Here is a 55,881-nt window from a genome sequence, read left to right on the forward strand (position 1 = left end):
GCGCCGGTGCCGCTGCCGGACGGCATCACTCCGGAACAACTGCGGGCGCTCGCGGAACTGACCGAGGACGGCACGGGGCAGAACGGCCCCGGACAGAGAGTTCCTGAGCAGAACGCCCCTGAGTAGGACAGCAGCCCCGAGGGGAGCAGGGCGGCGGAACGGCGGCCAGGAAAGCGGAAGGCGGTACGGCGCAGGCGGGCAGCCCGGGGCGGAAGGCCGGTCGAGCGGGCGCGGCGCCCCCGGCCACCGGTGCGCGGACCGAGGGCCGGCAGCCGGGCGGCGGTGACTCCTGTCCCTCAGCCGGTCGCCAGCAGCAGGGTGCCCACCATCGCCAGTCCCGCCCCCGCCGCCTGGACGGGCCGGAGGCGTTCGCTGAGGAAGCCGCGCGCGGCCAGCGCGGTCACCACCGGGTAGAGCGAGGCCAGGACGGCGGCCACGGTGACCGGGCCGTGCTGCGCGGCGACCGCGTAGGTGCCGTTGGCCGCGACGTCCGCGAGACCGACGAAGGCGAGCGCCGGCAGCGAGGCCCACGGGAAGCCGGTCGCGGGCAGCACCTCGCCGCCGCGGCGCGCGGAGGCGTACAGCGCGGCGCCACCCGCCGCCACGTTGGTCACGCGCTGCACGAAGAGCGCCAGGAACAGGCCGGTGACGGTGGTCGAGGCCTCGGCGATCAGCGCGAACACGGTGCCGAAGCCGACCGCCGCGACGAGCGTCAGCAAGATGGTCCGCCGCTGCACGCCGACGCCCCTCGTCCGGGGGCCGCCGGCCAGGACGACGCCGGTGACGGCGACCGCGATGCCCGCGATCTGCGTCGGCCCCGGCCGTTCGCCGAGCACCAGGCCGACGCCGAGGGGGATCGCCACGCTCAGGGTGGCGAGCGGGGAGACCACTCCCATGGGGCCGAGCGCGAGTGCCTTGTAGAAGGAGAGCATGGCCACCGGCCCGACCAGCCCCGCGGCGACCGCACACCACAGCCGGGGGCCCGCCTCGCTCCAGCCGCCGCCGGCGAGCACGATCGCGCCCAGCACCACGGCCGCGATCGACTGGGACACCACGACGACGGTCAGCGCCGGGTTGCGTCGTGTCAGCAGTCCGCCGCCGAAGTCGGCCAGGCCCCACAGGAGGCTGGTGGCCAGGGCGAAGAGCGCTGTCACGGTGACCTCGCAGTACAGTGCGGTGAACGATCGGGTGCACCCCACCGTAGTTCAGTGAATTAATCTCTGTCATCCAAAATATTGGACGGAATGTGTCGGACCTCGAACTGCTGACCCAGTCCCTGGCGCGCAACGTCAAACGCTGGCGCGGTGAGCGCGGCTTCACCCTGGACACGCTCGCCGCCCGCGCGGCGGTCAGCCGCGGCATGCTCATCCAGATCGAGCAGGCCCGCACCAACCCCAGTCTGGGCACCGTCGTCAAGATCGCGGACGCCCTCGGTGTCAGCATCACCACGCTGCTCGACTACGAACAGGGCCCCCGCGTCCGTGTCGTCCCCGCCGACCAGACGGTCCGCCTCTGGCACACCGACGCGGGCAGCTACAACCGCCTGCTCGCCGGTGCCGAGGCGCCCGGCCCGCTGGAGATGTGGGAATGGCGGCTGGTGCCGGGCGAGTCCAGCGCGTCCGACCCGCATCCGGCGGGCACCTTCGAACTGGTCCACGTCACCGCGGGGGAGCTGACCCTCGTCGTGGACGGGACGGAGTACCGCGTGCCCGAAGGCGCGAGCGCGTCGTTCGAGGCCAGCGCGGCGCACACCTACGCCAATCACGGCGGCGTGGCCATGAACATGGTGATGGCCGTCTCCGTGCCGCCCGTGCACTGAGACGCCCGCTCGTGCCCCACGCGCTCTTGCTAGCGTGCGGACATGCGCGCACCCATCGGACACTTCGACCAGGCCACCGCCGCCCCCGACTGCCTCGGCGAACTGACCCGTCCGGTCGCCGACGCCGTCCGCCACTGGCGCGGCAGCGTCCCCGCCGACCAGTTCGTCTACGTCGAGACCGACCCGCGGTGGGCCGACACCGCCACCTTCGTCGAGCACTACGGCCGCGACCTCCTCGAGCAGTCGGCGAACTGCGTGGTGGTCGCGGGCAAGCGCGGCGGCGAGTCGCGGCTGGCGGCCTGCGTGGTGCTCTCCACCACCCGCGTCGACGTCAACGGCGTGGTGCGCCGCCGACTCGACGCCCGCAAGGCGTCGTTCGCGCCGATGGAGGTCGCCACCGGGGAGACCGGCATGGAGTACGGCGGCATCACCCCCCTCGGCCTCCCCGGGGACTGGCCGGTCCTGGTGGACTCGGCCGTCGTCGACCTGCCGTACGTTCTGGTCGGCAGCGGCCGCCGGCGGGGCAAGCTCCTCATTCCGGGCAAGGCGTTCGCGGAACTGCCGGGGGCCGTCGTCCTGGACGGGCTGGGGGTCTGAGCCGCCCGCCGGAAGGGGCAGGTGCGAGCCGCGCTCGGGGTCCGGCCGCACCCGAGCCCGAGCCGCACTCGGTCCCGAGTCGCGCTGAGACCCCGAGCCGCACTCGGTCCCGAGCCCGCGCTCGGGGCCGCATCACGCTCGGACCCGAACCGCACTCGGGCCCGCGTCACGCTCAGGGGTGGCCGGACGTGCCCAGGTACTGCTCGGCGAAGGCGGCCGCGGCGGCCGGTGAGGTGAACAGCCGGCGCAGCCGGGCCAGCGTCGTGCCCGCCCGGTACGGATCGCCCGACGCCGTGCCGTGGTAGACGTCGGAGAGCCACTGGGAGAACTCCTGGTACTCCCACACCCGTCGCAGGCTCGCCGCCGAGTAGCCGCTCAGACCGCGGTCGTCGCCCGTGGTGAGCCGGGCGGCGAGCGCGTCGCCGAGCAGGAAGGCGTCGTGCAGGGCCAGGTTCATGCCCTTCGCCGCGATGGGCGCGGTCAGGTGTGCCGCGTCGCCGGCCAGGAACAGCCGGCCGGAGGCCATCGGCTCCACGACGTAGTCGTGCATGTCGAGCACCCGTTTCTCCAGCAGCCGGCCCTCCTGGAGCGGCGGGGCGTCCGCCGCCGCGAGCCGCTGCCGCAGCTCCGCCCAGACCCGCTCGTGCGGCCAGTTCTCCGGGTCGTCGCCGGGCGGGCACTGCAGGTAGTAGCGGCTCACCTCGGCGCTGCGGGGCATGTGGCCGGCGAACCCGCGGGGGTGGACGCCGAACAGGACGCAGTCGGCCGACGCCGGGGCCTCGGCGAGCAGCGCCAGCCAGCCGATGCCGTAGTCGTGTCGTGCGATCCGGGCGTGCGCGGGCGCCAGGGCCGTTCGGCTCACCCCGCGCGCTCCGTCGCACCCGGCGACGAAGTCGCAGTGCACCAGGTGCCGTTCGCCCGTCTCGGCGCAGCGGTAGGAGACCGACGGGCGGTCGGTGCCGGTGTCGTGGAGGGTCACGTCCCGCACTCCGAAGCGGATGTCGCCGCCCCGGACGTCGGCGTACTCGTGCACGAGGTCCTTCACGAGCAACGGCTGCGGGCAGACGTAGTGGTGATGACCGGTCATGTCGGTGTACGGGAAGCGGTAACGCTCGCCGTCGAAGCGGAACTCGCAGGTGGTGTGCCGGCCCGCACCCTCCAGCAGCCGCACCGCCAGCCCGCGTCGGCGCAGTCCCCGCACGGCCCCCGCTTCGAGGACACCGGCCCGCGGGCGCTGCTCTATGAACTGCCGGGACTGCGTCTCCAGGACCAGGCAGTCCACGGAGGCGGCCCGGAGGATGTTGCCCACCGTGAGCCCCGCGGGTCCGGCGCCGATCACGACGACGGGACGGCGGGCGGGGGAGGCGGGGCGGGCGGAGGAGGCGCCGGGATGAGGGGAGGTCTGGGTCACCCCGGCATTATGTCGGTGTCCTGTCAGGAGCGATCAAGTGCGATCACGCGCGGTCGGGGCGGTCCGGCGTGAGGGGTGATCACCGCGCGGCCAGGCGCGGGATCTCGATCGCCGGGCAGCGGTCCATGACCATCTCCAGCCCCGCGGCCCTGGCGCGCGCGTAGGCCGCCTCGTCGACGACACCCAGTTGGAACCACACCGCCCGCGCGCCCACGGCGACCGCCTCGTCGGCCACCCGGCCGGCCAGCCGGCTGTTCACGAAGACGTCGACGACATCGACGTCGTAGGGGATGTCCGCGAGGGAGGCGTAGCCCCGCTCCCCGTGCACGGTCTCCGCCCCGGGGTGGACGGGGACGATCCGCTTGCCGAACCGCTGCAGCACCTCGGCGACGCCGTAGGCGGCACGGCCGCGGTTGTTCGACAGGCCCACCACGGCCCAGGTGTCACCCAGCCCGGTGAGGATCTTCCGCACCGTCGCCGCATCGCCGTACACCACAGTTCTCCTTCGTGTCCCGCAGCAAAGACCCACCGACCCGGCAACACCGGGCACCGGCCGCCGATTCCCGCCGTGTTCCGCCACACCGGACGGAATGCGCCCCACTTCCCGGCGCGCGGGCCGCCGGCCGCCTACGCTCGGGCCGTGCTGCGCATCACCGACGCCCGTACCGGCGAGCCCGTGGAGGCCGCCCCGGCCCGCCGTGGCCTGACCCGCGTCGAGGCGCACGCCTCCGGCTTCGACGCCTGCGGCCTGCGCGTGCTCCTCGTCGCCGACCTGCTCGTCCGCGCCCTGGAACTGGGGGGCACCCCCGTGTGGGCCCTGCTGACCGGCGACCGCGAACAGGCGGAGCTGCGGGCGGGCGCCGCGGCCCTCGGGATCCGGCCGTTCGAGGACAGCCGCGGTCTCGGCGCCGCGCTCGGCGAGGCCCAGGTCGTGCACGTGGCCCGCGAGGAGGACGCCGGTGCGGCCGGCGGCGTGCGGATCGCCGTGGCGCCCGTCGACACCGCGCTCCCCGTGACGCCCGCGGTGGACCCCGACGCCGCCGCCTGGCGCCTCACCCTGCTCGGCCACCCCCGTACCCGGCGCGTGCGGCTGGACACCGACGCGCTGGATGAGTCCCGCCGCACCCTCGCGCGCTGGCGCGGCGCGGTCGCCGGCTGGGCGCGGCAGCCCTCGCGGCCCATGCCCGACGACGTGCGCGCCCGGTTGCGCGGCGCCTGGGAGGACGATCTGGACGTGCCCGCGGCGCTGCGCGTCCTCGGGCAGGTGGAGACCCGGCCCGACCTCGCGGACGGCGCCCGTTTCGAGACGTACGCCTACGCGGACCGGCTCCTCGGCCTGGACCTCACCCGCGACGTGGGACGTACCGCCTGAGCGTCCGTGCGGCGAGGGGACGGCGGTTACGGGTGCCCCGCGCGGCGAGGGGACGGCGGTTACGGGTGCCCGCGCGGCGAGGGGACCGCCGCGCCGGGCGTCCGCGCTGCCGTGCTCCGAGCCGGCCGGGCGCGCGAGCGGCGGCCAGGAGGGTCCCCGTCGGCCGGGGCCGCCGGGAGGCGCCCGCCGCTGGCCGCGAGCCCGGCCGGTGTCGACTGCCCGACGGGCCTCCGCCCCGGACCCCGCCGCGCGCCTCGGTGCCGGACCCGGTGAAGTGCCCGGCGTCCGCCGTCGCCGTACCGGCCCCGCACGGGACGAGCCGGGCCGCCCTCGCGCCCGCCGCCCCGTGCCGGCGGACCCGGCGGCGCCCGGAGGGCCCCGGCCCGCCGCTGCGCCGCACGACACCGGCGGGAGGGCGCCCGCGCGGTCCGCATAGGCTGGCGGGATGCAGGACGAGTACCGCACAGTCGCCCGCGCGGGCGTGCACGAGACCGAGATCAACCGCTCCCGCTTCCTGTGCGCCCTCGCCCCGGCCGCCTGCGAGCGGGAGGCCCAGGAGTTCGTCGCCGCCGTCCGCAGGCAGCACGCCGACGCCACGCACAACTGCTGGGCCTACGTCATCGGCGCCGACGCCGGAATCCAGAAGGCCAGCGACGACGGCGAACCCGGCGGCACCGCAGGCGTCCCCATGCTCCAGATGCTGCTGCGCCGCGACATGCGGTACGTCGTCGCCGTCGTCACCCGCTACTACGGTGGCGTCAAGCTCGGCGCCGGTGGTCTCATCCGGGCGTACGGCGGAGCGGTCGGCGAGGCGCTCGACACCCTCGGCACCCTGACCCGCCGCCGCTTCCGGCTGGCCACGGTGACCGTCGACCACCAGCGGGCCGGCAAGGTGCAGAACGAGCTGAGGGCGGCCGGGCGCGCGGTGCGGGACGTGCGCTACGGCGAGGCGGTCACCATCGAGATCGGCCTGCCGGACGCCGACGTGGAAGCCTTCCGGGCATGGCTGGCGGACATCACGGCCGGAACCGCCGCCTTCGAACCGGGCGGCGAGGCGTACGGGGACGCGTGAAACCTCACGCGACAGAACGGGCATTACGGCCCCAACCCCCGCAACCGCTGCCGCCGCTGCCCGGCTGATACGGAAGTGACCGCCCGTACTGTCACACCCGGCGGTTACCCTTCGGGGATCATGAGGCTCCTGCACACTTCCGACTGGCACCTGGGCCGGGCGTTCCACCGCGTGAACATGCTCGGGGCCCAGGCCGCCTTCGTCGGACACCTCGTGGCGACCGTGCGGGAGCGCGGCGTCGACGCGGTGGTCGTCTCGGGAGACGTGTACGACCGCGCCGTGCCCCCGCTGGCTGCGGTCGAACTGTTCGACGACGTCCTGCACCGCCTGGCCGGGCTCGGCGTGCCCACAGTGATGATCTCCGGCAACCACGACTCCGCCCGCAGGCTCGGCGTGGGTGCCGGACTGATCGGCCGCGCCGGGATCCACCTGCGCACCGAACCGTCCGCGTGCGGCACCCCGGTGGTGCTCCGGGACGCCCATGGCGACGTCGCCTTCTACGGGCTGCCGTACCTCGAACCCGCACTGGTCAAGGACGAGTTCGGCGTCGACAAGGCCGGCCACGAGGCGGTCCTGGCCGCCGCCATGGACCGGGTCCGCGCCGATCTCGCCACGCGCGCCCCGGGCACCCGCTCCGTCGTCCTCGCGCACGCCTTCGTCACCGGCGGCGAGGCCAGCGACAGCGAACGGGACATCACCGTGGGCGGGGTCGCCTCCGTGCCCGCGGGTGTCTTCGACGGCGTCGACTACGCGGCGCTGGGCCACCTGCACGGCAGCCAGGTCATCACCGAGCGCGTGCGCTACTCCGGCTCCCCGCTGCCGTACTCCTTCTCCGAGGCCCGGCACCGCAAGAGCATGTGGCTCGTCGACCTGGACGCGACCGGGGGCGTCAGCGCCGAGCGGGTCGACTGCCCGGTGCCGCGCCCGCTGGCCCGGATCAGCGGCACCCTGGAGGAACTGCTGGCGGACCCGGACCTCGCCCGCCACGAGGAGGCGTGGGTCGAGGCCACCCTGACCGACCCGGTCCGCCCGACCGACCCGATGGCCCGCCTCACCGAGCGGTTCCCGCACACCCTCAGCCTCGTCTTCGCACCCGAGCGCGCCCCCGACGACCCCGATGTGACCTACGCCCGCCGTCTGGCGGGCCGCAGCGACGAGCAGATCGCGGAGGACTTCGTGGCGCACGTGCGCGGAACCGGCCCCGACGCCCGGGAACAGGCCGTCCTGCGCGACGCGTTCGACGCGGTACGGGCGGACGCGGCCGAGCGGGAGGTGGCCCGGTGAGGCCCCGGTACGCGCGGGCGGACGCGGCCGGGCACCGCGTCGCGGACCACGCGCGAAGTGGCGCGGCACCGCAGTACCCGGCAACCGGCCACGCCACCGCCGCCCCGCGCCCGATGGGCGGCGGCGGCCCGGAGCGGCGGGATTCCGCGTGGCGCGGCCCGGAGCTGCGCGGCCCGGAGCTGCGCGGGCCGGGGCGGCAGGAGTCCCTGCGGCGCGGGCCGAGGTGGCAGGGGTCCCAGCGGCGCGGCCAGGAGCGGTGCGGGCCGGGGTGGCGGGCGTCCCTGCGGCGCGGGCCGCTGGGCGGAACCGGGGAGGCCCGGTGAGGCTGCACCGGCTCGACATCACCGCCTTCGGGCCCTTCGGCTCCACCCAGACCGTCGACTTCGACGCCCTGTCGGCCGCCGGCCTGTTCCTGCTCCACGGGCCCACCGGAGCCGGCAAGACCTCCGTGCTGGACGCCGTCTGCTACGCGCTGTACGGCTCCGTGCCCGGTGCCCGGCAGAGCGCCCAGGGCACCACCCTGCGCAGCGACCACGCGGCCCCCGGCACCCGCACCCAGGTCACCCTGGACGTCACGGTCGCCGGGCGCCGCCTGGAGATCACCCGGCAGCCGCCCTGGGAGCGCCCGAAGAAGCGCGGCACCGGCACCACCGTGGACAAGGCGCAGACCTGGCTGCGCGAGTACGACGCGCCCGCGGGCGCCTGGAAGGACCTCAGCCGCTCCCACCAGGAGATAGGCGAGGAGATCACCCAGCTGCTCGGCATGAGCCGGGAGCAGTTCTGCCAGGTCGTGCTGCTGCCCCAGGGAGAGTTCGCCCGTTTCCTGCGCGCCGACGCCGAGGCCCGCGGCAAACTGCTCGGCCGCCTGTTCGACACCCACCGTTTCGCCGAGGTCGAGAAACGCCTCGCCGACCGCAGGCGCGCCACCGAGACCCGGGTGCGCGAGGGCGACGCCGCGCTGCTCGCCGACGCCCACCGCATGCAGCAGGCGGCGGACGGCGCCCTGGACCTGCCCGACCTGACGCCCGGCGAACCCGGCCTGGCCGACGCCGTACTGACCGGCGCCGCCGTCGCCCGCAGCACCGCACGCGAACAGCTGACCGTCGCCCACTGCGGGCTCACCGCCGCCGAGGCCGCGCACGCAGCCGCCGAGCGCGCCCTGGACGACGTACGCGAACTCGCCCGGCTGCAGAGCCGGTTCGCCGAGGCGCAGCAGCGGGCCGCGCGCCTGGCCGAGCGGGCCGACGCCCACCGCGCGGCGCGGGAACGGATGGAGCGGGGCCGCAAGGCCGAGACCGTCGCCCCGGCCCTCGCCCTGCGTGAGGCCGCCGACACCGCGCACCGCCGGGCGGCGGCCACCGAGGCGCACGCGCGCGCCCTGCTGCCCGCGGGCTTCACGGACGCGGGCCCGGCCGGGCTCGCCGCCGCGGCGCGCCGGGCCGCCGAGGAACTGGGGCAGCTGGAGTCGGCCCGGCGCGCCGAGCGCCGTCTGACCGAACTCGCCGCCGAACGCGCGGAGGTGGACCGCCAGGCCCGCGCCGACGAGGACCTGCTCCAGGAGGCAGAGACCTGGCTCGCCGGGTGGGAGACGACCCGCGCACGGCTGCGGAGCCGTATCGACAACGCCCAGGAGGCGGCGGGCCGGGCCGATCAGCTCGCCGTGCGCGGCGAGAGCGCCCGGGCCCGGCTGCGGGCCGCCCGGACCCGGGACCGGCTGACCGGGGAGGCGGAACAGGCGCGGCGCCGTGCCCTCGACTCCGCCGAACGCGCCGTGCGGGCCCGGGCCCACTGGCTGGACCTGAAGGAACAGCGGCTGAACGGCATCGCCGCCGAACTCGCCGCAGGCCTCACCGACGGCGAACCCTGCGCCGTCTGCGGCGCCACCGAACACCCGGCACCGGCCCGGAAGATCGCCGGGCACGTCGACCGCGAGGCCGAGGAACGCGCCCTGGCCGCCCACCAGGACGCCGACGAACGGCGCGCCGAGGACGAGCGCCGCCTCGGCGCCGTACGCGAGGCCCTGGCGGCCGCCACCGCGGAGGCGGGCGACACGCCCACCGACCGCCTCGCCGAGGAGAGCGCCGAGCTGGAGCGGCTGCTCACGCGCGCACGGGCGGACGCCTCCGTGCTGCACGCCGCGCGGGAGGAACTGCGCACGGCCGAGGCGGAACGCGAACGACGCCTGGCCCACCTGCGCCAGGCGGAGGCCCGCGCGGCCGCCCGACTGTCCCGCCGCGAGAACCTGGACCGCGAGCGAGCCGCCCTGAGGACCGAGGTGGCCGAGGCCCGGGGTGCCGCCGCCGGCGTCGCCGAGCGGGCCGCGGAACTGGAGCTGCGGGCGGCGCGGCTCGCCGACGCGGCCGACGCGGCGCGCGCCGCCGAGGAGAGCGCCGAGCGGCTCAAGGACGCCGACGGGCGGCTCGCCGAGGCAGCCTTCCGGGCCGGTTTCGACACCCCCGAGGCCGCGTCCGCCGCTCTCCTCGACGACGCCACCCACCGCGACCTCCAGCACCGCATGGACGCCTGGCACGCCGAGGAGGCCGCCGTGCGCGCCGTGCTCGCCGAGGCCGCCACCGTGACCGCGGCCGGGCAGCCGGCCGCCGATGTCGCCGCCGCCGAAGCCGCGGCCCGCGCGGCGGCCCGGCGGCTTCGCGAAGCCGCCTCCGCGCGGGACGCCGCCGCCCGCCGCTGCGCCGAACTCGACCGGCTCTCCGCCCGCGCGGCCACCGGCGTGCGGCGCCTGGCGCCGCTGCGCGCCGAGTACGACCGGGTGGCCCGGCTCGCCGCCCTCGCCGCGGGCACCTCCGCCGACAACGAACGCAGGATGCGCCTGGAGTCCTACGTCCTCGCCGCCCGCCTGGAGCAGGTGGCCGCCGCGGCGACCGCCCGGCTGCAGCGCATGTCGTCGGGCCGCTACACCCTGGTCCACTCCGACGACCGGGCCGGACGCGGGCGCAGCGGCCTGGGCCTGCACGTCGTCGACGCCTGGACCGGCCGCGAACGCGACACCGCGACCCTGTCGGGCGGTGAGACGTTCTTCGCCTCCCTCGCGCTCGCCCTCGGCCTCGCCGACGTCGTCACCGACGAGGCCGGCGGGGTCCGTCTCGACACCCTCTTCATCGACGAGGGCTTCGGCAGCCTCGACGACCAGACCCTCGACGAGGTCCTCGACGTCCTCGACTCGCTGCGCGAACGCGACCGCAGCGTTGGCATCGTCAGCCACGTCGCCGATCTGCGCCGTCGCGTCCACGCCCAGCTGGAGGTCGTCAAGGGACGGTCCGGCTCGGCGGTGCGGCAGCGCGGGGCGGGCTGAGCGGGGCCACCGGGCCCCGCCCGGGGGTCTCCGGGGCGGACTCAGCGGCCGAGCGGGCGCCGGGACAGCGGCGAGGAGTACACGACGCTCGTCGTCACCGACCCCAGCGCGCCGATCCGGCCCGAGACCTCCTCCAGGTGCCGCATGGAGCGCGCGGTGACCTTGATGACGAAGCAGTCGTCGCCCGTCACATGGTGCGCCTCCAGGATCTCCGGGGTGGCGGCGACCAGGTCGTGGAAGGGCTTGTAGTTGCCGTTGGGGTAGCGCAGCCGCACGAACGCGAGGATCGGCAGGCCCAGCCGCTCCGGGTCGACCACGGCCGTGTACCCCTGGATGACGCCCGCCTCCTCCAGCCGGCGCACGCGCTCGGTGACGGCGCTCGGGGACATGGACACGGCCCGCGCCAGTTCCGCGAAACTGGCCCGTCCCTCCCGCTGGAGGACGTCGAGGATGCGCCAGTCGGTGGCGTCCGGGGAAAACACGGTCATGGGCGTTGGATAGCAGGTGAATCCCCGGCCGATCAAGAGAGCCGCCGGTGATCGTCCCTTCAGCCGGGCGGTTCCCGGCCGTAGATTTCCGGTCGTCGGACCGCACCACGGAAGGAACACCCGATGACCACCACCGCCACCGGAGCCGCGAGCCCCGGCCCGGGCGCCGCCAACGCCGTCCTGCGCGTCGCCCCGGCGGCCCCCGCCGAGGCCGCCGTCCACTTCCGGGCGAGTCTCGCCTTCCACGCCGACGTGTCCGACGTGGCCGCCGCGCTGGCGGACGGCGGCGACCCGGGGTTCGTCGTCGTCGACTGCCGCTCCACCGAGGCCTGGGACCAGGGACACGTCCCCGGCGCGGTCCACCTGCCCACCGCGCTCGTCCCCGAGCAGGCCCCGGCGCTGCTCGACCGGTCCGTGCCCCTCGTCACCTACTGCTGGGGCCCGGGCTGCAACGGGGCCACCCGCGCCGCGCTCGCCCTCGCGGAACTCGGCTACCGAGTCAAGGAGATGCTCGGCGGCTTCGAGTACTGGGCGCGGGAGGGCTTCGCCTACGAGACCTGGCAGGGCGCCGAGCGCCAAAGCCCCGACCCGCTCACCGCACCGGCCGGGAGCGGGGACTGCGGCTGCTGAGCCGCAGCCGGGGGCGGGGCGGCCGGACCCGGACCGCCCCACCGCCGCGCTTCAGAGCCGGCTCACAGCTGGGACAGCTCGTCCAGCAGGTCGTCCAGGCCCAGCGAACCCTGGGAGAGGGCCGCCATGTGCCAGGCCTTCGCGTCGAACGCGTCCCCGTGCCGCTTCCTGGCGTTCTCGCGGCCCAGCAGCCAGGCCCGCTCACCCAGCTTGTAGCCGATGGCCTGGCCGGGCATCGACAGGTAGCGGATCAGCTCGCTCGCCACGAAGTCCCGCGGACGGCTGCTGTGCGCGCCGAAGAACTCCAGGGCCAGCTCCGGCGTCCAGCGCTCACCCGGGTGGAACGGCGAGTCCGCCGGGATCTCCAGTTCCAGGTGCATGCCGATGTCGATGATCACGCGGACCGCCCGCATCATCTGCGCGTCGAGGTAGCCGAGCCGCCGTTCCGGGTCGGTGAGGAAGCCGAGTTCGTCCATCAGACGCTCCGCGTACAGTGCCCAGCCCTCGGCGTTGGCGCTGACGATGCCCACGGTCGCCTGGTAGCGCGAGAGGCTGTCCGCCACGTGCGCCCACTGGGCGAGCTGGAGGTGGTGGCCGGGCACGCCCTCGTGGTACCAGGTCGACACCAGGTCGTAGACCGGGAAACGGGTCTCTCCCATGGTCGGCAGCCAGGTGCGGCCCGGACGGGAGAAGTCGGCGGACGGCGCCGTGTAGTAGGGGGCCGCGGCGCCGCCGGGCGGGGCGATGCACGACTCCACCCGGCGCACCCGCTCGGCCAGTTCGAAGTGGGTGCCGTCGAGCGCCTCGATCGCCTCGTCCATGAGGCCCTGCAGCCAGTCGCGGACCTCGTCCACGCCCTCGATGTGCGTGCCGTGCTCGTCGAGGTGTGCCAGCGCCACCCACGGGGTCTCGGCGCCCGGCAGGACCTTCTCGGCCTCCTTCCTCATCTCGCCGAGCAGCCGGTGGAACTCCGACCAGCCGTACGCGTAGGCCTCGTCGAGATCCAGGTCGGTGCCGTTGTAGTAGCGGGAGAAACGCGCGTAGCGCTCGCGGCCGACCGTGTTCGGCGTGTCCTCCACCGCCGGGGCGTAGACGTCGCGCATCCAGTCCCGCAGTTCGACGACGGCGGCGGTCGCCGCCCGGGCGGCCTCGTCGAGTTCGCCGCGCCGGGACTCGGGGCCGTCGGCCGCGAAGTCCTCGAACCAGCCGCGTCCCCGGCCCGTGTCCGACCACTCGGTGAGCTGGCCGATGAAGGTCTGTGTCGGCCGCGGTCCCGCGTGGAGCTTGCGCTCCAGACCCGCGGCGAGGGACTCGCGGTAGCCGCGCAGCGCGGCCGGCACGGCCCGCAGCCGCTCGGCGACCGCCGCCCAGTCCTCGTCGGTGTCGGTGGGGGTGATGGTGAACGCCTCACGCACCGAGTGCACCGGGCTGTGGATGTTGCTGACGGCGCGCAGGCCCTCCTCGGCCTCGTGCACCGCGATCTCGGCGGTCAGCCGCTCGCGCAGCAGGCGCGCGCACCGGCGCTCGGCCTCGGAGTCCGCGCCGGGCCGCCGCTCGGCCTCGGCCAGCCGCGCCAGGGTGGTGCGCGCGAGGTCCGCGAGCGCCTCCTGGCCGGCGGGCGAGGTGTCGGGCAACCTGCTCGAACTCTCCTTCACACCGAGGTAGGTACCGGTGATCGGGTCGAGGGCGATGAGCTCGTCGACGTAGGCGTCGGCGACCTGACGGGGCAGCGGGCTGTTGGTGTCTGACATGCGGACCATCCTCGTACGCGAAGAGGGTCCGCGTCAGCCCGGTTTGCCGGGCGAAGGGACCGAATCCGGTCGCTGCCGGGTCGATTTCGCTCAGAGCTTCGCGCGTTCGGTCGTGCGGCGCCGTATTCTTCCGCGCGCCGCGTCCGGCGCCCCTCTCGCCGGGGCGTGGCGCGTCACGTCCCGCCGGCCCCTCGGCGCGCGCCACCTCCGGCCCCTCGGCGCGCCGCGTCACGTCCCGCCGGCCCCTCGGCGCGCCGCGCCGCCTCCGTTCAGGGCGCCGGCGGCTCCGTGCCGGGCGGGAGCAGCGGGCCGCAGTCCCACTGCTGGAAGATCAGCCGCGTCTCCACCCGGGCCACCTCGCGCCGAGCCGTGAACTCGTCGAGCACCAGCCGCTGGAGATCCGCCATGTCCGCCACCGCGACATGCACGAGGTAGTCGTCGGGACCGGTCAGGTGGAACACGGTCCGCGATTCCGCAAGCGCCCGGATCCGCTCCACGAACGGCCCGACCAGTTCCCGCCGGTGCGGCCTGACCTGCACCGACAGCAGCGCCTGGAGACCCCGGCCCAGCCTGGCCGGGTCGAGCCGCAGCTGATGGCCGAGGATCACGCCCGAACGGCGCAACCGCGTCACCCGGTCCAGACAGGTCGAGGGCGCGACACCGATCTGGGCGGCCAGATCGCGGTAGGTCGTCCGGGCGTCGTTCTGCAGCAGCCGCAGCAGATGGAGGTCCACCGGATCCAGTACGACTGATTCGGCCATGCGCCGAACGTAGCACGGCCGACCCGCCGCTCGATCCGGTCGCTGTTCACCCTTTCGTCATGGACACGCCCTTGGACTCAGCGAGCACGTCCGCGGACGGCGCCCCGCGCCCCGCACCCCGAGCACTGGCCACCGAGGCCGTGCACGCCGGCCGGGAGGACCTCGCCCGGCAGGGCCTGCACGCCCCGCCGATCGACCTGTCCACCACCTACCCCTCCTACGACAGCCGGGCCGAGGCCGCCCGGGTCGATGCCTTCGCCACCGACGGCGCCGAGTTCGACGGCCCGCCCGTCTACGGGCGGCTCGGCAACCCGACCGTCTCCCGCTTCGAGACCGCGCTCGCCCGGCTGGAGGGCACCGAGACCGCGGTCGCCTTCGCCAGCGGGATGGCCGCCCTCAGCGCGGTCCTCCTCACCCGCTCCGCACTCGGCCTGCGGCACGTCGTCGCCGTACGCCCCCTGTACGGCTGCAGCGACCACCTGCTGACCGCCGGACTGCTCGGCTCCGAGGTGACCTGGACCGATCCGGCGGGCATCGCCGACGCGCTGCGCCCCGACACCGGGCTGGTGATGGTCGAGTCCCCGGCCAACCCGACGCTGGCCGAGGTGGACCTGCGGGCCGTCGCCCACGCCTGCGGCTCCGTTCCGCTGCTGGCCGACAACACCTTCGCCACCCCCGTGCTGCAGCGTCCGGCCGCGCAGGGCGCCCGCCTCGTGCTGCACAGTGCCACCAAGTACCTCGGCGGCCACGGTGACGTGATGGCCGGTGTGGTCGCCTGCGACGAGGAACTCGCCGGCCGGCTGCGGCAGGTCCGCTTCGCCACCGGAGGCGTGCTGCACCCGCTCGCCGGCTACCTGCTGCTGCGCGGTCTGTCCACGCTGCCGGTGCGGGTACGCGCCGCCTCCGCCACCGCCGCGGAGCTGGCCGCCCGGCTGGCGGCCGACCCGCGCGTCGCCCGGGTGCACTATCCGCGGATCGGCGGCGCCATGGTCGCCTTCGAGGTGCACGGCGACCCGCACGCCGTCATCGGCGGCGTCCGTCTGATCACGCCCGCCGTGAGCCTGGGCAGCGTCGACACGCTGATCCAGCACCCCGCCTCCATCAGCCACCGCATCGTGGACGCGGAGGACCGGCGCGGCGCCGGGGTGAGCGACCGGCTGCTGCGGATGTCGGTGGGCCTGGAGGACGCCGAGGACCTGTGGGCGGACCTCGACGCGGCCCTCGGGGCTCTCCCGGAGGCGTCCCCGGGTACGTCCTCGCGGACCTCCTCGGCGGCGGTCCCGGGTGCCGTCCGGGCGGAGCTTCGGACAGAGCCGCCGCAGGTCAAGGGTCTGCACGAAGCACTGAGCTGACCTGACCCGCCAGCCGGCCCCCGGCGGTCGGCGGGGGAGAGGGGGGGGCGGCGGGGCCTGGCGGGGACCGTCCGGGGCGATCCGGTGCGTCCGGTGCTGGCCCCGCCGCCGCGGGACCGCGGGATCAGTCGCGCAGGCCCGGCCCGTCGTACTGCTCGCGGTGACTGCCGTGCGCCGGACGGCCCGGCACCGGACCACCCGGCACCGTGGCGGCGTCCAGGCGAGCGGTGATCACCAAAGTGCCCTCCTCGATCTGGTAGTCCAGAGGGAGACCGAGGCCCCGCATGGCGCTGACCATGCCGGTGTTCGCCGCCTGCGTGACGGCGTACACGCTCGCGCAGCCCGCCTCGGCGGCCATGTCCACCAGCCGGCCCAACAGTTCCGCGCCGATGCCGCGCCGCTGCCACTCGTCCTCGACGAGCAGGGCGACCTCCGTCTCGTCGCCGTCCCACAGCAGATGACCGAGGCCGATGATCCGCCCGGAGGCGGTCTGCGCGGCGAGGGTCCGGCCGAAACGGGGACTGAGGAGGTGGTTCAGATAACGGTCGGCGTCCGCCACCGGACCGTGGTACCGCAGGCCGAGCGTGCGCGCCGAGCACCGCTCGTGCATCCGCAGGGCCGCCGCCAGGTCGCCCGGGCCGGCCCGGCGCACGGTGAGGGCGTTCCCCTCGGGCAGCGTCAGCACGTCCTCGCCGCGCGGAACCCGCGGACCGAGGCGGGTGTCCAGCTCCACCAGCGCGCGGGCCCGCGCGAACTCGGTGGGCGTGAAGGGCAGATACGGCCGCTCCACGGTGATCACCCCGCCCTCGGGCGCCCGCAGTCGCAGCACGGTGTCCTCCAGCACCCCCTCCGCCGGAACCTCCTCGTCCGCACGTCCGCCGCCGACCGGCCGGCCCGGCAGTGAACGGATCGTGCACCGGCCCAGCAACTGGCGCAGCGCCAGCGGAAGTTCGGCCGTGTCCAGCGCCGTGCGGGCGGCCAGGGCGAGCGCACGCGTCGGCGCGTCCACCAGGTCGTGCGCGTCGGCCCGCTCGATCCAGGTGTCCCGGCCGCCGGCCGCCGCGGCCGCCCCGGTCAGTTCCGGCGCCTCGACCCGGCCCGGGGCGCGCAGCAGGAACTCGTCCACCGTGCCCCGGGCCAGCGGATGCGTCTGCAGGCTCAGGATGTCGACGCCCCGGCCGGCCAGCGCCGCGCACAGCACCGCCAGCGAGCCCGGCTCGTCCCGCACCGTCGTCCGCATCCGCCACAGCGCGCTCGGCACCGGTGCCTCGTCACGGTCCGCCGGGAGGAGAGCGCGTGACGGCCCGGTCTGCCGCCGCCCGGCGGCGGCAGACCGGGCGCCGGTATCCTCCGCCGGGGGTGCGTGCCCGTGGCGCCGCGCCCACCAGGTGTGGAACCCCGCCGTGGCCAGGAGTGCCAGCGCCGAGACCGCCAGCAGCGCGGGCCCGTCCGGGCCGTGCCCGATCAGGTTCGCCACCCCGTCCGCCACCGCGACGGCCGTGAACAGCGCGGCGAGTTCGACCACGTCCCGTCGCCAGTGGTGCACCGGACGCCCGCGCCTCGCCGTCCGTGCCGTCCGCGTCACATCAGACATTTCTCTACTCATGCCGTCACTGTGAAGGAACCGTGTTGCGTGATCACGAACGCTCTGTGACTTACTGGTAAAGCGCGGATCCGCGCGGTTCGCCGCCTTCCCGGCGGCCCGTACCGCTTCGCGGGGACGGAACGTCCGCCCGGCCCGGCAGCACACCGCCGGCCCGTCGCCGCTCTCGTGCCGGGTCCCGGCCGACGCCGCGTGGAAGACGCCGCCTCCGGGGCCGGCCGGCCGATCCGGCGGCGAAGCCGCGCACCGGGGGATGACGCCGGCGCGCGGCACACGGAGAGCGTACGGGAACCGGAGTCACTGCCCGACCCGTCCCGGCTGCAGCACCTGGGTGAACAGCACGCCACCGTCCTGCTCCCGCAGCCGGACCGTCAGTTCGCCGCTGTCGCCGTCGATGTCGACCTCGCCGAAGAACTGGTAGCCCTCGGCGGGCGAGACGTCGGCCACGGCCGGCGCCTTGACGAACACCCGGTCGGGACCGAACGTCCCGTCGAGCGCACTGGCCGGGAAGGCACCCGCGTTGAGCGGGCCGGAGACGAACTCCCAGAACGGCGCGAAGTCCTTGAAGGCCGCCCGCGAGGGGTCGTAGTGCTGCGCCGAGGTGTGGTGGACGTCCGCGGTCAGCCACACCGTGCCGGTGATCCGCCGGTGCTTGACGAACCGCAGCAACTCGGCGATCTGCAGCTCCCGGCCGAGCGGCGCGCCCGGATCGCCCTGCGCGACCGCCTCGAAGTTCGGCCGGCCCTCGACCCCGTCGGGCACGACCAGCCCCAGCGGCATGTCCGCGGCGATCACCTTCCACACCGCCCGCGACCCGGCCAGCTCACGCTTGAGCCACTGCAACTGCTCGCGGCCCAGGATGCCCTGCGGGTCGCTCCTCTGGTCGTCGGGCGAGTTGGCGTTGCGGTAGGTCCGCATGTCCAGCACGAACACGTCCAGCAGCGGACCGTGATGGTGGACGCGGTAGATCCGGCCGTCCGGACGGCCGCTGACCGTGGAGACGGGGAAGTACTCGGAGAAGGCCCGCCGGGCCCGCCGCGCCAGGTCGTCGAGCCGCGTGCCGGCGGGGTAGGGGGTGCCGCCGCCGATGACCTCGCCGGGGTACCAGTTGTTGCGGACCTCGTGGTCGTCCCACTGGATGATGCCGGGCACCTGCGCGTTGAACCGGCGCAGCGCCCCGTCCAGCAGGTTGTAGCGGAAGTTGCCGCGGTAGTCGTCAAGGGAGACGGCGACGTGCGACTTCTCCTCGGTGGTGACGCTCCGGTAGACGCCGCCGTCCGGCAGGGCGGCCGTCGCCTGGATCGGGCCGTCGGCGTAGATGTTGTCGCCGCTGCACAGGAAGAAGTCCGGATCCAGCTTCGCCATGGCGTCGAAGATGCGGTAGCCGCCGATCGACTCGTTGATGCCCCAGCCCTGCCCGGCCAGGTCACCCGACCACACGAACCGGACGCCCTGGCGGCGGCGTGCGGGGGCGGTGCGGAAGGTGCCGTACGCCGGTTCGCCGGTGCGGCGCGGGTCGTGCGGGTCGGCCAGGAGCACGCGGTAGTGGATCTGCTCGCCCGGCGGCAGCCCGTGCAGCCGGGCCGTGCCCGTGAAGTCGGTGCCGGCGCCGAGGAGCGGCCCGTGCCATCTGCGGGGGTCGCGGAACGACTCGGTGGCGGACGTCTCGACGATCATCCGGGCCGGGCGGTCCGCACGCACCCAGACCAGACCCGAGTCGGCGGTCACGTCGCCCGCCTGCACGCCCCAGTCCGCCCGGGGACGGCCGGACAGGGCCAGCGCCGGTGCCGCGCCGAGCGCGCCGGGCAGGGTCAGGGCCGCCGACGCGGCCAGCGAGCCGCGCAGCACGCTGCGGCGGCCGGGAAGCGGACGAGGGGACATGGTGGGGCCTCCAGGGGCGAGATCCGGCCGGTGTTCGCAGCCACACCTACTGGTGCGGTACGGCGAACACGCGAACCGCAGGTGAACACCGGCCGCGCGCTCGGCCCGGCGGCGGGCTCCCCCCGACCGGCGACCCGCTGCCCGGTCAATGCCCGCCGGACAAAACGGTCCGCCGGCCAGGCCCGGTCCGCCGGACATACCCGGCCTGCCGGGGCGGCTCGCGTCCGCCGCCGGCCCTACGCGTCGGCCGCCTCCGCCATCAGCCGTACGCCCGCGCGGATCCGGGCCGGCGGCAGGTGGGCGTACCCCAGGACGAGGCACACGCCTGGCCCGGCGTCGTCACGTCCCCGGTCCGCCGCCGCGCCGGTCACGCCGCCGGGACGCGTCCGAGTGGTCCCCCCGCTCCGGGTGTCCGTGTCCGGGGCGGCGCCCGGGACCGTGGCCGGCCGGCCCGCGCCGCGCTCCGGGATCGTGTCCGCACGCGCGTGCGTGTACGCCGTCAGCGTGCGCACCGCGACACCGGCGGCGCTCGCGCGGGTGAGGAACCGGTCCTCCGGGCCGTAGCGTCGCGGCAGGGCGGCGATCAGGTGCAGACCGGCCGCGATCCCCGAGAGCCGTACGCCGGGGAAGTGCTCCCGCAGGGCGGCGACGAGCGTGTCCCGGCGTTCCCGGTAGGCGCGCTGGCAGCGGCGCAGCTGACGGTCGTAGTCGCCCCGCTCGACGAAGTGGGCGAACAGCGCCTGGTCGACGGTCGGATGACCGAGGTCCATGGTCCGCTTGCGCTCGACGACCTCGTCGGCCAGGGAGTCGGGCACGAGCAGCCACCCCAGCCGCAGCCCGGGCGCCAGGGACTTGCTGACCGAGCCCGCGTAGACGACGTGCTCGGGGTCCAGGCCCTGGAGCGCCCCGACCGGGGCACGGTCGTAGCGGAAGTCGCCGTCGTAGTCGTCCTCGAAGACCAGGCCGTCCACCGACCGGGCCCAGTCCAGCAGTTCGGTGCGGCGCCGGGCGGAGCACGCGATGCCGGTGGGGAACTGGTGCGACGGCGTGGTCACCACGGCCCGTAGCCCCGCGCGGTGCAGCGGCCCGAGGGCCGGACCCTGCGCGTCCAGCGGCAGCGGGACGGTGCCCACGCCGACGGAGGCGTACAGGGCGCTGTGCTGCGGGCTGCCGGGGTCCTCGACGCCGACCAGCCGCGTACCGCGCGCGTGCAGTACGGAGCCGAGCAGGCAGGTGGCCTGGGCCACGCCCGAGACGACCACGATCCGCTCGGGGTCGGCGACGACGCCCCGGCGCCGCGTGAGCAGCCCGGCCAGGGCCGTGCGCAGCCGGGGCAGCCCGCGCGGGTCCGGGTAGCCCAGGTCGTGATGGGGGAGGTCCGCCAGCACGGCGCGGTGCGCGGCGGCCCACGCGGTGCGCGGGAACAGGGACAGGTCGGGTGTGCCGGGCACGAAGTCGGCGCGGGCGCCCGGGGCTCGGGGAGCGAGGTCACGCGCGCGCGGGCGGGCCGCCCGGACGGCCCCGCCCACCCAGGTGCCCGCGCCGCGCCCGCTGCGCAGGTAGCCCTCCGCCGTCAGCTGCTCGTACGCCTCCGTGACCAGCCCCCGCGACACCCCGAGGTCCGCCGCGAGGTCACGGCTGGAGGGCAGCCGCGTTCCCGGGGCGAGCCGGCCCGAGCGGACCGCCTCACGCAGCGCCGCCTGGAGCGTGCGTCCGCGCGCGCGGGCGGGCGCGGACGCGGCCGGCAGCAGCAGCTCCCAGGCGGCGGTGCCGGTCAGCCCGCGCGGATTGGTCCCCGATGACGTCATGGAAGTGGACCTTAAACCGGACCGCCGCGCTGCCTAGCGTCGCCGTCATGAACGCCACCACCTCGCGCGGGGCGCTGCTCGCCGCGCTCGCCTGCCTCCTCGTCGGAGGGTCCTTCACCGCCAACAGCGTCCTCGGGCACTACCCCTGGGCGGGGGGCCAGTTCCTGCGCTACGCACTGGCCTGTCTGCTGCTCATGCCGCTCGCCGGACGGGGCGCGGCGGCCCGGCTGCGGTGGCTGACCCCGCGCCGGTGGGCCCGGCTCGCGCTGCTCGCCGCGGTGGGCATGGTCGGTTTCAACCTGGCCGTCATCGCCGCCGAGCGCACCGCCGAACCGGCCGTGCCCGGCGTCTTCGTCGGCTGCGCCCCGGTGGTCGTGGCGGTCCTCGTGCCGCTCCTGGAAGGACGCCGCCCGCGGCGGACCGTGCTCCAGGGCGCCTGCCTGGTCGCCGTCGGTGCCCTCGCGGTGCAGGGCTGGGGCCACACCGACGGCGCCGGGATCGCCTTCTCCGCGGGGGCGCTGGCGGGCGAGGCCGGTTTCGCGGTCCTCGCGGTGCCCGTGCTGTCTCCGCTCGGGCCCCGGCTGCTGTCGGCGGTGGTGTGCGCCGTCGCCGCCGTGGAGTCGGCGGCCGTGGGGCTCCTGCTCGACGGCGGCGCCTGGCTGCGGCGCCCGGACGCGGGTGAGGCCGCCGCGCTGCTGTGGCAGGCGGCGGTCGTGACCGTCGTCGGCTTCGTGTGCTGGTACATGGGCGTGCAGCGGATCGGCGCCGAGCGCGCCACGCTTTTCTCGGGCCTCATCCCGGTCGCCGCCGCCTGCTCCGCGCCCCTGGCCGGCACCGGTTCCTACGGCGCTGCCCAGGCCGTGGGCAGCGCCCTGGTCGGCACCGGGGTCGCCGTGGGCTCCGGGGCGCTGCGGCGGGCCCGGCGGCGCTCAGCGGCTCCCGTCGAGGAGCACCCGCGCGACCAGCGCCGGATCGTCGTTCATCGGGACGTGTCCGCAGCCGGGCAGCCGCACCAGCCGGGCCCGCGGGACGGTCTGCTTGGCGCGCACGCCCTGCCGGGGGATCAGCAGACGGTCCTTGGTGCCCCAGGCCACGGTGACGGGGATGCCCGGGATGTCGTCGGTGAACCGGACCCCGACGCCCGCCCTGAGCGTCTCCTCGAAGCCGGTGGCCTGCGCCAGGGCCAGCGTCTCGGCGACCACGGCCTCGGGTGAACGGCGGCCCGGCCGCGCGTAGATCGTGCTCGTCAGGACGGTGCGGCCGGCCGCCGTGCGCGACAGCCGCTCGACCAGCGGCAGCGGCGTGCGCCGGGCGACGGCCCGCATGCCCTGGAGCACGCCGAACGCGTACCGGCGTTCGGCCTGGGACCAGAACCCGGCCGGGGACAGCGCCGTGACGGACCGCGCCCGCTTCTCGCGGCCCAGTTCGAGGGCCAGCAGTCCGCCCAGGGAGTTGCCGGCCACGTGGGGCCGCTCGATCTCCAGGGCTTCGCACAGGGCGCCGAGGGCGGCGTTCATGGTCGGCAGGTCGTGCCGCAGCCCGTCGGGCAGGGCGGGCGACTCCCCGAAGCCGGGCAGATCGACGCAGATCACGTCCCGCTCCGCCGCGAGGAGGTGGACCACCGGGTCCCAGGCCTGCCGGTGGTGGCCTATGCCGTGCAGCAGGAGCAGCGGCTCACCGGTGCCCACGCGCGCGTAGGACAGCGTCACGGTCCGCGGACCGTGCGCGGAGGGGACCGGGAAGGAGACGGTGGCTGACATGGATGCTCCTCATCGGGGTCATCGGGGTCATCGGGGTCAGGGGCGGGGCACGCACGGGGATCACCGGGACGCCGGGATCGCGAGCGGGCATCGGGTAGACAGCTTGTCAGCAATTACTACCGGCGGGTAGCCCCCCCGGCACACGGGAGCGCCCCCGTTCCCCGGGATCGTCTGGACACCGCCGCGCGGGTCGGCTGGGACGGCGTGGGAGCTCAAACGGCGGCCCCGCCACCCCGGTCCTGGCCGGCGGCGAGCCCGACGGCGTCTTCCGGGTGGGCGTCGCCGACGGCCGGATCAAGACCGTCCACATCATCCGTAATCCAGACAAACCGGCGCCTCTCGCCGGCGTATGAGCCGCTCCGGCGAACCGGCCGGCGGCCCGGGGCGCCGCGTCCGGCTCCCGCGGGGCGGCCGAAGCCCCCGTCCGCATGACGGGGGCTTCGCCGTCATGCCGTGAACGCCCGCCTGCGCGAACGCCGCGTGAACGCTGTGCGCCGCGGCGGGCCCCGGCCCCCATGCGGCCGATGATTGGTCTTGACCAAGGGTGAGGGCAGCCCTATGGTCGCAGATAAGTGCAACAACCTTTAATAAACAAGGGCGCTGAAACGCCGCCGAACCACGGCGATTGCGGAGGACAGGGTGGGGACCACGCAGCTGGAATCGGTGCCGGAGCCGAAGTACTGGCACCTGAAGACCGTGCTCAGTGAGGCACTGGACTCCGAGTTCTCGGTCGGCGAGATCCTGCCCAACGAGCGGGACCTGGCCGCGCGCTTCGGAGTGGCCCGGGCGACCCTGCGCCAGGCCCTGGAACAGCTGGAGCTGGAGGGCAGACTGCAGCGCCGCCGCGGGGTCGGGACCACCGTCGCACCCCCGCGCGTGGGTGTGGCGGTCGGCGGCGAGCAGCACACCTGGCCGGGCACGGCGGACGACGCCTGGCATCCCGTGGACTGCGTCCAGGCGGTACCGCCCGCGGCTGTCGCCGACGCCCTGGGGGGCGACCGCGACGAGCCCGTGCACACGGTGCGCCGGTCCCGGGTGAGCCACGGCCAGCCGGTCGCCGCCGAGCTGCTGTACGTGCCGGCGTCCTCGGTGCCCGACCTGACCGCGATCGACGCGCCCTCGGGACCGGCACGCGCGCGTGCCGTGCTGCGCGAGCTGCAGCGCCTGGACCTGGAGGGCCAGGAACGGGCGGTCGAACTCGGCTCGGCCCGCGCCGACGACGCCAAGGAGCTGGACCGGCTGCCCGGCGCGCCCGTCCTCGTGGTGACGACGCGCTTCGTCGCCGCGGGGGGCACCGCCGCGCTCTCCGTGGCCACCTACCGGGCCGACACCTGCCGGCTCACCTTCGGGGACTCAGGGCGTGTGGAGATCCACCACGGCCCGGAACGGAAGGCCTCCTGACCACCGGCTGACGGGCCTTTGCGCCGCCCCGCGGAGCGGCCGCCGCCGTGGAGCCGCCCCGCCGGGGCCCGGCGCCCAGCCCTGCGGGTGCCGCCGCCCGCGGGGTTCAGCGGCGGTTCGTCATCGTGCTCTCCACGGCGAAGAGCTCCTCCTCGACGTGGTCCAGGGCCAGCCGCAGGGCGCCCGTCGTCACGGCGGCCTCGCCGAGCACCGACAGGGTCACCTGCGGGGTCCGCAGGCAGTAGCGGGCCAGTTCTCGCCGCAGCGGTTCCAGTACCCCGTCCAGGCCCGCCGCCCAGCCGCCGACCACCACCAGTTCCGGGTCCAGGGCCAGCACCAGTGCCGCCACGTCGTGCACGAGCCGCTGGATGAAGCGGTCCACGGCCGCGAGGGCCCGCTGGTCGCCTTCCCGGGCCAGGGCGAAGACGCCCGCCACCGCCTGCTCGTCCAGGGGGTGCAGCGGCTGGTCCGTGGTGGACAGGAGCGTCTCGGGCGTGACGTCCCGTCCCAGCAGGTGCAGCGCGCCGATCTCGCCGGCGGCACCGCCGAACCCCCGGTGCAGCCGGCCGCCGATCAGCGAACCGGCGCCCGGGCTCAGCCCCGCCAGCACGAACACCACGTCGTCCGAGGCGGTGGCGGCGCCCTTCCAGTGCTCGGCGAGCGCCGCCGCGTTGGCGTCGTTCTCCACCAGCACCGGGCACCGGAAGGAGCGCCCGAGCCGTTCGCCCAGGTTCAGGCCCGTCCAGCCGGGCAGCGCGGTGCCCAGCCGCACGACACCGCCCGCCTCGACGATCCCCGGGGTTCCCACCCCGACGGCCCGCAGCGAACTGCGCGGAACCCCGGCCCTGCGCAGCAGTTCGGCGACCGCGGTGCGCAGCCGCTCCAGGCGTTCGTCCGCGTCGGCGGCCTCGCCCACCTCCTTGGCCTGGGCGCCGAGCACCCGCCCGTCGAGGTCGGACAGGAGCGCCGCGACGCGGTGGGCACCGATCTCCAGGCCGAGCAGGTGCCCGGCCTCGGCCCGGAACCGGTAGCGCCGTGCGGGCCGCCCCTGACGCCGGGCCGCGCCCTCCTCGGCGGCCTTCTCGGCGACCAGGCCCGCTTCCACGAGGTCCTCGACGACGCCCTCGACCGTCGGCCGGGACAGGCCGGTCAGCCGGGTGATCTCCGTGAGCGTCGCGCAGTCCGCGGCACGCAGCGCGTGCAGCACCACCGCGGAATTGATCCTTCGCAGCAGCGAGGGATCCCCGCCGGTCAGCCGCCCCAACGTCCGTCCTCCCAGCTCGTGCGCGTGTTGGGCGGATCGTACTCGGCGCGGGCCGGGGCAGCGAGTGCCGGTACGGCGGGTGCGGTGCCGCCCGGGGGCAGCCGGCCCGGCCGGTCCGGTCCCGGGCGGGCCCCCGGCCCCGATCGCCGTCAGGCCCTCCGCCAGCGCAGTACTCCCGCCGCAGCGCGCGCACCCCCGCCTGACGCACCGCCAATTGTCAGTGGTGGCCGCTTTACTGGAACGCATGGACATCGCGAAGGCTCTCGCTGTGATCGACCGGCTGTGCGCCGCGGCGTTTCCCGCCGAGCCCACCAGGACGGACGTCGGCACGGCGGGGCCGGGTTACCTGATGGCCGAGTTGGCGACGAGCGACGACTTCTGGGAGGACGACGGCAGCCGGCGGGAGGAGACGGCGGATCAGTTCCAGTGCGACCGCGACGGGCTGGGGGAGCGGTTGACCGAGCGGTGGGGGAGTCCGCAGGCGTTCAGCCTGTACAGCGTGTTCGAACGGGTCACGCGCGGGGAGGAGACGGCGGAGCCGTGGGCCTCGCTCAGCGGGCACGTGCCCGACGTCCAGGTGTGGCGGGCGTCCGGGAGCGGCCGGTGGATAGCCCTCGGCGTCTCCCAGTGGGACCAGGAGCTGCCCTTCCAGCTCCTGGCGGTCGTCACGGCCACCGACCCGCCATGACCGGCGTGAGTGCCGCGTCTCCCGGACCACCACGAGGGCGGCGGCCGGAGGGACGGCCACGACCACCTCGACTCCCGCGACGGCCGCACGCCGTCACACGGCCTCCGCCGCCGCCCGCAGCCGGGCGAACTCCACGGCCATGGTCTCCGCTGTCCAGTGCGCGTTCAGACCGCTCGGATTGGGCAGCACCCACACCCGGGCGGAGCCGATCGTCCGCTCCTGCGGCCCGACCTGCGCCCGGCGTTCGCCGAAGGCCGCCCGGTACGCGGTGACACCGACCACGGCCAGCCACCGGGGCCGCAGCCGTGCCACCTTGAGCGCCAGCAGCCGCCCGCCCTCGCGGTACTCCTCCGCCGTCAGCTCGTCGGCCCGGGCCGTCGTGGGCCGGGCCACCACGTTGGTGATCCCGAGCCCGTACGACAGCAGCTCGTCCTGTTCGGCGGGCTTGAGCAGTCTCGGGGTGAACCCGGAGCGGTGCAGCACCGGCCAGAACCGGTTGCCGGGGCGGGCGAAGTGGTGGCCCGTCACGGCGGTCGTCAGACCGGGGTTGATGCCGCAGAACAGCACGCTGAGACCGTCCGCGACCACGTCCGGTACGAGACGGTCGCGGGCGGCCTCGAGCTGTGCCTGGGTGAAGCGGGTCAGAGGATCGCCCCCGGGGCGTAGGCGGCGGCCTCCGGGTGCTCCTTGACGATCGCCTCGATACGGCCGACGACCGCGCCGACCTGGTCGGCGGCGGCGCCCGTGAAGGACAGCTTGTCGGCCATCAGCTCGTCCAGCTGCGCGCGGTCGAGCGGGAGGCGCTCGTCGGCGGCCAGCTTGTCGAGCAGGTCGTTGCGCTCGGCGCCCTGTTCGCGCATGGCGAGCGCGGTCGCCACGGCGTTCTCCTTGATGGCCTCGTGGGCCACCTCACGGCCGACACCGGCGCGCACCGCGCCCATCAGCACCTTGGTGGTGGCGAGGAACGGCAGGTAGCGGTCCAGCTCGCGGGCGATCACCGCGGGGAAGGCACCGAACTCGTCGAGCACCGTGAGGAAGGTCTCCAGCAGTCCGTCCAGCGCGAAGAACGCGTCCGGCAGCGCGACCCGGCGCACCACCGAGCAGGAGACGTCACCCTCGTTCCACTGGTCGCCCGCCAGCTCGCCGGTCATCGAGGCGTAGCCGCGCAGGATCACCATGAGGCCGTTGACGCGTTCGCAGGAACGGGTGTTCATCTTGTGCGGCATCGCCGAGGAGCCGACCTGGCCGGGCTTGAAGCCCTCGGTGACCAGCTCGTGCCCGGCCATCAGACGGATCGTCTTGGCCAGCGACGACGGGGCCGCCGCGAGCTGCACCAGCGCGGTGACGACCTCGTAGTCGAGGGAGCGCGGGTAGACCTGGCCGACCGAGGTGAAGGCCTGGCCGAAGCCCAGGTGGGCGGCGATCCGCCGCTCCAGCTCCGCCAGCTTCGCGGCGTCGCCGCCGAGCAGGTCCAGCATGTCCTGCGCGGTGCCGACCGGGCCCTTGATGCCGCGCAGCGGATAGCGGCCCAGCAGTTCCTCGACCCGCCCGTACGCCACCAGCAGCTCGTCGGCCGCGGTGGCGAACCGCTTGCCCAGGGTGGTGGCCTGCGCGGCGACGTTGTGGGAGCGGCCGGCCATGACCAGCTCGCCGTACTCCGCGGCCAGCTTGCCCAGTCGGGCCAGGACGGCCACCGAGCGGTCGCGCACCAGTTCCAGCGAGAGCCGGATCTGCAGCTGCTCCACGTTCTCCGTGAGGTCGCGGGAGGTCATGCCCTTGTGCACGTGCTCGTGCCCGGCGAGGTCGTTGAACTCCTCGATCCGTGCCTTCACGTCGTGCCGCGTGACCTTCTCGCGCTCGGCGACGGAAGCCAGGTCGACCTGGTCCAGAACACGCTCGTAGTCGGCGATGGCCGCATCCGGGACGTCGATCCCGAGATCCTTCTGGGCGCGCAGCACGGCGAGCCAGAGCTGCCGCTCCAGCCTCACCTTCTGCTCGGGCGACCACAGCGTGGCGAGCTGGGCGGAGGCGTAGCGTCCGGCGAGGACGTTGGGGATGCGGGGCTTGGCGGGAGCGGAAGTCACGTGTACGGATTCTACTGGCGAATCGTGCAGGCCAGCGCCACCGGGGCCTTCGTCCGAACCTACGAGGGCCGGGAACCGGAGGAGCCGAGGTGCTGCGCGCCGGCCGCGTCCGGGCCCGGGTAGGGCAGCAGCTCGGGACGCTTGGCCGGGCGCCCGTCACCGGAGGAGCGGCCGGTCAGCCGCCTGCCTATCCAGGGGAGCAGGTGCTCCCGGGCGAAACGGGCGTCCGCGGCCCGGCGGGTCAGCCAGCCCGGCGGCACGGTCGCGGGCAGCGGCGTGCGCCACTCGGGGTCCTCCGGCTCGTGGCCGAGCGCCTGCCACACCGCCTCCGCGACCCGGCGGTGGCCCTCTTCGGTCAGATGCAGCCGGTCCACGCCCCACAGGCGCGGGTCGGCGAGCGACGGGGCCCCGTACAGGTCGGCGACGACCGCGCCGTGCCGCTCGGCCAGCTCGTCGACGCAGGCGTACAGCTCCTCCATGCGGGGCCGGAACCGCTCCAGGACGGGGCCCTGGCGGCCCGGGCTGCGCATCAGCACGAGCTGCCTGCACGACGGCGCCAGCCGCTCCACCGCCTGCGTGAGCAGTCCGCGCACCCGGCCCATGTCGCACTTGGGCCGCAGGGTGTCGTTCAGTCCGCCGACCAGGGTGACCACGTCGGCCCGCATGGCAGCCGCCGCCTCGACCTGCTCGTCGACGATCTGCCCGATGAGCTTGCCCCGCACGGCGAGGTTGGCGTACCGGAAGCCGGGGCTGCGCTCGGCCATCCGGGCCGCCAGCAGGTCGGCCCAGCCCCGGTAGGAGCCGTCGGGCAGCAGGTCCGACATGCCCTCGGTGAAGGAGTCGCCGACCGCGACCAGGCTGGAGTACGGGGGGTTCGTGGCGTTCGTCTGCATGGCGTGAGCGATGGTAACCCACCGCCACATCCGCATACCAAGCGGTCGGTCTCACCGGGCAGGTCCCATTCCCACCGGCCGGGACCACCAGCCAGGCCCGCCGCCCGGGCCCGCTGCCTGGACCGGCCACCCGGGCCCGCCGCCTGGACCGACCACCCGGGCCCCGGGTCCTGGGCCACCCGCTGGCGCCCGCCTCGGTCAGGACGGCGGGCCCCTGCCTCAGACGCGCTGCCCGAACAGTTCCCGCAGCACGTCCTCCATCGTCACCAGCCCGGCCAGCCGCCCGTCGGTGCCCAGCACCGCCGCGAGGTGCGTACGGCTGCCGCGCATCGCGGTCAGCACGTCGTCCAGCGGGGTGCTCTCCCTGACCCGGGCGATCGGGCGCATGTCACGCGGCCGGAACGGCTCGGTGCGCGGCGAGGCGTCCAGCGCGTCCTTCACATGCAGGTACCCGATGATCCGGCGCTGCTCGTCGACCACGGGGAAGCGCGAGAAGCCGGACTCGGCCGACAGCCGCTCCAACTGCTCAGGAGTGACCCCGAGACGGGCGTAGACCACCTGCTCCAGCGGCAGCACGACGTCGCGCACCGGTCGGCTGCCCAGCTCCAGCGCGTCGTGGAGCCGCTCCTGCGCCCGGTCGTCGATGAGACCGGCCTCGCTGGCGTCCTTGACGATCTCGGCCAGTTCCGTGTCCGTGAAGGTGGCCGAGACCTCGTTCTTGGCCTCCACCCGCAGCAGCTTGAGCAGGACGTTGGCGAACGTGTTCACCGTGAAGATCACCGGACGCAGCGCGCGGGACAGCGCGACCAGCGGCGGGCCGAGCAGGAGTGCGCTGCGCACCGGCTCCGCGAGCGCCACGTTCTTGGGCACCATCTCGCCGAGCAGCATGTGCAGATAGGTCGCCAGCGCCAGCGCGATCACGAACGACACCGCGTGGCCCGCCCCGGACGGCACACCGACCGCGTGGAACACCGGCTCCAGCAGGTGCGCTATCGCGGGTTCGGCGACCACACCGAGGACCAGGGTGCACAGGGTGATGCCGAGCTGTGCCGCCGCGAGCAGCGCCGACACGTGCTCCAGGCCCCACAGCACGCTCCGGGCGCGCCGGTCGCCCTCCTCGGCGTACGGCTCGACCTGGCTGCGGCGCACCGAGATCAGCGCGAACTCGGCGCCCACGAAGAAGGCGTTGACGACCAGGGTCGCCAGACCGATCAGAATCTGTACGGCGGTCACCGGCCGGCCCTCTTCCCGTCGCTCAGGTGCTTGTCCGCGTGCCGGTCGCGCACCGCGGCGGCGGCGTCGTGACGGCTGCCGTCGAGCGGGGCGTGCAGCAGCACACGGGCCGCGCGGCGCCCGCTCGCGTCCACCACGTCCAGCCGCCAGCCCGCCACGTCCAGGACGTCGCCCGTCTGCGGTATCCGGCCCAGTTCCGCGGCGACCAGGCCCGCCAGGGTCTCGTAGGGACCGTCGGGCGCCCGCCAGCCCACGCGGGCCAACTGGTCGACCCGGGCGGAGCCGTCGGCCGAGAACAGGGAGCGGCCCTCGTCGTCCGCCCCGGCCGGGGCGAGGTCGGGTGTCTCGTGCGGATCGTGCTCGTCGCGCACCTCGCCGACGACCTCCTCGACGATGTCCTCCAGGGTCGCCACCCCGGCCGTGCCGCCGTACTCGTCGATGACGACCGCCATCGTCCGCCTGCCGGACAGCCGGTCCAGGAGCCGGTCGACGGTCAGCGACTCGGGGACGAGCATCGGCTCGCGCATGATCTCGGAGACCCGCAGGTGGGTGCGGCGCTCGGCGGGCACCGCCAGGACGTCCTTGACGTGGGCCGTGCCCACCACCGAGTCCAGGCTGCCGCGGTACACGGGGAAGCGGGACAGACCGGTGGCCCGGGTCGCGTTCGCCACGTCCTCGCAGGTGGCCTGGGCCTCCAGGGCGACGACCTGGACCCGCGGCGTCATCACGTTCTCCGCGGTGAGGTCGGCCAGGTTGAGCGTGCGGACGAACAGCTCGGCGGTGTCCGCCTCCAGGGCGCCCTGCTTGGCCGAGTGCCGGGCCAGCGCCGCCAGTTCCTGGGGCCCGCGCGCGGAGGCCAGCTCCTCGGCGGGCTCCACCCCGAGCCTGCGCACCACGCGGTTCGCCGTGTTGTTCAGGTGGGTGATGAACGGGCGGAACGCGCCGCTGAACCAGCGCTGCGGGGTGGCCACGCGCCGGGCCACGGCCAGCGGTGAGGAGATCGCCCAGTTCTTGGGCACCAGCTCACCCACCACCATCAGGAACACGGTGGACAGGGCGGTGCCCACGACCAGGGCCACGGAGGTCGCCACGGACCGCGAGATGCCCAGCGACTGGAGCGGACCCGCGAGGAGCTTGGCGATCGAGGGCTCGGCGAGCATGCCGACGACCAGGTTGGTGACGGTGATGCCGAGCTGCGCGCCGGACAGCTGGAACGTCAGGTTCCGTACGGCTTTTAGGGCACCGGCGGCGCCGCGCTCACCGCGCTCGGCCGCGCGCTCCAGCGCGCCGCGCTCGACGGTGGTGAGCGAGAACTCGGCCGCGACGAAGGCGCCGCAGGCCAGCGACAGCAGGACCGCCACGAGCAGGAGGAGCACTTCGGTCATCGGGTCACCCCCCTCCCATGGTCGGCCAGGACACGGGGGATCGCGCGGTGGTGCGTACGGCTACTGGGAGGCTCGCCCATGGACGGACGCTCACAACCTTTCATGGAGGACCGGGTGTCCCTCCATGGTAAAGGACGGGCAAAAATACCCTCCGGAGTGCCGGGCTTCCGGTCAGTCCGTCCGGTCCGCGAGCGGCTTCATCCAGCGCCGCCAGTGCTCCTCCGGCGCGTAACCCGCCGCCCGCCAGGCGAGGTGCGCCCGCTCGTTGCGCGTGAGCACCATCGCGTCGCCGCGCCGCCCGCCGAGCCGTACGAAGCGTTCCTCGGCGGCGGCGAGCAGGGCCGAGCCGATGCCCCGGCGCCTGCGCCCGGGATGCACCGCCAGCCGGTACAGGTGGCAGCGCCAGCCGTCGAAGCCCGCGATCACGGTGCCGACCAGCTCACCGGCGTCCTCCGCCAGCAGCAGCGCCTCCGGGTCGCGTGCGACCAGTCGTGCCACGCCGTCCCGGTCGTCACTGATGCTCGTGCCCTCCGCCGCCGTCCGCCAGAAGGCCAGCACGGTGTCGAGGTCGGCGGGGACCGCGGGCCGGATACGCATGTCAGTCATGGCGCGATCCCACCACCCAGGCCCGTGCATCGAGCCCGAATTCCATCATGCGGACGTTCGGCCCCGCCGTTCCGCCGTTCCGCCGTTCCGCCGTCTCTCCGCTCACCCCGCCTCGGTCACCGGTCCCCTCACTCGTGCGCGATCGCCGCCAGCACGTTCATCCGGGACGCCCGCAGGGCCGGCAGCAGGGCCGCGACGATCCCCACCACGGCCGAGCCGATCACGACCGCCACGATCGTGCTCCACGGGATCGCCAGCGTCTTCATCCCCTGCAGGGCCAGGACCCGCTGGGTGCACAGCCCCCACACCAGTCCGAGCGCCAGTCCGAGGACCGCGCCGAACACCGCGATCACCACCGACTCCAGCCGGATCATGCGCCGCAGTTGCCGCCGCGCCAGCCCGATGGCCCGCAGCAGCCCGATCTCCCGCGTCCGCTCCACCACCGACAGCGCCAGCGTGTTCACCACTCCGAGCACGGCGATCACGATGGCCAGCCCGAGCAGCGCGTAGACCAGGTAGAGCAGCACCGCGATCTGGTCGTGCACCAGCTTCTTGTAGTCGGCCTGGTCACGCACCTGCACGGTCGGATACGGGGCGAGGGTCTTCTCCAGCCGCTCGCGCAGCCGGGCGGGGCTCGTGCCCGGGGCGGCGTTCACGTACAACGCGGCGTCCTGCGTGCCGGGGGCGTACCGGTCCAGGGTGCCGATGCCCAGGTACAGGCCGCCCTGGAGACCGAACCCCTCCGCCGTGTCCTGGTCGGTCAGGGCTCCGACGGTCAGGTCGCCCCGGAGTCCGCCCTGGAACTCCGCGGGCACTGCGGTGCCCAGCCGCACGCCGTGCTTGCGCGCGAAGTCCACGTCCATGGCCAGGTGCCCGCCGGCCAGCGCCGTCGCGGTGTTCCCGGCCGAGTACGTCATGTGGGCGACGTCGTCCAGCCGACGGTCGTAGGCGGAGGCGACCGTCTCGACCCGCTTGCCGTCCGGCAGCCGCACCGCGATCGCCGCCAGCCGCTGCCGGACCACGAGACCCGCCCCGGCAGTGGCCCGGACGGTGTGCGTGACCTGCTGCGGGAAGGGCATGAACGTGCGGTTCTGCACGATGTAGTCGGCGCCGAGCGTGCGTTCGATCTGGTGGTCGATGGAGCGGGTCATGGAGGCGCTGGCCACCGACATCCCGCCGACCAGGGCGAGGCCCACCATCAGGGCGGCGGCCGTGGCACCGGTCCGGCGCGGGTTGCGCAGGGCGTTGCGCTGGCTCATCCGGCCGACCGCGCCGAAGAGCGCGGGGAACCAGCCGCCCAGCACCCGGATCAGCGGACGCACCAGGAGCGGGCCCGCGATCACGGTCGCCACCAGCGTCAGGACGACACCGAACCCGAGGAGCGTGACGGCGGTCGCGGTCCGGCCGGCCGCGGCGCACCCCCCGAGCGCTACCGCACCCGCAGTGCCGAGCACCGCCCCCGCCACCGCGCGGACCTTCAGGGGCCGCCCCACGCCGGCGACCTCGGTGTCCGCGAGGGCCGCCATCGGGGAGACGGCCGCGGCGCGGCGGGCCGGGAGGTAGGCCGCCACGAACGTCACGCCGACCCCGATGACGTACGCGGCCAGGGGTGTCGTCCACCCGATCACCATCTCGGTCGTGCGCAGGTGCATGCCGAAGACGCCCAGGAGGCGGATCAGGCCGGCCGCGAGACCGATGCCGGCCGCCAGGCCCAGCGTGGAGCCGGCCAGGCCCAGCAGCACCGCCTCGGTCAGCACCGACCGGCGCACCTGCCGCCGGTCGGCGCCCAGGACGCGCAGCAGCCCCAGCTCGCGGGTGCGCTGGGCGATCAGCATCGCGAAGGTGTTGACGATCAGGAAGACACCGACGAGGACCGCGATCCCGGCGAAGCCGAGCATCACGAACTTGATGATCGCCAGGAAGGGGCCGAGGCTCGCCGCGGCCGACCTCGCGTGCTCGGCCGCAGTCTTCACGTCGTACGCCCCGGCGCCGCTGCCCAGTGCCGCCACGATCCGCTCTCGCAGCCCGGTGTCCGTGACGCCGGCCGCCGCGTCGACGGAGATGCTGGTCGCGCGGGCCGTCGAGCCGAGCAGCCGGGTCTGCGCGGTCGGCGTGTCGAGGTACAGCAGCGCCGCGCCCGGATTGGTGGTGGTGAAGGTGGCGATGCCCACCACCCGCACCCGGAAGGTGCCCGGCTGCGCCTGGACCGTCAGCACGTCACCGGTCCGCACGTGCTGGTGCGCGGCCGTGTCCGCGTCCAGCAGGGCCTCGCCGGGGCCGTGCGGGGCGTGTCCCGAGGTCAGTCTCACCGGGCTGTGGTCGGTGACCTCCCAGTTTCGGGCGACGGTGGGGGCGCCGGTGGTCGGGCCGACCGGCCGGTTCCGGCTGTCGACGACGACCACGGTGTCGACCGAGGCGTCGACGTGGGCGGCCGCGACGCCCGGCACGCGGGACAGCCGTCCGGCGAGCGAGGCGGGCACGGTCTGCACGGCCCCCGTGTGCAGGGGCGATCTCAGCTCCTGCCGGGGGGCCACGGTGACATCGGCCGCGGTGGAGGCGAAGAGCCGGTCGAAGGTGCGGGATACGGTGTCGGAGAAGATCGTGCTGCCCGCGACGAAGGCCACGGACAGCACGATGGCCAGGGCGGAGAGCAGCAGCCGCCCCTTGTGGGCGAGGAAACTGCGCAGCGTCGCCTTGAGCACGCCGGTCAGGCCTCCTCGACGGCGGTGCCGTCCCCGTCGCGGAACAGGGGGCCGCCGCCTGCCGGCAGGCCGCCGATCAGACCGGGTGCGGGCGGGCGCAGGTCGGCCCCGGCGAACAGGCGCATGCGCTCCAGCACCGCCTCGGCCGTCGGGTGGGGCATCTCGTCGACGATCCGGCCGTCCGCGAGGTAGAGCACCAGGTCGGAGTGGGCGGCGGCGCCCGGGTCGTGGGTCACCATGACGACGGTCTGTCCGAGGCCGTCGACGGCGTCCCGCAGGAAGCCGAGCACCTCCAGGCCCGCCCGCGAGTCGAGGTTGCCGGTCGGCTCGTCCGCGAAGATCAGTTCCGGCCGGGAGGCGAGGGCCCGCGCGCAGGCCACCCGCTGCTGCTGGCCGCCGGAGAGCTGCGCGGGCCGGTGCCCGAGCCGGTCCCTCAGCCCCAGCGTGTCGACGACCTGGTCCAGCCACCGCGGGTCGGGCCTGCGGCCCGCGATGTCCATCGGCAGGGTGATGTTCTCCAGGGCGTCGAGCGTGGGGATGAGGTTGAACGACTGGAACACGAACCCGATCCGGTCCCGCCGCAGCCGGGTCAGCTCGCGGTCCTTCAGAGCGGTGATCTCGGTGTCACCGATCCAGACCTGCCCGGCCGACACGGTGTCCAGCCCCGCCAGGCAGTGCATCAGCGTGGACTTGCCGGAGCCGGAGGGACCCATGACCGCGGTGAAGCGGCCGCGGGCGATGTCCACGTCCACCGAGTCCAGGGCGAGTACGGCCGTCTCGCCCGATCCGTACGCCTTGGTCAGCCCGCGGGCGCGGGCCGCCGCGCCCGCGGCCGGCGCACGGCCCGGCATGACGACGGGTGGGGACACGGTGGCCTCCTCGGCGGCGGGTCGGCCCGGAATGTCCTGACTCATAACTTTTCTCTCCCCGGTCGAGCGTAGTGTGACCGACCGCCCGGCCGGTATCCCCCCGAGGGCCGAGCCGGTCCTGCGGGCACCGCCGCCGTTCCTGTCCTCCCTTGCCGTTGCTAGCGGTCCGGCGCTAGCGTCGAGGCATGGCGAAGACCCAGCTGAACGTGCGGGTGGACGAGGGCACGGCCCGCGCCGCCCGCGAACGCGCCCTCGCCCGCGGCATGAGCGTCAACCGCTACATCGAGGAACTGGTCCGTCAGGACACGGGCGAGATCGGCCGCACCTTCGTGGAGGCCGCCGCCGACTTCATGAAGAGCTACGAGGCCGTCTTCGCGCAGGAGTTCGACGGAGCGTCCGTACGCCGACCGGTGCCGAGCGCGGCCGAGGACCCCGCGACCGTCGCGGACGGGGAACACCCGAAGGCGGCGGAGGAGGAACCCCCGACCGTCGGCGACGAGGGCCGCGCCATCGCCGCGGCCGAGGGCCCCGCGACCGTCGCCGGCGAAGAGCGCGCGATCGTCGCGGACGACGTCACGCATCACCGCGAAGGGCGTCGCTGAGCCCTTGAGCGACGTCCGCATCGACCTTGCCTGGCTGCTCATGCTCGCCGAACGCATGACACCCGGAGACCCCCAGGTCACCGACTGGGGCGCCCTGGTGGCCGCGGTGGCGCGCCACCGCGCCGAGATCTTCGACGTGCCCGTCTACGACTCCCCGCAGGCGCGCGCCGCCGCGCTGCTGCAACTCCTCGTCCACGTCCCCGCCCTGGAGCGCTCCAACGCGCTGTTCGCCTCCGCGGTGGCGTACGCGTACCTGGTCGCCAGCGGACTGAAGGTCTCCCCCTCGCCCGAACAGGTGCGTGATCTGGCGCGGCTGGTCAAGAGGGGGGACGCCTCGGTGCACGAGATCGCCCGAGAACTGCGCCGGTGGAGCGCGTGACCGGCTGATCAGGGGCCTGCGCCGGGCCCGCCTCCCGCACCGGACCGGGACCCTGGGCCCGGCCCCCCGCCCGGGTCGTGCCGTCCGTCCGCGGCCGGGCGCCAGGCCGTGCCCAGTGAGCAGTACGAACTCGGCAGGACCGGCCCCGTCTCCGGCAGCAGCACCCGGCGGCAGGGACCCAGGACGAAACCGGCCGTCCGCAGCGCGGCCACCGGATCGCGCGACAGACGGCAGCCGCCGCTCAACGGCGGCCACACCGTGCGGTCCAGGGCCCGCTGGGCGAGGCGCATCGCCCGGCCGCCGCCCACGCCGTGCTCGAGGAACCGCACCTCGCCGCCCGGCCGCAGCACCCGCCGTGCCTCGGCCAGGGCCCGGGACACGTCGTGCACGCTGCACAGCACCAGCGAGAACACCACCGCGTCGAAGGCCTCGCTCTTGACCGGCAGCGCCTCGGCGCACCCCGGCACCACGTCGACCGGCACGTCGGCGCGCAGGGCCGCCGCCACGGCCTTGTGCCGCAACAGGCGCTCCGGCTCGATCGCGACGACCTCCGCGACCCCGCCGGGGTAGTGCGCGAAGTTCAGCCCGTTGCCCGCGCCGATCTCGATCACCCGTCCCGTGAGACCGGCCAGCAGCCGCTCGCGCAGCCCCGCCATGCCCAGCCGGGTCTCCGCGGCCACGCTGAGGCGGGCGTAGCAGCGGGCGAACAGCGGATGACGGACGGGATCGCGCCCGGCCCTGCCGGAGCCCGTGGTGGAGCAAGGCGGCATGCTGGCCTCCCGGTCCGTATCGGTGCCTGGGGTGAGTGTCCCCCGTCCGGCCGCCCGGCACGCGCGGCCGCCACCCGCGCGCGGGAGCACGCCCGCTGCCACGCGCGGGAGCGCGAGGAGCCGTCAGTGCGCGGGAGCGCGCCCGGCCTGACCGAACGGCGCGGGCGCCTCGCGCACCGCGAAGGCCGCCGCGTCCCAGCTGCCGTCGAGGCGCGGCGCGAGCCACTGCCCGGCGTCCCTGCGGAAGGCGGCCGGCGCCAGTGCCCCCGCACCCTCGGGCAGCGCGCCGAGCAGGGGGGCGCCGGCCACCAGCGGCAGGTCGGCGACGTTGCACCGGGAGGCCAGGTCGGGGCGGGCGGGCCAGCTGCCGATCACCACACCGAGCAGGGCCAGCTCGCGCTCGCGCAGCGCACGGGCGGTCAGCTCGGTCGTGTTCAGCGTGCCGAGCCCGGCGGAGGCGACCACGAGCACAGGGGCCCGCAGCAGCTTCGCGGCGTCCGCGAGGGTCCCGCCCGCCGCGTCGAACCGCACGAGGAGGCCGCCGGCGCCCTCCACCAGCACCAGGTCGTGCTCGGTCGCCAGCTTGGCGGCGGCCTCGGCCACCTCCTCCGGCCGCACCGGCGCCCGTCCGGCACGCAGCGCGGCCGTGCCCGGTGCCAACGGCTCGGGGTAGCGGGCGACCTCACGTGCCGTCACCGGACCGGCGAGCCGCGCGACCTCGTCGGCGTCCCCGCGCTCGTGCGGGCCCACACCCGTCTGCGCGGCCTTCAGCACGGCCACCGACCGGCCGGCCGCGAGGGCCGCCGCGGCGACGGCGGCCGTCGCGACGGTCTTGCCGACCTCCGTGCCCGTCCCCGTGATCACCAGTACCGGCATCTCATCCCTCCCGCGCCGCCGCGCACACCGCGCGGGCGATCCGTGCCAGGTCCGCGTCGTCGGTGACGTACGGCGGCATCGTGTACACCAGGTCCCGGAACGGCCGCAGCCACACGCCCTCGCGCACGGCGGCCCGGGTCGCCGCCGCCATGTCCACCGGACGGTCGAGCTGGACGACCCCGATGGCGCCCAGCACGCGTACGTCCCGCACGCCCGGCAGCCGAGCCGCCGGAGCCAGTCCCTCCCGCAGGCCCGCCTCGATCCGCTTGACCTCGCCGAGCCAGTCCTGACCCAGCAGCAGTCCGATCGAGGCGCAGGCCACGGCGGCGGCCAGCGGATTGCCCATGAACGTCGGGCCGTGCGCCAGCACCGGCACCTCGCCGCGCGAGATCCCGTCGGCCACCCGCGCGGTGCACAGCGTCGCGGCCATGGTCAGGTAACCCCCGGTGAGCGCCTTGCCCACGCACATCACGTCGGGGGTCACCGCCGCGTGGTCCGCCGCGAACAGCGCGCCGGTGCGGCCGAACCCGGTCGCGATCTCGTCGAACACCAGCAGCACCCCGTGCGCGTCACACGCCTCGCGCAGCACCCGCAGGTAGGCGGGGGAGTGGAACCGCATCCCGCCCGCGCCCTGCACCACCGGTTCGACGATCACGGCGGCCAGTTCGCCCGCGTGGCGTTCGATCAGCTCGCGCAGGTGCGCCGCGTACGTCTCGTCGTACCCGGCCGGCGGCGCGTCCGCGAAGACCTGGCGCGGCAGCACGCCAGACCACAGCTCGTGCATCCCGCCCTCGGGATCGCACACGGACATCGGCTGCCAGGTGTCCCCGTGGTAGCCGCCCCGCCAGGTCAGCAGCCGCCGCTTCTCCGGCCTGCCGAGCGAGCGCCAGTACTGCAGGCACATCTTCACGGCGACCTCGACCGAGACCGAGCCGGAGTCGGCCAGGAAGACATGTTCCAGACCGTCGGGAGACATGTCGACAAGGAGCTTCGCGAGCCGGACGGCGGGCTCGTGGGTGAGCCCGCCGAACATCACGTGGCTCATCCGCGCCAACTGCGCGCGGGCGGCCTCGTCGAGCACCGGGTGGCGGTAGCCGTGGATCGCCGCCCACCACGACGACATCCCGTCCACCAGCTCGCCCTCGCCGCCGGCGAGTTTCAGCCGCACCCCGCTCGCCGACTCCACGACGAGCGGTTCCTGACGGCCGGGCATCGGGCCGTAGGGGTGCCACACGTGCCGCCGGTCGAGATCCAGCAACTCCGGCACCCGCCGGCCGGACGGGTCAGGCATTGGGCGCGAGGTCCGTTCCGGCACCGCGGTGGCGCAGCGCGACCAGGTCGGTGCGGGGCTCGGCCGGGCTCGCGGGGGCGGCCGGAGGCGTCGTCGCAGCGCAGACACCACCGTCCGCGTGCGACCCGCACCCGCCGCTCCCGTGCGACCCGCGCCCGCCGTCCTGCGGGGCGCCGCTGTCCGCGCCGCCCGCGTGCGGGCCGCAGCCGGCCCCGGCCCGCGCGCGGTGCTCCGGCAGCGTCACCTGGTCGCTGCCCTCCACCTCGAAGCCGGCGTCCGCGATCATCTCCAGGTCGTCCTTGCCCGCCTGGCCCTCGGTGGTCAGGTAGTCGCCGAGGAAGATCGAGTTGGCCAGGTGCAGGGCGAGCGGCTGCATGGTCCGCAGATGGACCTCGCGGCCACCGGCGATGCGCACCTCGATGTCCGGGCACACGAACCGCACCATCGCGAGGATCCGCAGGCACCGCTGCGGGGTGAGGTTCCACTCCGCGGCCAGCGGGGTCCCCTCGACCGGGATGAGGAAGTTGACCGGCACCGAGTCCGGGTCCAGCGCGCGCAGCGAGTAGACGACGTCGACCAGGTCCTCGTCGCTCTCGCCCATGCCGGCGATGAGCCCCGAGCACGCGGACAGCCCCGCCGCGTGGGCCTTGTTCACCGTGTCCACCCGGTCGGCGTAGGTGTGGGTGGTCGTGATGTCGCCGTACGTCGACTCGGAGGTGTTGAGGTTGTGGTTGTACGCGTCGGCGCCCGCCGCGCGCAGCCGCTCGGCCTGGCCGTCGGAGAGCAGTCCGAGACAGGCGCACACCTCGACGCCCTCGTTCTGGTCCTTGATCGCCCTGATGGTCTCCGAGACCCGGTCCACGTCCCGGTCGGTCGGTCCGCGCCCGCTGGCCACCAGGCAGACCCGCTTGGCACCGCCCGCCAGGCCCGCCGCCGCGGCCCGGGAGGCGTCGTCGGGCTTGAGCCAGGTGTACTTGAGGATGTCCGCCTTCGAGCCGAGCCGCTGCGAACAGTACGAGCAGTCCTCGGGGCACAGGCCGGACTTGAGGTTGACGAGGTAGTTGAGTTTCACCCGCCGGCCGAACCAGCGGCGGCGCACCTTCCCGGCCGCGGCCACCACATCGAGCAGATCGTCGTCGGAGGTGGCCAGGACGGCCAGCGCTTCCTCACGGGTCGGCAGTTCGCGCCGAAGCCCCTTGTCCACCAGCGTGTTCAGCAGGTCCATGAGAGCCGATCCTGTCCTACGGGGCCATCCGGGGCCAAGGAGAGTTTGCACAACAGAGACGGTTCGACGTGTGGGTATTGCCACATCATGCGGGGCGTGTCCTGCGGCTAGTGTCTGTCCACTGCCTACAAAAGTCCCGGAGGAGCCATGGCGTTCGGCTGGATCGACGAGCAGGCGGACGCGCGCCGCCGCGCCGGGCTCGTACGGACGCTGCGGACCCGCCCGGCCGACTCGCCCCTGCTGGACCTGGCGAGCAACGACTACCTGGGCCTGGCCCGCCACCGGGAGGTCACCGAGGCCGCGGCGGACGCGGCCCGCACCTGGGGCGGCGGCGCGACCGGCTCCCGCCTGGTCACCGGCACCACCGCACTCCACCGCGAACTGGAGTCGGAAATGGCGGAGTTCTGCGGTGCCGAGGCGGCCCTGGTCTTCTCCTCCGGGTACGCGGCCAACCTCGCCGCGGTCACCGCGCTCGCCCCGCACGGTTCGCTCGTCGTCTCGGACGCGGGCAACCACGCCTCGCTCATCGACGGCTGCCGGCTGGCCCGCGCCACCACGCAGGTCGTCGCCCACGCGGACCCGGACGCCGTGCGCAAGGCGCTCGGCACGCACGCGGGTCAGGCCGTCCTCGTCTCCGACACGGTGTTCTCCGTGGACGGCGACGCGGCCCCGCTCGGCCGCCTCGCCGAGGTCTGCCGGGAACACGGCGCGGGCCTGGTCGCCGACGACGCGCACGGTTTCGGCGTCCTCGGCGCCGGCGGCCGGGGAGCCCCCCACGCGGCCGGGCTCGCGGGCGCGGACGACGTGGTCGTCACCGTCACGCTGTCCAAGTCCCTGGGAAGCCAGGGCGGAGCGGTGCTCGGACCGGCCCGGGTGATCGACCATCTGCTCAACACGGCCCGGACCTTCATCTTCGACACCGGACTCGCCCCCGCGGCTGCGGGCGCGGCCCTGGCCGCCCTGCGCCTGCTGCGCCGTGAACCGGAGCGCGCGGCGCGGGCGCGGGCGGTGGCGGCCGAACTGCACGCGCGCCTGACCGCCGCCGGACTGCGGGCGGTGCGCCCGGACGCGGCGGTGGTCTCCGTGCGCGCGCCCTCCCCGGGGGACGCCGTGCGGTGGGCGGCCGACTGCCGTGCGGCGGGCCTGGCCGTGGGCTGTTTCCGTCCTCCTTCCGTGCCCGACGGCGTCTCACGGCTCAGGCTGACCGCCCGCGCGGACCTGTCCGCGGCGCAGATCGAACGTGCTGTACGAGTGATCGGGCAGACCCGGCCACGAGAGGGCGGGGCGCGACCGTGAGCCGGCGGGACACGGCCGTGCGCCGCCGGTGACGGCGGGGGTCCGGGACACGCCCGGGACGGTGCCGCGAGAACCTCAGAGGTGGCGCACCGCGGCCGTGAACCGCGTCCAGCTCCCCGGGGAGAAGAGCAGTGCGGGCCCGGCCGGGTTCTTGGAGTCGCGCACGGCGAGCAGTCCGGCGTACGGCGGCGCGGCCGGCCGGGCTGTCTCGACGCAGTTGTTCGCTCCCGTGCTGTAGCTGCTGCGCAGCCACCGCACGCCGGACAGACCGGTCGCGGAAGGTACGTGACGAGGCAGAGCGGACATGGTGCCTCCTTGACGTCCGACGAGGTGTGACCCGTTGGCGCGCCGTCACCTGCCCCGGTGCATCCCGGCGATGAAGGCCAACGAGTCCTCGATCGACAGCGCGTGGAACCGAAGGGTGTCGAAGGCCTCGGTGTAGGCCTCCAGGTCTTCTTTCCGCTCCAGATGGAGGCTACTCGTCAAGTGGTCAAGAACGACCACATCCAGATCAGAAGTGTTCTTAAATGAGAAGATGACGAAAGGGCCGGTGAGGCCGATATGCGCCCCCGCGGCGAACGGCAGGACGCGCAGCGACACTTGGGGCAGCCGCGCGGCCTCCGACAGCCGCTCGAGCTGCCGTGCCATGATCTCGGGGCCGCCGACCTCCCGGCGCAGCACCGCCTCGTCCAGCACCGCCTCCAGTCTCAGCGGCGGGTCGCCGCGCAGCACGGCCTGGCGGGCCAGCCGTACCTCCACCAGCGCGTCCAGCCGGTCGTCGTCGAGCCCGTCCACGGCGGCCCGGGTCACCGCGCGGGCGTACTCCGGTGTCTGCAGCAGCCCCGGGACGACCGTCGTCTCCAGCGTGCGCATCGCGCTCGCCTGCGACTCCAGGCTGATGAAGTCCCGGTACGTCGGCGGCAGGACCCCGCGGTAGGCGTGCCACCAGTGGTGCCTGCCGTCACCGTCGTCGGAGCCGGCCAGCATCATCAGCAGGTCCCGCAGCTGGGCGTCGCGGACCGCGTACGCGTCCAGCAGTGACCGCACGTCGGCGGGTTTCACGCCACTGGCGCCCGTCTCGATCCGGCTCACCTTCGACTGGTGCCAGCCCAGGAGCCGGGCCGCCTCGCCACTGGTGAGACCCGCATCGCTGCGCAGCGCGCGCAGTTCGGCGCCGAGCTTGCGGCGGCGCACCGCGGGACCGTGCTGCATGGAACCGGCTCCTCACTTCTTCCCGGACGGGCGTCACATGCGGTCTGCCGTCGCGGAGTTCACCGCTTCGAGGGACAGATATATGCACATCTTGGCGGATCGCCGCCCGTGACCCGCCCGGCGGTGGCACTCTGACGGCGAAGCACCAGTCCGGGACCGTACTGGAAACCATCCGCTCCGTGTCCGACCGCGGTCCCGCGGGAAAGGGACGACGTCGCCATGGCAGACCACCTGGAAGCATCCGTCACCCTGCCGAGCGATCCCGCCTCGGTGGCGGCCGCCCGTACCTACGCGGTCGGCACGCTGGCGGAGTGGGGACTGCCGTCGGACACGGACACCGCCGACACCGTGCGGCTCATCGTCTCGGAACTGGCCACCAACGCGGTACAGCACACCCTCGGCCAGTCGCCCACCTTCAGGGTGGATCTCGTCCTGGACCGCCACGAACAGCTGCGCATCGGGGTCACCGACAGCCACCCGCGGTTCCCCAGACGCCTGCCGGCCGCCGTCCAGCAGGACAACGGCCGGGGCATGGTGATCATCCGTTGGCTCACCGCCGAGTGCGGCGGCAGGGTGACCGTGCGGCCCACCCGCGAGGGCGGCAAGACGGTCGGCGTGGACCTGCCGTGGCCGGTGCACACCCACCCGGTCACGGCACCGGGCCTGCGCCAGTCCTAGGCCGCCTGCCGGAGCCCTGGGCCCCGTCCTCTCACGCGCGGCACGGCCGCCGCGGCGGTGTACTCGGCCGTCGGCCGTCGGCCGTCAGCCGTCGGCCGTCAGGCCGTCCGCGCCGCGTTCGCGCCCGTGGGCGGGGCCCGTCGGGCGTGTGCGCCGCCCGGGGGTGCCGACGGCGCTCCGCGGCGCTGCCGGCACCCCCGGGCGCGTCAGCTGACCCGGCCGTACCAGACGCTCCTCGTCCAGATCTTCTCCAGCTTCACCACGTCCCCGGTCTTCGGCGCGTGCCAGATCTTGCCCGAGCCGGCGTAGATGCCGACGTGGTAGACGTACGACCCCGAGTGGAAGAACACCAGGTCCCCGGCCCGGCGGCTCTTCGAGGAGATGTGCCGCGACTTGTTGTACTGCTGCGCGGCCGTGCGGGGCAGCTTCTTGCCCGCCCTCTTGAAGGAGTACAGCGTGAGCCCGGAGCAGTCGAACCTGCGGGGGCCCGTGGCCCCCCACTGGTAGGGGGAGCCCTTCTTGGACGCCGCGATCTGCAGGGCCTTCGTCGCCATGGTCGCGGCCGAGGCGTCGGAGGCGACGCCGGGCACCACGATCGAGCCGCCGACGGCGGCGAGGGTCAGGGCCGAGGCCGTGCCGGCCCTGGCCATGAGCGACGGGACACGATTGAGCGCAGTCATGCGCAACCCTTCGTCAGCCGCCTGTGAAGGATGACCTGTCGGATTCGGGCTGGCGAAGTAGCCCGGCCGCGCGGCGCGCGGCTTCACCCCAAGGGCAGCTCGGTCCGGCCATGGCGTGACCGTTCCGGCGACCCGTCGTGCTTGGGTCCTCCACTCCTGCCGATCCACTCCTGTCGACCGGTCATCCGGGCGGCGGCAGGACTCGGCGTCCGCCCGGACCGCCCCGCCGTTGTGGCGGGGGCTTGTCGTCAGACAGGGATCTTCACCTATGGATGTCCGAAAATCCCAACGGAACCGGAGGTTTGTGTTGTTACTCACCGCTCGCCCGTTCGGGTGGACACCCCTGCGCTCGAACGGCTGTCCCCTCCTCGGGCGAGCCCCGGACCAGCAGCGGAAGAATCCGTTCCGCCATCCGGGCAGACGCGCCGCGCAACCCGAACGGCCCTGGAAGACCGATGTTTTCCTACGCCGAAAGGCGGTACGTCATTTGGACCGTTTCGGCCCCGCCGCCGCAGCTGCGGGGCCGGCCCGCGGCGCCGGGAAGCCCGTGCCGGCGCTCCGGTCGTGCGCGCGGCCCTCATGGAGCAAGCTGGAGTCGGAACTGTGGCCGCTCGACGACCCAGGGGATCTCCATGGCGTTCTTCGCGATGTCCAGGCGGCATCCGCTCCAGCCGCTGTCCGTCACCGACCTGGTGGCGGAGCACGAGCGGCTGCACGAGGAGAACGAGCAGCTGCAGCGCGCCCTCACCTCGCACGCCGTCATCGACCAGGCCATCGGGGCCCTGGTGGCCGTCGGGCGCGTCCCCCCGAAGAGCGCCTGGCGGGTCCTGCGCGAGGTCTCGCAGCGCACGAACACGAAAGTGCGTACGGTCGCCGAGCACATCCTGAAGTTCGCCCAGGGCGGCGCCCTGTCCGGCACCGAACTGGAGGAGCTGAGACGGGCGCTCGACCGGCACGCCGCGCGCGGGTCTGCGCGCCGCTGCGCGCCCTGAGCGCCCCCCGGAAGCGCCCCTGAGCTGCTCCCGGACCGGCCTCCTGCCCGCCCGGCCTCCTGCCCGCCCGGCATCCCGGCCCTCCGTCCCGCCGGCCCTGCGGCCGGCCGGTCCTCGGCCCGCGCCCCCGTCGGCCGGCCCCGGATCCCGCGGCCCCGCCCCTGGAGGCACCAGAGCCGCCTCCGGACCCCGCGACGCGACCCTGGCCATACCGCCGCCCCGGTCCCGATCGCCCGGCCGCGGCTGAGTCCCCCGCCCGTCTCCGCTGAGCGGAACACCGTACGCCGGTTATCGGATTGGCAAAGAAGGTCAACGACCCCTGTTCTCAGGCGCCTCACAGCCGGAAGGATCCCCCGTACCCAATTCGCAACGATGTACGGGGAGGTCCCACTTGAGGGCTATGAGACCGAAGAACCGCGCTGTGGCGCTCGGTTCGGCCGGTGCGCTGGTCACGGCGACCCTGATAGCCGGCGCCGTGGCGGCCCCCGCGGCCAGCGCGGACAGCCGTCACGGCCAGGACCGCGAGGCCCGCGGCGCGGCCGTCGCCGCGGACCGCGCCGCCAGGGCCGGCATCGACTGGCAGGACTGCCCCGCCGACTGGGGGCTCGCCAAGCCGATCCAGTGCGGCTACGTCTCGGTTCCGCTCGACTACGCCCACCCGTACGGCAAGCAGATCAAGCTCGCCGTCGACCGGATCGGCAACACCGGCACCAAGGGCGAGCGCCAGGGCGCCCTCATCTACAACCCGGGTGGTCCGGGCGGCTCCGGCCTGCGCTTCCCGGCCCGGGTCACCTCCAAGAACCCCGTCTGGGCCAACGTGGCGAAGGCCTACGACTTCGTCGGTTTCGACCCGCGCGGCGTCGGCCGCTCCACGCCCATCTCCTGCGCGGACCCGCAGGAGTACGTCAAGGCGCCCAAGCCGGACCCGGTGCCCGACTCCGAGGCCGACAAGCTGGCCCAGCGCAAGCTGGCCCGTGAGTACGCCGAAGGCTGCTACGAGCGCACCGGCCGCGTGATGCTCGAGCAGATGACCACGCCGAACACCGCCCGCGACCTGGACGTCATCCGCGCCGCGCTCGGCGAGAAGAAGATCAACTACCTGGGTGTCTCCTACGGCACCTACCTCGGCGCCGTCTACGGCACGCTGTTCCCCGGCCACGTGCGCCGGATGCTCGTCGACAGCGTCGTCAACCCGGCCCGGGAGAACATCTGGTACGAGGCCAACCTCAACCAGGACATCGCCTTCGAGGGCCGCTGGAAGGACTGGCAGGACTGGGTCGCCAAGAACGACGCCAGCTTCCACCTGGGCACCACCCGGGACGCCGTCCAGGCCAAGTGGCTCCAGCTGCGCGCCACCGCGAAGAAGAACCCGATCGGCGGGGTCGTCGGCCCGGCCGAGCTGCTCGGCTTCTTCCAGACCGCCCCCTACTACGACTCCTCCTGGGTGCCGGTGGCCACGGCGTTCAGCAAGTACTTCGCCGGTGACCCCCAGCCGCTGATCGACGCCGCCGCCCCCGACATGTCGGACACCGCGGGCAACATCTCCACGGAGAACGGCAACGCGGTGTACACCGCGGTCGAGTGCGCCGACGCCAAGTGGCCCACCAGCTGGCACAAGTGGGACCGGGACAACACCCGGCTCAACGCGAAGTACCCGTTCCTGACCTGGTCCAACGCCTGGATGAACCTGCCGTGCGCCACCTGGCCGGTCAAGCAGCGGACCCCGCTGGACGTCAAGACCGGCAAGGGGCTGCCGCCGGTCCTGATCGTGCAGTCCACGCGCGACGCCGCCACCCCGTACCCGGGCGCCGTCGAGCTGCACCAGCGCTTCAAGGGTTCGCGCCTGATCACCGAGAAGGACGCGGGCTCCCACGGTGTGACCGGCCTGGTCAACCCGTGCATCAACAGCCGGGTGGACGCCTACCTGCTCACCGGCGAGGTGGACGGGGCGGACGTGACCTGCGGTCCGCACGCGACGCCGAAGCCCTAGGGACCCGGCACACGAGGTGAGGGGCGGCCGGATCTCCCGGCCGCCCCTTCGCCGTGCCGCAGCCGCCGGCCGTCCCTTCGCCGTACGGCGGCACCGCCGCCCCTTCGCCGTGCCGCCGCCGGTCAGGTCAGCGGCGCCCGCGGGAACCTGCGGTCCCGGCCGCCCTGTGCCGCGCTCTGCTCGGCCTTGGCGTCGGCCGCGTACCGGTCCACGTACTCCTGCCCGGACAGCGACAGGATGGCGTACATGATCTCGTCGGTGACGGCGCGCAGGACCGCCTTCTCCCCCTCCATGCCGGCGTAGCGGGAGAAGTCGAGCGGCTCGCCGAAGCGGATCACGACGGGGTGGACGCGCGGGACGACCCGGCCGGGCGGCTGGGCCTCGAACGTGCCGATCATCGCGCACGGGACCACCGGCACCCCCGCCTCGAGCGCCATCACCGCGACGCCCACCTTGCCCTTGTACAGGCGGCCGTCGTGCGACCGGGTGCCCTCCGGGTAGATGCCGAGGAGTTCGCCCCTGCGGAGCACCCCGAGGCCCTCCCGGACGGCGGCCCGGCCCGCTTCCCTGCCCGACCGGTCGACCGGGATCTGCCCGGCGCTGCGGAAGAAGGCGGCGGTGAGCCGTCCCTTGAGGCCGGGACCGGTGAAGTACTCGGCCTTGGCCAGGAAGGTGATGCGCCGCCGGAGCACCGCCGGCATCAGGAAGTGGTCCGAGAACGACAGGTGATTGCCCGCCACGATGGCGGGACCGGACCGGGGCACGTGCTCCAGTCCTTCGATGCGCGGCCGGAAGAACAGCCTCAGCAGCGGGCCCAGCAGCACGTGTTTCAGCAGGTGGTAGAACACGACTCGCCCCTCACTCCGGTGTCTTGTACAGCCATGCCCCCTCCGTTTCCCGCCGACTCCTCGCCCGCCCCGACCGCCCTCCCATCACGGTCCCGCCGCCCGCGAGCGGGGCGGTAGCGTCGCCCCATGGCTGACGTGCGGTTGACGACCTCCTCCTTCCTCGTGCTCGGGATCATCGACGAACTGGGCGAGGCCAGTGCCTACGACGTCAAGGTGCAGGCGGCGCGGACGGTGGCGCCGTTCTGGTCGGTGCCGCACGCGCAGGTGTACGCGCAGTGCGACCGTCTGCTGGAGGCGGGGCTGCTGGAGCAGGTACGGCAGGAGAGCGGGCGCAACCGCAGGGTGCTCGCCCTGACCGAGCACGGCCGCACCGCCCTGCGGGAGTGGCTCGGCGACCCGGAGTTCGAACCGGTGGAGGCCAGGGAGCGCGGCATCCTCAAGCTGTGGTTCGGGGCGCGGCCGCGGGTGCTGGCCCCGGTCCAGCTGGACGAGCACCGGCGCACCCTGCGCTCGTACGCCGAACTCGCCGAGGAAGTGGGCGAGTTGCTGGCGCCGGGGCAGCGGGAGGCGCTGGAGTTCGGCATCCGCTACGAGCAGATGATGGTCGACTTCTGGACCTGGGTGCGCGGCCGTGAGGAACTGCGCGGACCGGCCGAGGATTCCTGACCGCGACGGACCGTTGCCCCGGGCGGTGGCCCGCTCTACCGTGTCAATGGTCCAGCCTGGACAGTCCAATCCGGACTATGGAGGGATCGGGAGCGGGGCGCCGACCGGCCGCGCCGCGGCCAGGAGAGGGGGTTCGCCGTGCGCCGTCCGACGGGCAGCACCTGGCGCCGCGGCGCCGCGGTCACGGTGACCGCGGTCTGCCTGGCCTACGCGCCGGTCGCGGCGACCGGGCTGTGGCCCTACGCCCGTCCCGGTGCCCCAGCGTTCGGCGAGTGGCTGCTGTCGCACGCCGTCTCACCGCGTTACGTGGCCGACGCCGTGGCCACCAGGACCGGGCCCTACCGGCACGGTCTGCTGCCGCTGGTCGTGCACACGGTGCTCGGCGGTGCGCTCATGCTCCTCGGCCCCGCCCAGTTGCTGACGGCGGCACGGCGGCGCGTACGCCTGCACCGGGCGCTCGGAGCGGCCTTCGCCGTCACGGTGTACGCCTCGATGGCGGGTGCCGGACTGTACCTCGCGCGCACCGCTCCCGAGGACGCCTTCAGCGGGGCGGCGTTCTGGATCGTGCTGGCCACCCTCCTGGCCGGCACCGTGATGAGCGTGACCTGCGGCATCCTGGCCGCCGCCAGAGGCCGTCCCGACCTGCACCAGCGGTGGATGCTGCTGTGCTGCGCCTTCCTGCTGACCGCACCCCTGCTGCGGCTGGAATGGGGCGCCCTGCCGTGGCTGCTGCCGGGACTGTCCCTGGCCGAGATCAACCAGGTGGCGATCCTCCACCTGGGGTCTGTGGCCGTCCTCGGCGCGCTCGTCGCCTCGCGCGGCCTGGACCGGCGCAGGAGGCTGCCCGGCCTGTCCGGCACCTGGGCGCCGCTTCCGGTGCTGGCCACGGCCCACCTGGCCGGGGCCGCGGCGCTGGCCTGGATCGTCCACTCCGGCCTGGCCCGGGGGACGGGTGGACGGCGGCTGTCGGCGGCCTACCTCGTGCCCTACGCCCTCTCCTACGCCGTCATGGCCGTCTGCGGGCGGCGCGCGGCGCGTCAGGGGCGTACCTGGGCCGGCGAGGAGTGGCGCCTGCACCTGACGGCGCTGTGTCTGGCACCGGTGCTGACGGCCGGCGCGGCGCCGGTCTTCGAGCGGGCCATGGGCCTGGACGGGCGCACCGCGCTGTCCGCCGCCGTCGCCATCGGGTGCGGAGTCCTCGCCACCGCGGCGACCTGGGTGGTGAGCCTGCGCGTCCTGCGGGCCGGGCGGCCGGCGCCGGAACGCCGGCCGTCGGCCAGGTCCTCGTCGCCCACGCCTTCCGGCTCTTCCACGTCTTCCACGTCTTCCGCGGGTGCGGAGGAAACCCAGAGGAGTGCTGATGAAACTCTCCCGTATCGACCGGTCCGTCACCAAGCTCCTGGAGAGGCGGAAGCTCTTCCTCAAGCAGGAACGGGACGACGACCTCGGTGAGGTGGTGTACGTCTGCGTGGACGACGGCGAACCGGGTGGTTTCCCGGTGGGCCACGTCATGCCGGTGGCCGGAGGACGGGCGTGGCTCGCGTTCGCCCGGGTGCGCCCCCACCACCCCTTCGGCACCGACCAGGTGGCCGCCGGGCTGCCGAGCGTCGAGGACGCCCTGCGTGCGGTCCTCGACCACGCCCACTACGGGGACATCATGGCCTCCCTGGCTGAGGAGTCCGGCTCCACCACGACGTACACCGCCGACGTGGACGTCGAACAGGCCGTCTGGCTCGCCGCGCTGGACGAACCGGAGGGCATGACCCACCTCGGCAGGGGACGGGTCCGGTTCACCGGATCCGCCGTGGCCTACCTGCGCAGCCTTCCGGAACACCTCGACTGCCACATCGACCACAAGGACCGGCTCTGGCTGGCGGGCGACGCGTACCCGCTGAAACGGGAGTGACAGCCCGTCGGGGACGTACGGTGGGGTCCATGGCTCCTCCGCTTCCGGGTCCGCTGGAGCACCTGGCACCGCTGCTCAGCCACTACGGCTACCTGGCCGTCGGGGGCGTCGTCCTCGTGGAGGACTTCGGGATCCCCGCGCCGGGCGAGACGATGCTCATCGCGGCGGGCGTGTATGCCGGGGCGGGGGAGCTGAACGTGGTGGCCGTGGGCCTCATCGCCTTCGCCGCCGCGGTCGTCGGTGACAACATCGGCTACCTGATCGGCCACTTCGGGGGCCGCGCCTTCGTGCACCGCTGGGGCAAGTACATCTTCCTGACGCCGCAGCGGTTCGCGACGGCCGAGCGGTTCTTCACCCGCCACGGCGGAAAGATCGTCACGGTGGCACGCTTCATCGAGGGGCTGCGGCAGGCCAACGGCATCATCGCGGGCACCACCGGGATGCACTGGCTGCGCTTCCTCGCCTTCAACGCCCTGGGCGCGGCCCTGTGGGTGGGGCTGTGGGTCTCCCTCGCCTACTTCGCGGGGACCCACATCAACGCCGTCTACGACACGATCAAGCGGTACGAGGTCTACGTCCTCGTGGCACTCGCCGTCCTCGTCGCCGCCTTCGTCGTCCGGCACCTGGTGCGGCGCCGCCGGCAGCGGCGGGAGGAGCAGTGAGCGCCCGCGCCGCCCGGTGCGCCGGGGCAGGGGGGCGCCGCGCCGGGCGGCCTGCCCTCCGTACGATGGGCCCATGACGTCCGGCGCCCGCACCCGCTCACCCGAGCACCGTGCCCGCCGGACGCTGCTCCTCCTGGCCGTGCTGGCCGGGATCCTGGCGATGCACGGGCTGGCGCCGGGCGGGATGTCCGCGCCGGGCGGCCACGGCGGGACGTCCCTGCCGGGGCACCACGGGGCGATGTCCGCAACGGGGCACCGCGGTGGGATGCCCGCGACGGGGGACCACGGCGGGGCGGCCGCGACGGTGAGCCGCGGCGAGACGTCCGGGCCGGGGGAGCACGGCGTGAGCGCGACGACCGTGATCGCGGACCCCGGCGGCGACGCCTGCCGGCATGCGTCCGGCGCCGACGCCGGCGGCGGCACGACCGTGCACCACGCGGACGCCACCTGCGCGGCCGCCGGTACGGCCACGGGGTACGCGCCGCCCGCGCTGCTGCCCGCGCCGGTCCCCGCCGCCGCGCCGCCCCCGGCCCGCACCGCCCTGGCCGGCCGGACCGTCGAGGGCCGGGCCCCGCCCGACCTGGCCGAGTTGCAGCTCCTGCGGATCTAGAGGCACCCGCGCGGCATCCCGCTCGCTTCGGGGTGGCGTGCTCCGGTCCCGCACCTGATCCGTCGTTCCCGCGCGCCCGCGCGCGGGTGTTCTCCAAGGAGCTGTACGTCCATGGCGACTCGCCTGACGACCCACCGATTCCGTCTCCGTTCCCGGCGCACCGCCGCCGCGGCCGCGGCCGTGACCGCCGCCCTGGTGCTGGCCGCCTGCGGCGGCGGCAGCGGCACCTCCGCACCGGCCCACTCCGCCCCCGTGAACGGTTCCACCGCCCACCCGTCCGCCGCCCCCTCGGCGGGCAGGGGCGGCCACAACGCGCAGGACGTGACGTTCGCGCAGGAGATGATCCCGCACCACAGGCAGGCGGTGGCCATGGCCGCCCTCGTGCCGACGCGCGCCGCGTCACAGCAGGTCAAGGACCTCGCCACGAGGATCAGGAAGGCCCAGGACCCGGAGATCGCGGCCATGACCGGCTGGCTCAAGGCCTGGGGTGCGACCGTCCCCAGCGCCGACGCCGGCGCCACGGGCATGACCGGCATGCCCGGCATGGACCACTCGGGCTCGGCGGCGTCCGGGCACTCCGCCTCTCCGATGCCCGGGATGATGTCGGACGCCGGCATGAGCGAGCTGGCGAAGCTCTCCGGGAAGGCCTTCGACCGCGCGTTCCTGCGGATGATGGTCGACCACCACGCGGGTGCCGTCGCCATGGCGCGCACGGAGCGGGACAAGGGCGCCGACAGCGCGGCCACCGCACTGGCGGAGTCGGTCATCACCTCCCAGTCGGCGGAGATCGCCGAGATGCGCAAGGCGCTCGCCGGGCGGTAGGCCCCTGACTCCTCCGGGACGGCGGCTGTCCGCACCCGCCGTCCCGGAGGACGCCGCACACGCGGCCAAGGGTTCGGAATACCCCCGGGGGGTATGATGTTGTCTCCTCCCGTAGCCGCATCGACAGGGGAGCGAAGATGGCACACCACGAGCACCACGGTCCCGGCCACGACGGACAGCACGGGCAGCACGCACAGCACGACGGGCACCACGCTCATGACGGGCATGCCGGGCACCATCACCCGGCCTCCCTCGGGGCCACCTCCTGGCGCATGGCCGCGCAGGCCACGCTGCACTGCCTCACCGGCTGTGCGATCGGCGAGGTGCTCGGCATGGTCGTCGGGACGGCCGCCGGACTGCACAACGGCGCCACCGTCGCCGTCTCCGTCGCGCTGGCCTTCGTCTTCGGCTACGCGCTGACCATGCGCGGTGTCCTGCGGGCCGGTCTGCCCGTACGGCGGGCGCTCAAGGTGGCGCTGGCCGCCGACACCGTGTCCATCGCGGTCATGGAGCTGATCGACAACACCGTCATGGTCGGCGTGCCCGGCGCCATGGACGCCGGTCTGGCCGACGCGCTCTTCTGGATCTCCCTGGTCCTCTCCCTGGTCCTCGCCTTCCTGCTGACCACCCCCGTGAACCGGTGGATGATCGGCCGGGGCAAGGGCCACGCCGTGGTGCACGCGTACCACTGACCCCCGCCCGGGGCGCGTGCCGGACGGCCGCGTCCCGGGGCACGTCAGGGATGGCGCCGGTCGTCCGGACGCGTCGTCCCGCTCGCCGGGCCGGTGTCGGTCCGGCCGCCGTAGCGCGCGACGCGGTGGTTGTGCCGGTGGTGGGTGGCCGCGCCGGCCATCAGGGACAGGCCGAGGCAGAAGAGCAGGGCGAGCGCGAGTCCGGTGCTGAAGATCGCGAGGGTGTTCATCGTGACGATGTCGTTGCCGAGTATCGACACCGTGTACCGGGGGCCGCCCGACATGTTGCCGGCGATGGCCAGACCGGTGAAGGCGCCCGTGGCAGCGAGGAGGAGCAGGCCGATGAGCAGCATGGGAGTCATCTCCTCAAGGGAAGTGCCGTCGCCGCTCGGGTACCCGCATCCTCCACCGGCCAACGGCCGTGTGTGACGGCCGGAGGTCCCTGGGGAACGGGGGCGGGCCGGGGCCGATGTGCGGTGCGGTGCGCAGGTGCGGCGCGGCATCGGCCGGGTACCCGGCCGGAGCAGTTGCGGTGAACGGCACCGCAGGATCCGACGAAGGGAGGCGTCATGGCTCAGCACGTACGCGACATCATGACCAGCCGACTGGTGACGGTGGAGCCGCAGGCATCGGTCACGGCGGTGGCCCAGAAGATGCGGGACGAGGACATCGGGATCGTCCTGGTCACCGAGGGCGACGAACTGCGCGGCCTGGTCAGCGACCGCGACCTGGTGGTCCGCTCGCTGGCGGAGGGCGGCGACCAGGAGCAGAGGACGGTCGCCTCCGCGTGCAGCGGCGACCTCTTCACCGTCGGCCCCGACGAGGAGGTCGACCACGCGGTGGAGCTGATGCGCGAGCACTCCGTGCGCCGCGTGCCGGTCGTCGACCACGGCCACCCGGTGGGGATCGTGTCCATCGGCGACCTGGCCATCGAACGGGACCCGGGCTCCGCGCTCGGGGACATCAGCGCGGCACGGCCCAACGACTGAGGCCGCTCGTCGCTCGTCCGGCCCGGGCGCGGGCCCGGCGTGATCCGGGACGAGCCCGGCTCCGAAGGAGAAGCCCCGGTGCCGCGGCACGAGCAGAGCCGCGCCACCGGGCCGCGCCGGCGTCCGGGGCGGCGACGGCACCTGCGCCGCCACGGCCTCTGGGCCGCGACGACATCTGGGGGCGCCCCCGAGCGGGGCGCCCCCAGCCGTGTCGGCCGTCCGGCCGTGTCGTCCGTCAGTCGGTCGGTCAGTCGGTTTCAGCCGGTCCGGCGGTCAGGTGCCGTCAGGAAGCGAGCACCTTCTCCAGGGAGCCCAGCGCGGCGCGCAGTTCGTCCTCGGTGACGGTGAGCGGCGGCGCCAGCCGGATCGTGGAGCCGTGGGTGTCCTTGACGAGGATCCCCTCCCGCATCAGCCGTTCGCTGATCGCGCGGCCGGTGCCGAGGGCCGGGTCCACGTCGACGCCGGCCCACAGGCCCCGGGAACGGAAGCCCACCACGCCCTTGCCGACCAGCTCGGTGAGGCCGTCGCGCAGGACCACGCCGAGGTCGGCGGCCCGGCGCTGGAACTCGCCCGTCTCCAGCAGTTCGACCACCGCCGTGCCGACCGCCGCCGCCAGCGGATTGCCGCCGAACGTCGACCCGTGCTCGCCCGGCCGCAGCACACCGAGC

Annotated in this window: 53 protein-coding genes, 2 pseudogenes and 1 riboswitch (2 of these 56 running past the window's edge); of the genes and pseudogenes, 26 read left to right on the plus strand and 29 right to left on the minus strand. The window is 74.5% G+C overall.

The genetic code is table 11. The features are described from left to right. Positions 1–126: the 3' end of an acyltransferase gene (locus IG64_RS16170; protein ID WP_051812967.1), read on the plus strand. 669 nt of this gene lie to the left of the window's left edge; only the last 126 of its 795 coding nucleotides appear in the window; its start codon lies beyond the left edge, outside the window; the stop codon is at positions 124–126. Between the two features lie 170 nt (positions 127–296). Here IG64_RS16170 and IG64_RS16175 read toward each other — a convergent pair whose 3' ends face one another. Continuing rightward, positions 297–1,154 (minus strand): DMT family transporter, encoded by an 858-nt coding sequence (locus IG64_RS16175; RefSeq protein WP_037856685.1) that lies wholly within the window; start codon positions 1,152–1,154, stop codon positions 297–299. 92 nt (positions 1,155–1,246) lie between these two features. Here IG64_RS16175 and IG64_RS16180 point away from each other — a divergent pair, with 92 nt between their 5' ends. Together IG64_RS16180 and IG64_RS16185 are read left to right on the plus strand one after the other, a co-directional pair. Then, a complete protein-coding gene (locus tag IG64_RS16180; RefSeq protein ID WP_037856539.1) occupies positions 1,247–1,819 on the plus strand; it encodes a helix-turn-helix domain-containing protein in 573 nt (190 codons plus the stop codon). Between the two features lie 42 nt (positions 1,820–1,861). Further along, the gene (locus IG64_RS16185; RefSeq protein WP_037856541.1) at positions 1,862–2,416 is read left to right on the plus strand and encodes a YbaK/EbsC family protein; all 555 of its coding nucleotides are present in this window, start codon (positions 1,862–1,864) and stop codon (positions 2,414–2,416) included. A 172-nt stretch (positions 2,417–2,588) separates the two neighbouring features. On the opposite strand, the gene IG64_RS16190 is transcribed toward IG64_RS16185, so the two are convergent. Both IG64_RS16190 and IG64_RS16195 read right to left on the minus strand, forming a co-directional pair. Further along, on the minus strand, positions 2,589–3,827 hold the full coding sequence (locus IG64_RS16190; protein ID WP_037856543.1) for a 4-hydroxybenzoate 3-monooxygenase: 1,239 nt from the start codon (positions 3,825–3,827) through the stop codon (positions 2,589–2,591). A 79-nt stretch (positions 3,828–3,906) separates the two neighbouring features. After that, positions 3,907–4,320 carry a CoA-binding protein gene (locus IG64_RS16195; protein WP_037856688.1) on the minus strand — a complete coding sequence of 138 codons (414 nt, stop codon included), beginning with the start codon at positions 4,318–4,320 and terminating at the stop codon, positions 3,907–3,909. Between the two features lie 147 nt (positions 4,321–4,467). On the opposite strand from IG64_RS16195, the gene IG64_RS16200 reads away from it, so the two are divergent. From IG64_RS16200 to IG64_RS16220, 4 genes are all read left to right on the plus strand, one after another. Beyond that, complete coding sequence (locus tag IG64_RS16200) at positions 4,468–5,199, plus strand: cysteinyl-tRNA synthetase (protein ID WP_037856690.1); 732 nt, start codon at positions 4,468–4,470, stop codon at positions 5,197–5,199. A 445-nt stretch (positions 5,200–5,644) separates the two neighbouring features. Continuing rightward, a complete protein-coding gene (locus tag IG64_RS16205; RefSeq protein WP_037856545.1) occupies positions 5,645–6,271 on the plus strand; it encodes a YigZ family protein in 627 nt (208 codons plus the stop codon). Between the two features lie 120 nt (positions 6,272–6,391). Then, positions 6,392–7,555 (plus strand): exonuclease SbcCD subunit D, encoded by a 1,164-nt coding sequence (locus tag IG64_RS16210; protein WP_037856547.1) that lies wholly within the window; start codon positions 6,392–6,394, stop codon positions 7,553–7,555. A gap of 319 nt (positions 7,556–7,874) precedes the next feature. Then, the gene (locus IG64_RS16220; protein ID WP_037856550.1) at positions 7,875–10,868 is read left to right on the plus strand and encodes an AAA family ATPase; all 2,994 of its coding nucleotides are present in this window, start codon (positions 7,875–7,877) and stop codon (positions 10,866–10,868) included. A 41-nt stretch (positions 10,869–10,909) separates the two neighbouring features. Here IG64_RS16220 and IG64_RS16225 read toward each other — a convergent pair whose 3' ends face one another. Then, positions 10,910–11,356, minus strand: coding sequence for an Lrp/AsnC family transcriptional regulator (locus IG64_RS16225; RefSeq protein ID WP_037856555.1), 447 nt, complete (start codon positions 11,354–11,356; stop codon positions 10,910–10,912). A gap of 123 nt (positions 11,357–11,479) precedes the next feature. Between IG64_RS16225 and IG64_RS16230 the strand changes: the two genes are divergently transcribed. Next, a complete protein-coding gene (locus IG64_RS16230) occupies positions 11,480–11,986 on the plus strand; it encodes a rhodanese-like domain-containing protein (protein WP_037856558.1) in 507 nt (168 codons plus the stop codon). A gap of 62 nt (positions 11,987–12,048) precedes the next feature. Here IG64_RS16230 and IG64_RS16235 read toward each other — a convergent pair whose 3' ends face one another. Next, entirely contained in the window at positions 12,049–13,737 is a 1,689-nt protein-coding gene (locus IG64_RS16235) for a DUF885 domain-containing protein (protein ID WP_037856560.1), read from the minus strand. 269 nt (positions 13,738–14,006) lie between these two features. Beyond that, positions 14,007–14,498, minus strand: coding sequence for an Lrp/AsnC family transcriptional regulator (locus tag IG64_RS16240; protein WP_037856562.1), 492 nt, complete (start codon positions 14,496–14,498; stop codon positions 14,007–14,009). Between the two features lie 59 nt (positions 14,499–14,557). Between IG64_RS16240 and IG64_RS16245 the strand changes: the two genes are divergently transcribed. Then, the gene (locus IG64_RS16245; protein WP_234438527.1) at positions 14,558–15,850 is read left to right on the plus strand and encodes a trans-sulfuration enzyme family protein; all 1,293 of its coding nucleotides are present in this window, start codon (positions 14,558–14,560) and stop codon (positions 15,848–15,850) included. 124 nt (positions 15,851–15,974) lie between these two features. Here IG64_RS16245 and IG64_RS16250 read toward each other — a convergent pair whose 3' ends face one another. The 3 genes from IG64_RS16250 to IG64_RS16260 all read right to left on the minus strand — a co-directional run bounded on the left by IG64_RS16250 (position 15,975) and on the right by IG64_RS16260 (position 21,142). Next, positions 15,975–17,444, minus strand: a complete 1,470-nt coding sequence (locus IG64_RS16250; protein ID WP_234438528.1) for a GNAT family N-acetyltransferase — start codon at positions 17,442–17,444, stop codon at positions 15,975–15,977. Between the two features lie 306 nt (positions 17,445–17,750). Next, positions 17,751–19,334: an alkaline phosphatase D family protein gene (locus IG64_RS16255; RefSeq protein WP_037856563.1), complete on the minus strand. Its 1,584-nt coding sequence runs from the start codon at positions 19,332–19,334 to the stop codon at positions 17,751–17,753. 236 nt (positions 19,335–19,570) lie between these two features. Next, positions 19,571–21,142 (minus strand): PLP-dependent aminotransferase family protein, encoded by a 1,572-nt coding sequence (locus IG64_RS16260; RefSeq protein ID WP_037856565.1) that lies wholly within the window; start codon positions 21,140–21,142, stop codon positions 19,571–19,573. A 47-nt stretch (positions 21,143–21,189) separates the two neighbouring features. On the opposite strand from IG64_RS16260, the pseudogene IG64_RS38850 reads away from it, so the two are divergent. Next, a pseudogene (locus tag IG64_RS38850) lies at positions 21,190–21,978 on the plus strand (EamA family transporter); the annotation flags it as partial. 93 nt (positions 21,979–22,071) lie between these two features. Here the strand turns inward: IG64_RS38850 and IG64_RS16270 are convergent. Continuing rightward, positions 22,072–22,902 carry an alpha/beta fold hydrolase gene (locus IG64_RS16270; protein ID WP_037856568.1) on the minus strand — a complete coding sequence of 277 codons (831 nt, stop codon included), beginning with the start codon at positions 22,900–22,902 and terminating at the stop codon, positions 22,072–22,074. A gap of 639 nt (positions 22,903–23,541) precedes the next feature. Between IG64_RS16270 and IG64_RS16275 the strand changes: the two genes are divergently transcribed. Then, positions 23,542–24,303: a GntR family transcriptional regulator gene (locus IG64_RS16275; RefSeq protein WP_037856569.1), complete on the plus strand. Its 762-nt coding sequence runs from the start codon at positions 23,542–23,544 to the stop codon at positions 24,301–24,303. A 106-nt stretch (positions 24,304–24,409) separates the two neighbouring features. On the opposite strand, the gene IG64_RS16280 is transcribed toward IG64_RS16275, so the two are convergent. Then, positions 24,410–25,567, minus strand: coding sequence for an ROK family transcriptional regulator (locus IG64_RS16280; protein ID WP_037856570.1), 1,158 nt, complete (start codon positions 25,565–25,567; stop codon positions 24,410–24,412). Positions 25,568–25,811: 244 nt separating this feature from the next. On the opposite strand from IG64_RS16280, the gene IG64_RS16285 reads away from it, so the two are divergent. Next, positions 25,812–26,255, plus strand: coding sequence for a hypothetical protein (locus IG64_RS16285; RefSeq protein WP_037856571.1), 444 nt, complete (start codon positions 25,812–25,814; stop codon positions 26,253–26,255). 93 nt (positions 26,256–26,348) lie between these two features. Here the strand turns inward: IG64_RS16285 and mug are convergent, their stop codons facing one another. From mug to IG64_RS16325, 8 genes are all read right to left on the minus strand, one after another. Further along, entirely contained in the window at positions 26,349–26,900 is a 552-nt protein-coding gene (gene mug, locus IG64_RS16290) for a G/U mismatch-specific DNA glycosylase (RefSeq protein ID WP_078884040.1), read from the minus strand. Further along, the gene (purB, locus tag IG64_RS16295) at positions 26,897–28,339 is read right to left on the minus strand and encodes an adenylosuccinate lyase (RefSeq protein ID WP_037856575.1); all 1,443 of its coding nucleotides are present in this window, start codon (positions 28,337–28,339) and stop codon (positions 26,897–26,899) included. The genes mug and purB overlap by 4 nt, the downstream gene beginning before the upstream one ends. A 59-nt stretch (positions 28,340–28,398) precedes the next feature. Further along, positions 28,399–29,232, minus strand: a complete 834-nt coding sequence (locus tag IG64_RS16300; RefSeq protein WP_051812971.1) for an SGNH/GDSL hydrolase family protein — start codon at positions 29,230–29,232, stop codon at positions 28,399–28,401. Positions 29,233–29,451: 219 nt separating this feature from the next. Beyond that, positions 29,452–30,465, minus strand: a complete 1,014-nt coding sequence (locus IG64_RS16305) for a hemolysin family protein (RefSeq protein ID WP_037856577.1) — start codon at positions 30,463–30,465, stop codon at positions 29,452–29,454. Continuing rightward, positions 30,462–31,850, minus strand: coding sequence for a hemolysin family protein (locus tag IG64_RS16310; protein WP_037856583.1), 1,389 nt, complete (start codon positions 31,848–31,850; stop codon positions 30,462–30,464). Before IG64_RS16310 ends, IG64_RS16305 begins: the two co-directional genes overlap by 4 nt. Before the next feature lie 171 nt (positions 31,851–32,021). Continuing rightward, positions 32,022–32,456, minus strand: a complete 435-nt coding sequence (locus tag IG64_RS16315) for a GNAT family N-acetyltransferase (RefSeq protein WP_037856586.1) — start codon at positions 32,454–32,456, stop codon at positions 32,022–32,024. A gap of 128 nt (positions 32,457–32,584) precedes the next feature. Beyond that, entirely contained in the window at positions 32,585–35,158 is a 2,574-nt protein-coding gene (locus tag IG64_RS16320; RefSeq protein ID WP_037856588.1) for an ABC transporter permease, read from the minus strand. A 5-nt stretch (positions 35,159–35,163) separates the two neighbouring features. Then, on the minus strand, positions 35,164–36,009 hold the full coding sequence (locus tag IG64_RS16325; RefSeq protein WP_051812976.1) for an ABC transporter ATP-binding protein: 846 nt from the start codon (positions 36,007–36,009) through the stop codon (positions 35,164–35,166). Between the two features lie 203 nt (positions 36,010–36,212). Here IG64_RS16325 and IG64_RS16330 point away from each other — a divergent pair. Both IG64_RS16330 and IG64_RS16335 read left to right on the plus strand, forming a co-directional pair. Then, a pseudogene (locus IG64_RS16330) lies at positions 36,213–36,422 on the plus strand (toxin-antitoxin system HicB family antitoxin); the annotation flags it as partial. 211 nt (positions 36,423–36,633) lie between these two features. Further along, a complete protein-coding gene (locus tag IG64_RS16335; protein ID WP_037856590.1) occupies positions 36,634–37,008 on the plus strand; it encodes a hypothetical protein in 375 nt (124 codons plus the stop codon). Between the two features lie 8 nt (positions 37,009–37,016). Here IG64_RS16335 and IG64_RS16340 read toward each other — a convergent pair whose 3' ends face one another. The 4 genes from IG64_RS16340 to bioB form a co-directional block, all read right to left on the minus strand. After that, entirely contained in the window at positions 37,017–37,778 is a 762-nt protein-coding gene (locus IG64_RS16340) for a class I SAM-dependent methyltransferase (protein WP_051812973.1), read from the minus strand. Positions 37,779–37,901: 123 nt separating this feature from the next. Next, on the minus strand, positions 37,902–38,654 hold the full coding sequence (bioD, locus tag IG64_RS16345) for a dethiobiotin synthase (protein WP_037856594.1): 753 nt from the start codon (positions 38,652–38,654) through the stop codon (positions 37,902–37,904). Position 38,655: 1 nt separating this feature from the next. Then, positions 38,656–39,945 carry an adenosylmethionine--8-amino-7-oxononanoate transaminase gene (locus tag IG64_RS16350; RefSeq protein ID WP_037856597.1) on the minus strand — a complete coding sequence of 430 codons (1,290 nt, stop codon included), beginning with the start codon at positions 39,943–39,945 and terminating at the stop codon, positions 38,656–38,658. Beyond that, entirely contained in the window at positions 39,938–41,170 is a 1,233-nt protein-coding gene (gene bioB, locus IG64_RS16355; RefSeq protein ID WP_037856599.1) for a biotin synthase BioB, read from the minus strand. The genes IG64_RS16350 and bioB overlap by 8 nt, the downstream gene beginning before the upstream one ends. Before the next feature lie 147 nt (positions 41,171–41,317). On the opposite strand from bioB, the gene IG64_RS16360 reads away from it, so the two are divergent. Further along, positions 41,318–42,466, plus strand: a complete 1,149-nt coding sequence (locus IG64_RS16360) for an 8-amino-7-oxononanoate synthase (protein ID WP_037856601.1) — start codon at positions 41,318–41,320, stop codon at positions 42,464–42,466. Positions 42,467–42,541: 75 nt separating this feature from the next. Here IG64_RS16360 and IG64_RS16365 read toward each other — a convergent pair whose 3' ends face one another. Both IG64_RS16365 and IG64_RS16370 read right to left on the minus strand, forming a co-directional pair. Then, entirely contained in the window at positions 42,542–42,772 is a 231-nt protein-coding gene (locus tag IG64_RS16365) for a DUF397 domain-containing protein (protein WP_037856603.1), read from the minus strand. Positions 42,773–42,817: 45 nt separating this feature from the next. Continuing rightward, positions 42,818–43,678: a helix-turn-helix domain-containing protein gene (locus IG64_RS16370; RefSeq protein ID WP_037856604.1), complete on the minus strand. Its 861-nt coding sequence runs from the start codon at positions 43,676–43,678 to the stop codon at positions 42,818–42,820. A 219-nt stretch (positions 43,679–43,897) separates the two neighbouring features. Between IG64_RS16370 and IG64_RS16375 the strand changes: the two genes are divergently transcribed. Beyond that, complete coding sequence (locus tag IG64_RS16375; RefSeq protein ID WP_037856606.1) at positions 43,898–44,356, plus strand: ATP-binding protein; 459 nt, start codon at positions 43,898–43,900, stop codon at positions 44,354–44,356. Positions 44,357–44,562: 206 nt separating this feature from the next. Here the strand turns inward: IG64_RS16375 and IG64_RS16380 are convergent, their stop codons facing one another. Then, a complete protein-coding gene (locus tag IG64_RS16380; protein ID WP_037856608.1) occupies positions 44,563–45,036 on the minus strand; it encodes a C40 family peptidase in 474 nt (157 codons plus the stop codon). Positions 45,037–45,039: 3 nt separating this feature from the next. Then, a riboswitch (cyclic di-AMP (ydaO/yuaA leader) is annotated at positions 45,040–45,254 on the minus strand. A 414-nt stretch (positions 45,255–45,668) separates the two neighbouring features. Between IG64_RS16380 and IG64_RS16385 the strand changes: the two genes are divergently transcribed. Both IG64_RS16385 and IG64_RS16390 read left to right on the plus strand, forming a co-directional pair. After that, complete coding sequence (locus tag IG64_RS16385) at positions 45,669–46,028, plus strand: ANTAR domain-containing protein (RefSeq protein WP_037856611.1); 360 nt, start codon at positions 45,669–45,671, stop codon at positions 46,026–46,028. A 400-nt stretch (positions 46,029–46,428) separates the two neighbouring features. Beyond that, positions 46,429–48,018 carry an alpha/beta hydrolase gene (locus tag IG64_RS16390; RefSeq protein WP_037856612.1) on the plus strand — a complete coding sequence of 530 codons (1,590 nt, stop codon included), beginning with the start codon at positions 46,429–46,431 and terminating at the stop codon, positions 48,016–48,018. Between the two features lie 122 nt (positions 48,019–48,140). Here IG64_RS16390 and IG64_RS16395 read toward each other — a convergent pair whose 3' ends face one another. Next, positions 48,141–48,866, minus strand: a complete 726-nt coding sequence (locus IG64_RS16395; protein WP_037856616.1) for a lysophospholipid acyltransferase family protein — start codon at positions 48,864–48,866, stop codon at positions 48,141–48,143. 126 nt (positions 48,867–48,992) lie between these two features. On the opposite strand from IG64_RS16395, the gene IG64_RS16400 reads away from it, so the two are divergent. The 7 genes from IG64_RS16400 to IG64_RS16430 all read left to right on the plus strand — a co-directional run bounded on the left by IG64_RS16400 (position 48,993) and on the right by IG64_RS16430 (position 54,224). After that, positions 48,993–49,532 carry a PadR family transcriptional regulator gene (locus IG64_RS16400; RefSeq protein WP_037856619.1) on the plus strand — a complete coding sequence of 180 codons (540 nt, stop codon included), beginning with the start codon at positions 48,993–48,995 and terminating at the stop codon, positions 49,530–49,532. A 138-nt stretch (positions 49,533–49,670) separates the two neighbouring features. After that, a complete protein-coding gene (locus IG64_RS16405) occupies positions 49,671–50,984 on the plus strand; it encodes a DUF2306 domain-containing protein (RefSeq protein WP_078884041.1) in 1,314 nt (437 codons plus the stop codon). Then, positions 50,893–51,438, plus strand: coding sequence for a hypothetical protein (locus IG64_RS16410; RefSeq protein ID WP_037856620.1), 546 nt, complete (start codon positions 50,893–50,895; stop codon positions 51,436–51,438). Before IG64_RS16405 ends, IG64_RS16410 begins: the two co-directional genes overlap by 92 nt. Positions 51,439–51,467: 29 nt before the next feature. Next, positions 51,468–52,100, plus strand: a complete 633-nt coding sequence (locus IG64_RS16415; RefSeq protein WP_037856622.1) for a DedA family protein — start codon at positions 51,468–51,470, stop codon at positions 52,098–52,100. 73 nt (positions 52,101–52,173) lie between these two features. Beyond that, positions 52,174–52,710 carry a DUF6153 family protein gene (locus IG64_RS16420; RefSeq protein WP_037856626.1) on the plus strand — a complete coding sequence of 179 codons (537 nt, stop codon included), beginning with the start codon at positions 52,174–52,176 and terminating at the stop codon, positions 52,708–52,710. Between the two features lie 111 nt (positions 52,711–52,821). Next, positions 52,822–53,532 carry a DUF305 domain-containing protein gene (locus IG64_RS16425; RefSeq protein WP_051812974.1) on the plus strand — a complete coding sequence of 237 codons (711 nt, stop codon included), beginning with the start codon at positions 52,822–52,824 and terminating at the stop codon, positions 53,530–53,532. 137 nt (positions 53,533–53,669) lie between these two features. Further along, positions 53,670–54,224, plus strand: a complete 555-nt coding sequence (locus IG64_RS16430; protein ID WP_037856628.1) for a DUF4396 domain-containing protein — start codon at positions 53,670–53,672, stop codon at positions 54,222–54,224. 44 nt (positions 54,225–54,268) lie between these two features. On the opposite strand, the gene IG64_RS16435 is transcribed toward IG64_RS16430, so the two are convergent. Beyond that, positions 54,269–54,586, minus strand: coding sequence for a hypothetical protein (locus tag IG64_RS16435; RefSeq protein ID WP_420709933.1), 318 nt, complete (start codon positions 54,584–54,586; stop codon positions 54,269–54,271). A gap of 207 nt (positions 54,587–54,793) precedes the next feature. Here IG64_RS16435 and IG64_RS16440 point away from each other — a divergent pair, with 207 nt between their 5' ends. Beyond that, on the plus strand, positions 54,794–55,213 hold the full coding sequence (locus IG64_RS16440) for a CBS domain-containing protein (RefSeq protein ID WP_037856633.1): 420 nt from the start codon (positions 54,794–54,796) through the stop codon (positions 55,211–55,213). Positions 55,214–55,496: 283 nt separating this feature from the next. On the opposite strand, the gene rocD is transcribed toward IG64_RS16440, so the two are convergent. After that, on the minus strand, positions 55,497–55,881 hold the 3' end of the coding sequence (gene rocD, locus IG64_RS16445; RefSeq protein ID WP_037856634.1) for an ornithine--oxo-acid transaminase. 836 nt of this gene lie beyond the right edge of the window; 385 of the gene's 1,221 nt are visible here — the last part of the coding sequence; the start codon falls outside the window, past its right edge; its stop codon occupies positions 55,497–55,499.

The sequence above is a fragment of the Streptomyces sp. NRRL S-340 genome (genome assembly GCF_000720185.1).
GTDB lineage: Bacteria > Actinomycetota > Actinomycetes > Streptomycetales > Streptomycetaceae > Streptomyces.

Bases quoted from the DNA above. Each gene is read 5' to 3' on its own strand.
- IG64_RS16400 (WP_037856619.1), top strand. From the start codon at position 48,993: ATGGCTGACGTGCGGTTGACGACCTCCTCCTTCCTCGTGCTCGGGATC.
- IG64_RS16250 (WP_234438528.1), bottom strand. From the start codon at position 17,444: ATGTCTGATGTGACGCGGACGGCACGGACGGCGAGGCGCGGGCGTCCG.
- IG64_RS16385 (WP_037856611.1), top strand. From the start codon at position 45,669: ATGGCGTTCTTCGCGATGTCCAGGCGGCATCCGCTCCAGCCGCTGTCC.
- IG64_RS16310 (WP_037856583.1), bottom strand. From the start codon at position 31,850: ATGACCGAAGTGCTCCTCCTGCTCGTGGCGGTCCTGCTGTCGCTGGCC.
- IG64_RS16225 (WP_037856555.1), bottom strand. From the start codon at position 11,356: ATGACCGTGTTTTCCCCGGACGCCACCGACTGGCGCATCCTCGACGTC.
- IG64_RS16390 (WP_037856612.1), top strand. From the start codon at position 46,429: ATGAGACCGAAGAACCGCGCTGTGGCGCTCGGTTCGGCCGGTGCGCTG.
- IG64_RS16255 (WP_037856563.1), bottom strand. From the start codon at position 19,334: ATGTCCCCTCGTCCGCTTCCCGGCCGCCGCAGCGTGCTGCGCGGCTCG.
- IG64_RS16375 (WP_037856606.1), top strand. From the start codon at position 43,898: ATGGCAGACCACCTGGAAGCATCCGTCACCCTGCCGAGCGATCCCGCC.
- IG64_RS16240 (WP_037856562.1), bottom strand. From the start codon at position 14,498: ATGGCCGAATCAGTCGTACTGGATCCGGTGGACCTCCATCTGCTGCGG.
- IG64_RS16285 (WP_037856571.1), top strand. From the start codon at position 25,812: ATGGACATCGCGAAGGCTCTCGCTGTGATCGACCGGCTGTGCGCCGCG.
- IG64_RS16270 (WP_037856568.1), bottom strand. From the start codon at position 22,902: ATGTCAGCCACCGTCTCCTTCCCGGTCCCCTCCGCGCACGGTCCGCGG.
- IG64_RS16440 (WP_037856633.1), top strand. From the start codon at position 54,794: ATGGCTCAGCACGTACGCGACATCATGACCAGCCGACTGGTGACGGTG.
- IG64_RS16430 (WP_037856628.1), top strand. From the start codon at position 53,670: ATGGCACACCACGAGCACCACGGTCCCGGCCACGACGGACAGCACGGG.
- bioB (WP_037856599.1), bottom strand. From the start codon at position 41,170: ATGGACCTGCTGAACACGCTGGTGGACAAGGGGCTTCGGCGCGAACTG.
- IG64_RS16325 (WP_051812976.1), bottom strand. From the start codon at position 36,009: ATGCCGGGCCGTGCGCCGGCCGCGGGCGCGGCGGCCCGCGCCCGCGGG.
- IG64_RS16435 (WP_420709933.1), bottom strand. From the start codon at position 54,586: ATGACTCCCATGCTGCTCATCGGCCTGCTCCTCCTCGCTGCCACGGGC.
- IG64_RS16340 (WP_051812973.1), bottom strand. From the start codon at position 37,778: ATGCCGCCTTGCTCCACCACGGGCTCCGGCAGGGCCGGGCGCGATCCC.
- IG64_RS16420 (WP_037856626.1), top strand. From the start codon at position 52,174: ATGACGTCCGGCGCCCGCACCCGCTCACCCGAGCACCGTGCCCGCCGG.
- bioD (WP_037856594.1), bottom strand. From the start codon at position 38,654: ATGCCGGTACTGGTGATCACGGGGACGGGCACGGAGGTCGGCAAGACC.
- IG64_RS16370 (WP_037856604.1), bottom strand. From the start codon at position 43,678: ATGCAGCACGGTCCCGCGGTGCGCCGCCGCAAGCTCGGCGCCGAACTG.
- IG64_RS16360 (WP_037856601.1), top strand. From the start codon at position 41,318: ATGGCGTTCGGCTGGATCGACGAGCAGGCGGACGCGCGCCGCCGCGCC.
- IG64_RS16210 (WP_037856547.1), top strand. From the start codon at position 6,392: ATGAGGCTCCTGCACACTTCCGACTGGCACCTGGGCCGGGCGTTCCAC.
- IG64_RS16365 (WP_037856603.1), bottom strand. From the start codon at position 42,772: ATGTCCGCTCTGCCTCGTCACGTACCTTCCGCGACCGGTCTGTCCGGC.
- IG64_RS16245 (WP_234438527.1), top strand. From the start codon at position 14,558: ATGGACACGCCCTTGGACTCAGCGAGCACGTCCGCGGACGGCGCCCCG.
- IG64_RS16410 (WP_037856620.1), top strand. From the start codon at position 50,893: ATGAAACTCTCCCGTATCGACCGGTCCGTCACCAAGCTCCTGGAGAGG.
- IG64_RS16235 (WP_037856560.1), bottom strand. From the start codon at position 13,737: ATGTCAGACACCAACAGCCCGCTGCCCCGTCAGGTCGCCGACGCCTAC.
- IG64_RS16380 (WP_037856608.1), bottom strand. From the start codon at position 45,036: ATGACTGCGCTCAATCGTGTCCCGTCGCTCATGGCCAGGGCCGGCACG.
- IG64_RS16205 (WP_037856545.1), top strand. From the start codon at position 5,645: ATGCAGGACGAGTACCGCACAGTCGCCCGCGCGGGCGTGCACGAGACC.
- IG64_RS16185 (WP_037856541.1), top strand. From the start codon at position 1,862: ATGCGCGCACCCATCGGACACTTCGACCAGGCCACCGCCGCCCCCGAC.
- IG64_RS16425 (WP_051812974.1), top strand. From the start codon at position 52,822: ATGGCGACTCGCCTGACGACCCACCGATTCCGTCTCCGTTCCCGGCGC.
- IG64_RS16315 (WP_037856586.1), bottom strand. From the start codon at position 32,456: ATGACTGACATGCGTATCCGGCCCGCGGTCCCCGCCGACCTCGACACC.
- IG64_RS16350 (WP_037856597.1), bottom strand. From the start codon at position 39,945: ATGCCTGACCCGTCCGGCCGGCGGGTGCCGGAGTTGCTGGATCTCGAC.
- IG64_RS16260 (WP_037856565.1), bottom strand. From the start codon at position 21,142: ATGACGTCATCGGGGACCAATCCGCGCGGGCTGACCGGCACCGCCGCC.
- IG64_RS16300 (WP_051812971.1), bottom strand. From the start codon at position 29,232: ATGCAGACGAACGCCACGAACCCCCCGTACTCCAGCCTGGTCGCGGTC.
- IG64_RS16415 (WP_037856622.1), top strand. From the start codon at position 51,468: ATGGCTCCTCCGCTTCCGGGTCCGCTGGAGCACCTGGCACCGCTGCTC.
- IG64_RS16230 (WP_037856558.1), top strand. From the start codon at position 11,480: ATGACCACCACCGCCACCGGAGCCGCGAGCCCCGGCCCGGGCGCCGCC.